Source organism: Marivivens donghaensis (assembly GCF_011806565.1).
Taxonomy (GTDB): Bacteria; Pseudomonadota; Alphaproteobacteria; order Rhodobacterales; family Rhodobacteraceae; genus Marivivens; species Marivivens donghaensis_A.
In genome coordinates, this window is record NZ_JAATOP010000007.1 from 1 (window position 1) to 57,671 (window position 57,671).

The 57,671-nt window shown below is 61.4% G+C and carries 46 protein-coding genes and 1 tRNA gene; 28 read left to right on the forward strand and 19 right to left on the reverse strand.

What is annotated here, in order from left to right; all coding sequences use genetic code 11:
• Positions 1-2: 2 nt before the first annotated feature.
• The 3 genes from HCZ30_RS11105 to HCZ30_RS11115 form a co-directional block, all read right to left on the reverse strand.
• Positions 3-74: transfer RNA gene (locus tag HCZ30_RS11105), tRNA-Gly, on the reverse strand.
• A 138-nt stretch (positions 75-212) separates the two neighbouring features.
• Positions 213-3,659 carry a pyruvate carboxylase gene (locus HCZ30_RS11110; RefSeq protein ID WP_167638370.1) on the reverse strand — a complete coding sequence of 1,149 codons (3,447 nt, stop codon included), beginning with the start codon at positions 3,657-3,659 and terminating at the stop codon, positions 213-215.
• A gap of 183 nt (positions 3,660-3,842) precedes the next feature.
• On the reverse strand, positions 3,843-5,348 hold the full coding sequence (locus HCZ30_RS11115; RefSeq protein ID WP_167638371.1) for an MDR family MFS transporter: 1,506 nt from the start codon (positions 5,346-5,348) through the stop codon (positions 3,843-3,845).
• A 178-nt stretch (positions 5,349-5,526) separates the two neighbouring features.
• On the opposite strand from HCZ30_RS11115, the gene HCZ30_RS11120 reads away from it, so the two are divergent.
• The 3 genes from HCZ30_RS11120 to HCZ30_RS11130 all read left to right on the forward strand — a co-directional run bounded on the left by HCZ30_RS11120 (position 5,527) and on the right by HCZ30_RS11130 (position 9,128).
• Complete coding sequence (locus tag HCZ30_RS11120; RefSeq protein ID WP_348640376.1) at positions 5,527-6,054, forward strand: MarR family winged helix-turn-helix transcriptional regulator; 528 nt, start codon at positions 5,527-5,529, stop codon at positions 6,052-6,054.
• Between the two features lie 55 nt (positions 6,055-6,109).
• Positions 6,110-8,518: an ATP-dependent helicase gene (locus HCZ30_RS11125; protein WP_167638372.1), complete on the forward strand. Its 2,409-nt coding sequence runs from the start codon at positions 6,110-6,112 to the stop codon at positions 8,516-8,518.
• Positions 8,519-8,582: 64 nt separating this feature from the next.
• Positions 8,583-9,128, forward strand: a complete 546-nt coding sequence (locus tag HCZ30_RS11130; protein WP_167638373.1) for a TetR/AcrR family transcriptional regulator — start codon at positions 8,583-8,585, stop codon at positions 9,126-9,128.
• Here the strand turns inward: HCZ30_RS11130 and HCZ30_RS11135 are convergent.
• A complete protein-coding gene (locus HCZ30_RS11135) occupies positions 9,122-9,724 on the reverse strand; it encodes a LysE family translocator (RefSeq protein WP_167638374.1) in 603 nt (200 codons plus the stop codon). The genes HCZ30_RS11130 and HCZ30_RS11135 overlap by 7 nt on opposite strands.
• Before the next feature lie 74 nt (positions 9,725-9,798).
• On the opposite strand from HCZ30_RS11135, the gene HCZ30_RS11140 reads away from it, so the two are divergent.
• The gene (locus HCZ30_RS11140; RefSeq protein ID WP_167638375.1) at positions 9,799-10,251 is read left to right on the forward strand and encodes an Lrp/AsnC family transcriptional regulator; all 453 of its coding nucleotides are present in this window, start codon (positions 9,799-9,801) and stop codon (positions 10,249-10,251) included.
• 419 nt (positions 10,252-10,670) lie between these two features.
• Here HCZ30_RS11140 and HCZ30_RS11145 read toward each other — a convergent pair whose 3' ends face one another.
• Entirely contained in the window at positions 10,671-10,889 is a 219-nt protein-coding gene (locus HCZ30_RS11145; protein WP_167638376.1) for a DUF1127 domain-containing protein, read from the reverse strand.
• Positions 10,890-11,169: 280 nt separating this feature from the next.
• Here HCZ30_RS11145 and HCZ30_RS11150 point away from each other — a divergent pair, with 280 nt between their 5' ends.
• From HCZ30_RS11150 to murD, 9 genes are all read left to right on the forward strand, one after another.
• On the forward strand, positions 11,170-12,258 hold the full coding sequence (locus tag HCZ30_RS11150; protein WP_167638377.1) for an Mrp/NBP35 family ATP-binding protein: 1,089 nt from the start codon (positions 11,170-11,172) through the stop codon (positions 12,256-12,258).
• Between the two features lie 734 nt (positions 12,259-12,992).
• Entirely contained in the window at positions 12,993-13,493 is a 501-nt protein-coding gene (locus tag HCZ30_RS11155) for a division/cell wall cluster transcriptional repressor MraZ (protein WP_167638378.1), read from the forward strand.
• On the forward strand, positions 13,494-14,462 hold the full coding sequence (gene rsmH / locus HCZ30_RS11160; protein ID WP_167638379.1) for a 16S rRNA (cytosine(1402)-N(4))-methyltransferase RsmH: 969 nt from the start codon (positions 13,494-13,496) through the stop codon (positions 14,460-14,462). It abuts the gene before it with no gap.
• Positions 14,462-14,815 (forward strand): cell division protein FtsL, encoded by a 354-nt coding sequence (gene ftsL, locus HCZ30_RS11165; protein ID WP_167638380.1) that lies wholly within the window; start codon positions 14,462-14,464, stop codon positions 14,813-14,815. Before rsmH ends, ftsL begins: the two co-directional genes overlap by 1 nt.
• Entirely contained in the window at positions 14,812-16,599 is a 1,788-nt protein-coding gene (locus tag HCZ30_RS11170; RefSeq protein WP_167638381.1) for a peptidoglycan D,D-transpeptidase FtsI family protein, read from the forward strand. The genes ftsL and HCZ30_RS11170 overlap by 4 nt, the downstream gene beginning before the upstream one ends.
• A 17-nt stretch (positions 16,600-16,616) precedes the next feature.
• Entirely contained in the window at positions 16,617-18,119 is a 1,503-nt protein-coding gene (locus HCZ30_RS11175; RefSeq protein ID WP_167638382.1) for a UDP-N-acetylmuramoyl-L-alanyl-D-glutamate--2,6-diaminopimelate ligase, read from the forward strand.
• A complete protein-coding gene (locus HCZ30_RS11180; RefSeq protein WP_167638383.1) occupies positions 18,119-19,567 on the forward strand; it encodes a UDP-N-acetylmuramoyl-tripeptide--D-alanyl-D-alanine ligase in 1,449 nt (482 codons plus the stop codon). Before HCZ30_RS11175 ends, HCZ30_RS11180 begins: the two co-directional genes overlap by 1 nt.
• Positions 19,568-19,573: 6 nt before the next feature.
• A complete protein-coding gene (mraY, locus tag HCZ30_RS11185) occupies positions 19,574-20,656 on the forward strand; it encodes a phospho-N-acetylmuramoyl-pentapeptide-transferase (protein ID WP_167638384.1) in 1,083 nt (360 codons plus the stop codon).
• Between the two features lie 92 nt (positions 20,657-20,748).
• Positions 20,749-22,149, forward strand: coding sequence for a UDP-N-acetylmuramoyl-L-alanine--D-glutamate ligase (gene murD / locus HCZ30_RS11190; protein WP_167638385.1), 1,401 nt, complete (start codon positions 20,749-20,751; stop codon positions 22,147-22,149).
• Positions 22,150-22,217: 68 nt separating this feature from the next.
• Here murD and HCZ30_RS11195 read toward each other — a convergent pair whose 3' ends face one another.
• The 3 genes from HCZ30_RS11195 to HCZ30_RS11205 all read right to left on the reverse strand — a co-directional run bounded on the left by HCZ30_RS11195 (position 22,218) and on the right by HCZ30_RS11205 (position 27,868).
• On the reverse strand, positions 22,218-25,508 hold the full coding sequence (locus HCZ30_RS11195) for an error-prone DNA polymerase (protein WP_167638386.1): 3,291 nt from the start codon (positions 25,506-25,508) through the stop codon (positions 22,218-22,220).
• Positions 25,509-25,709: 201 nt separating this feature from the next.
• Complete coding sequence (locus HCZ30_RS11200) at positions 25,710-27,257, reverse strand: Y-family DNA polymerase (RefSeq protein ID WP_246212761.1); 1,548 nt, start codon at positions 27,255-27,257, stop codon at positions 25,710-25,712.
• On the reverse strand, positions 27,254-27,868 hold the full coding sequence (locus HCZ30_RS11205) for an ImuA family protein (RefSeq protein ID WP_167638387.1): 615 nt from the start codon (positions 27,866-27,868) through the stop codon (positions 27,254-27,256). The genes HCZ30_RS11200 and HCZ30_RS11205 overlap by 4 nt, the downstream gene beginning before the upstream one ends.
• Positions 27,869-27,997: 129 nt before the next feature.
• Between HCZ30_RS11205 and HCZ30_RS11210 the strand changes: the two genes are divergently transcribed.
• The gene (locus tag HCZ30_RS11210; protein ID WP_167638388.1) at positions 27,998-29,317 is read left to right on the forward strand and encodes a cytochrome-c peroxidase; all 1,320 of its coding nucleotides are present in this window, start codon (positions 27,998-28,000) and stop codon (positions 29,315-29,317) included.
• On the opposite strand, the gene HCZ30_RS11215 is transcribed toward HCZ30_RS11210, so the two are convergent.
• Both HCZ30_RS11215 and HCZ30_RS11220 read right to left on the reverse strand, forming a co-directional pair.
• Complete coding sequence (locus HCZ30_RS11215) at positions 29,314-30,792, reverse strand: CRTAC1 family protein (RefSeq protein WP_167638389.1); 1,479 nt, start codon at positions 30,790-30,792, stop codon at positions 29,314-29,316. The two genes, HCZ30_RS11210 and HCZ30_RS11215, sit on opposite strands and share 4 nt — an antisense overlap.
• Positions 30,789-32,054: an ROK family protein gene (locus HCZ30_RS11220; protein WP_167638390.1), complete on the reverse strand. Its 1,266-nt coding sequence runs from the start codon at positions 32,052-32,054 to the stop codon at positions 30,789-30,791. The genes HCZ30_RS11215 and HCZ30_RS11220 overlap by 4 nt, the downstream gene beginning before the upstream one ends.
• Before the next feature lie 225 nt (positions 32,055-32,279).
• On the opposite strand from HCZ30_RS11220, the gene HCZ30_RS11225 reads away from it, so the two are divergent.
• The 5 genes from HCZ30_RS11225 (at position 32,280) to xylA (ending at position 38,331) form a co-directional block, all read left to right on the forward strand.
• On the forward strand, positions 32,280-33,305 hold the full coding sequence (locus tag HCZ30_RS11225) for a substrate-binding domain-containing protein (RefSeq protein WP_167638391.1): 1,026 nt from the start codon (positions 32,280-32,282) through the stop codon (positions 33,303-33,305).
• Positions 33,306-33,459: 154 nt separating this feature from the next.
• On the forward strand, positions 33,460-34,797 hold the full coding sequence (locus HCZ30_RS11230) for a sugar ABC transporter permease (RefSeq protein WP_167638392.1): 1,338 nt from the start codon (positions 33,460-33,462) through the stop codon (positions 34,795-34,797).
• Between the two features lie 12 nt (positions 34,798-34,809).
• A complete protein-coding gene (locus HCZ30_RS11235; protein ID WP_167638393.1) occupies positions 34,810-35,577 on the forward strand; it encodes an ATP-binding cassette domain-containing protein in 768 nt (255 codons plus the stop codon).
• A gap of 2 nt (positions 35,578-35,579) precedes the next feature.
• The gene (gene xylB / locus HCZ30_RS11240) at positions 35,580-37,019 is read left to right on the forward strand and encodes a xylulokinase (RefSeq protein ID WP_167638394.1); all 1,440 of its coding nucleotides are present in this window, start codon (positions 35,580-35,582) and stop codon (positions 37,017-37,019) included.
• 10 nt (positions 37,020-37,029) lie between these two features.
• Positions 37,030-38,331 (forward strand): xylose isomerase, encoded by a 1,302-nt coding sequence (xylA, locus tag HCZ30_RS11245; protein WP_167638395.1) that lies wholly within the window; start codon positions 37,030-37,032, stop codon positions 38,329-38,331.
• 33 nt (positions 38,332-38,364) lie between these two features.
• Here the strand turns inward: xylA and HCZ30_RS11250 are convergent, their stop codons facing one another.
• The gene (locus tag HCZ30_RS11250; RefSeq protein WP_167638396.1) at positions 38,365-39,126 is read right to left on the reverse strand and encodes an endonuclease/exonuclease/phosphatase family protein; all 762 of its coding nucleotides are present in this window, start codon (positions 39,124-39,126) and stop codon (positions 38,365-38,367) included.
• A 39-nt stretch (positions 39,127-39,165) separates the two neighbouring features.
• On the opposite strand from HCZ30_RS11250, the gene HCZ30_RS11255 reads away from it, so the two are divergent.
• Complete coding sequence (locus HCZ30_RS11255; protein ID WP_167638397.1) at positions 39,166-39,813, forward strand: hypothetical protein; 648 nt, start codon at positions 39,166-39,168, stop codon at positions 39,811-39,813.
• Positions 39,814-39,847: 34 nt separating this feature from the next.
• Here HCZ30_RS11255 and pcaF read toward each other — a convergent pair whose 3' ends face one another.
• From pcaF to HCZ30_RS11270, 3 genes are read right to left on the reverse strand one after another with little or no spacing between them, the layout of a single operon-like run.
• Entirely contained in the window at positions 39,848-41,050 is a 1,203-nt protein-coding gene (pcaF, locus tag HCZ30_RS11260; RefSeq protein WP_167638398.1) for a 3-oxoadipyl-CoA thiolase, read from the reverse strand.
• Between the two features lies 1 nt (position 41,051).
• The gene (locus HCZ30_RS11265; protein WP_167638399.1) at positions 41,052-41,729 is read right to left on the reverse strand and encodes a 3-oxoacid CoA-transferase subunit B; all 678 of its coding nucleotides are present in this window, start codon (positions 41,727-41,729) and stop codon (positions 41,052-41,054) included.
• Positions 41,726-42,448: a 3-oxoacid CoA-transferase subunit A gene (locus tag HCZ30_RS11270; RefSeq protein WP_167638400.1), complete on the reverse strand. Its 723-nt coding sequence runs from the start codon at positions 42,446-42,448 to the stop codon at positions 41,726-41,728. Before HCZ30_RS11270 ends, HCZ30_RS11265 begins: the two co-directional genes overlap by 4 nt.
• Positions 42,449-42,555: 107 nt before the next feature.
• On the opposite strand from HCZ30_RS11270, the gene HCZ30_RS11275 reads away from it, so the two are divergent.
• Positions 42,556-43,314 (forward strand): IclR family transcriptional regulator domain-containing protein, encoded by a 759-nt coding sequence (locus HCZ30_RS11275; protein WP_167638401.1) that lies wholly within the window; start codon positions 42,556-42,558, stop codon positions 43,312-43,314.
• Here HCZ30_RS11275 and HCZ30_RS11280 read toward each other — a convergent pair whose 3' ends face one another.
• The 3 genes from HCZ30_RS11280 to HCZ30_RS11290 are packed head-to-tail and all read right to left on the reverse strand — an operon-like array spanning position 43,315 to position 47,045.
• The gene (locus HCZ30_RS11280; RefSeq protein WP_167638402.1) at positions 43,315-45,348 is read right to left on the reverse strand and encodes a glycosyltransferase family 2 protein; all 2,034 of its coding nucleotides are present in this window, start codon (positions 45,346-45,348) and stop codon (positions 43,315-43,317) included. It abuts the gene before it with no gap.
• Positions 45,345-46,295, reverse strand: coding sequence for a hypothetical protein (locus HCZ30_RS11285; RefSeq protein WP_167638403.1), 951 nt, complete (start codon positions 46,293-46,295; stop codon positions 45,345-45,347). Before HCZ30_RS11285 ends, HCZ30_RS11280 begins: the two co-directional genes overlap by 4 nt.
• 9 nt (positions 46,296-46,304) lie before the next feature.
• Complete coding sequence (locus tag HCZ30_RS11290; RefSeq protein WP_167638404.1) at positions 46,305-47,045, reverse strand: FkbM family methyltransferase; 741 nt, start codon at positions 47,043-47,045, stop codon at positions 46,305-46,307.
• 260 nt (positions 47,046-47,305) lie between these two features.
• Here HCZ30_RS11290 and HCZ30_RS11295 point away from each other — a divergent pair, with 260 nt between their 5' ends.
• Entirely contained in the window at positions 47,306-47,854 is a 549-nt protein-coding gene (locus tag HCZ30_RS11295; protein ID WP_167638405.1) for a glutathione peroxidase, read from the forward strand.
• Between the two features lie 143 nt (positions 47,855-47,997).
• Complete coding sequence (putA, locus tag HCZ30_RS11300; protein ID WP_167638406.1) at positions 47,998-51,399, forward strand: bifunctional proline dehydrogenase/L-glutamate gamma-semialdehyde dehydrogenase PutA; 3,402 nt, start codon at positions 47,998-48,000, stop codon at positions 51,397-51,399.
• 3 nt (positions 51,400-51,402) lie between these two features.
• Here putA and HCZ30_RS11305 read toward each other — a convergent pair whose 3' ends face one another.
• Positions 51,403-51,825, reverse strand: a complete 423-nt coding sequence (locus HCZ30_RS11305) for a Fur family transcriptional regulator (RefSeq protein WP_167638407.1) — start codon at positions 51,823-51,825, stop codon at positions 51,403-51,405.
• A 243-nt stretch (positions 51,826-52,068) separates the two neighbouring features.
• On the opposite strand from HCZ30_RS11305, the gene HCZ30_RS11310 reads away from it, so the two are divergent.
• Genes HCZ30_RS11310 through HCZ30_RS11325 form a run of 4 tightly spaced genes read left to right on the forward strand, consistent with a single transcriptional unit; the run spans position 52,069 to position 55,536 of the window.
• Positions 52,069-52,989 (forward strand): metal ABC transporter substrate-binding protein, encoded by a 921-nt coding sequence (locus HCZ30_RS11310; protein WP_167638408.1) that lies wholly within the window; start codon positions 52,069-52,071, stop codon positions 52,987-52,989.
• A gap of 59 nt (positions 52,990-53,048) precedes the next feature.
• Entirely contained in the window at positions 53,049-53,846 is a 798-nt protein-coding gene (locus tag HCZ30_RS11315; protein ID WP_167638537.1) for a manganese/iron ABC transporter ATP-binding protein, read from the forward strand.
• On the forward strand, positions 53,843-54,703 hold the full coding sequence (locus HCZ30_RS11320) for a metal ABC transporter permease (protein WP_167638409.1): 861 nt from the start codon (positions 53,843-53,845) through the stop codon (positions 54,701-54,703). The genes HCZ30_RS11315 and HCZ30_RS11320 overlap by 4 nt, the downstream gene beginning before the upstream one ends.
• Positions 54,703-55,536: a metal ABC transporter permease gene (locus HCZ30_RS11325; protein WP_175581024.1), complete on the forward strand. Its 834-nt coding sequence runs from the start codon at positions 54,703-54,705 to the stop codon at positions 55,534-55,536. The genes HCZ30_RS11320 and HCZ30_RS11325 overlap by 1 nt, the downstream gene beginning before the upstream one ends.
• Before the next feature lie 13 nt (positions 55,537-55,549).
• Here HCZ30_RS11325 and HCZ30_RS11330 read toward each other — a convergent pair whose 3' ends face one another.
• On the reverse strand, positions 55,550-56,791 hold the full coding sequence (locus HCZ30_RS11330; RefSeq protein ID WP_167638410.1) for an AGE family epimerase/isomerase: 1,242 nt from the start codon (positions 56,789-56,791) through the stop codon (positions 55,550-55,552).
• Between the two features lie 272 nt (positions 56,792-57,063).
• On the opposite strand from HCZ30_RS11330, the gene HCZ30_RS11335 reads away from it, so the two are divergent.
• Positions 57,064-57,567: an Lrp/AsnC family transcriptional regulator gene (locus HCZ30_RS11335; RefSeq protein WP_167638411.1), complete on the forward strand. Its 504-nt coding sequence runs from the start codon at positions 57,064-57,066 to the stop codon at positions 57,565-57,567.
• Positions 57,568-57,671 lie beyond the last annotated feature (104 nt).

Genomic DNA, 57,671 nt, shown 5'->3' on the forward strand with positions numbered 1-57,671 from the left:
GGAGCGGGCGAGGCGATTCGAACGCCCGACCCTAACCTTGGCAAGGTTATGCTCTACCCCTGAGCTACGCCCGCACCGTTTCGGTGGGCGTGAGATATGAAAACGCGGGGGTGGCTGCAAGGGGAAAATAGCGTAAGCGCCGAAAATTTTTGGCGCTTACGCGGTGGAGGCTATGGCCGGAAATGAAAAAGGCGCCCGAGGGCGCCTTTGACTTATTCGAACTCGATCAGGAGGTCTTTGGCATCGATCTGCCCGCCCGGTTGGACGTGCACCGCTTTGATGGTGGCGTCCCTGTCGGCGTGGATGCCTGTCTCCATCTTCATTGCTTCGATGGTCAGGAGGAGGTCGCCTTCTTTGACTTCCTTACCTGCCTGCGCTGCGACAGACGCCACAACGCCCGGCATCGGGGCGCCGACGTGGTTCGGGTTGCCCAGTTCGGCCTTCGCACGGGCGATGGTCGTGGCGGCGGCTGCGCGGTTCGGGACGCGGATCGTGCGGGGTTGGCCGTTGAGTTCGAAGAACACTTTGACCTCGCCCTTGTCGTCCATTTCCGACACGGCCTGCATACGGATTTCGAGGGTCTTGCCCGGATCGATCTCCGCGCTGATCTCCTCGCCCGGTTCCATGCCGTAGAAGAAGGTCTTCGTCGGCAGGGTGCGGACCGGTCCGTAAGTTTTGTGACGGCCCATGTAGTCGAGGAAGACCTTGGGGTACATCAGGTAGCCGTTCAGGTCCTCGTCATCGACGGTTTTGCCTTCGAGCTGCTTGGACAGGTCCGCGCGGGTGGCTTCCAGATCGACCGGAGCGAGGTGCTTGCCTGGACGGTCGGTGATCGGGGTTTCGCCCTTGAGGATCTTGTTCTGCAATGCTTCCGGCCAGCCGCCCGGCGGTTGACCGAGGCTGCCTTTCATCATGTCGATGACCGAGTCGGGGAACACAACGTCGGTTTTCGCGTCCTCGACCTGCTCGCGGGTCAGGTTCTGGCTGACCATCATGAGGGCCATGTCGCCGACAACCTTGGACGAGGGGGTCACTTTGACGATATCGCCGAACATCATGTTCACATCGGCATAGGCCTGAGCGACCTCGTGCCAGCGTTCTTCGAGGCCGAGGCTGCGCGCCTGTGCCTTGAGGTTGGTGAACTGACCGCCCGGCATTTCGTGCAGGTAAACTTCGGAGGCAGGCGACTGGAGGCCCGACTCGAAGGCGCGGTAGTGTTCGCGAACCTGTTCCCAATAGTTCGAAATCTCGCGGATCGCCGCGATATCGAGGCCGGTGTCACGCTCGCCGCCACGGGTGGCTTCGACGATCGAACCGAGGGTCGGCTGCGAGGTGTTGCCCGACAGGGCGTCCATCGCCGCGTCGACGACATCCACGCCAGCTGCCGAAGCGGCCAGAATGGTGGCGATCGATGCGCCCGAAGTGTCGTGCGTGTGGAAGTGGATCGGCAGGCCGACTTCTTCCTTCAGCGCGGTGATCAGCTGGGTCGCTGCGGCAGGCTTCAGGAGGCCAGCCATGTCCTTGAGGCCAAGGATATGCGCGCCTGCTTTTTCGAGCTCTTTGGCCATGCCGACGTAGTACTTGATGTCGTACTTCGAGCGGGCCGGATCGAGCAGGTCGCCAGTGTAGCAGACGGTGCCTTCGCACAGTTTGCCCGAGTCGATGACCGCATCCATCGCGACGCGCATGTTTTCGACCCAGTTGAGCGAGTCGAACACACGGAACACGTCGACGCCGGATTCGGCGGCTTGCTTGACGAATGCCTGAACCACGTTGTCGGGGTAGTTGGTGTAGCCAACGCCGTTCGACGCACGCAGAAGCATCTGCGTCATGATGTTCGGCATGGCTTCGCGGATGTCGCGCAGGCGCTGCCACGGGCATTCCTGCAAGAAGCGGTAGGCCACGTCGAAGGTCGCGCCGCCCCAGCATTCGACCGAGAACAGCTGAGACATCTTCTGCGAATAGGTCGGCGCCACGCGGATCATGTCGATCGAGCGCATACGGGTCGCGAGCAGCGACTGGTGACCGTCACGCATCGAGGTGTCGGTGATGAGCAGCTGGTTCTGCTGCTTCATCCACTTCACAACGGCTGCCGGCCCGAGCGTATCGAGGATCGTACGGGTACCATTCGGCGGAGTGAAGGTGCCGGCAAGCACGGGGGCCTTCGGCGGCTTCACGTCAGCGGGCGGACGCGGACGGTTCGTGGTTTCGGGGTGACCGTTCACGGTGATGTCCGCGATGTACGTCAGGATCTTGGTCGCACGGTCTTTGCGCTTCTTGAAGTTGAAGAGCTCAGGCGTCGTATCGATGAACTTCGTGGTGTATTCGTTCGACAGGAACGTCTTGCTTTTCAGCAGGTTGATCACGAAGTCGATGTTCGTGGACACGCCGCGGATACGGAATTCGCGCAGGGCGCGGTCCATACGTGCAATCGCCATTTCCGGCGTGGGCGCACGTGCGGTGACCTTGGTCAGCAGCGAGTCGTAGTAACGGGTGATGACAGCGCCCGAATAGGCGGTGCCGCCGTCAAGACGGATGCCCGGACCGGTGGCCGAACGGTAGGTCTGGATACGGCCGTAGTCGGGAATGAAGTTGTTCGACGGATCTTCGGTGGTGACGCGGCACTGGAGCGCGTGACCGTCGAGTTGAACGTCGTACTGGCTGGCACATCCGGTCGCTTCAACGAGGCTCTTGCCTTCGGCGATCAGGATCTGCGCACGAACGATGTCGATGCCGGTGACTTCTTCGGTGACGGTGTGTTCGACCTGAACGCGGGGGTTCACCTCGATGAAGTAGAACTCGCCCGAGTCCATATCCATCAGGAATTCGACAGTACCTGCGCACTCGTAATTGACGTGCTGACAGATCTTTTTGCCGAGGTTGCAGAGGTGTTCGCGCTGCGTATCGGTCAGGTAGGGGGCAGGGGCCCGCTCGACGACCTTCTGGTTGCGGCGCTGGACCGAGCAGTCACGTTCCCACAGGTGGTAGATCTTACCGTGCTTGTCACCGAGGATCTGGACCTCGACGTGACGGGCGCGAATGATCATTTTTTCGAGGTAGCCTTCACCGTTGCCGAATGCGGCTTCGGCTTCGCGGCGACCTTCGAGGACCTTGGTTTCCAGCTCGTTTTCGGTTTCGATGGGGCGCATACCGCGACCGCCGCCGCCCCACGATGCCTTGAGCATCAGCGGGTAACCGATTTCAGCGGCCTCGGCGCGGATCGCGTCCATGTCGTCGCCCAGAACCTCGGTTGCCGGAATGACCGGAACGCCAGCCTCGATGGCGACCTTGCGGGCGCTGGCCTTGTCGCCAAGCTCGCGCATGGTTTCGGCGCGCGGGCCGATAAAGGTGATGCCGGCTTCGGTGCAGGCGTCCACGAACTCGGGGTTCTCCGACAGGAGACCGTAGCCCGGGTGGATCGCGTCGGCGCCCGAAAGTTTGGCAACACGAATAATCTCAGGAATGGAAAGATAGGCAGCTACGGGACCAAGTCCCTCACCGATGCGGTACGCTTCGTCTGCCTTGAAACGGTGCAGACCGAGCTTGTCCTCCTCGGCATAGACCGCGACGGTCTTTTTGCCCATTTCGTTCGCAGCCCGCATGATGCGAATTGCGATCTCCCCACGGTTGGCAACAAGAATTTTCTTGAAATCGGCCATAGTCCAGCGGCTCCCCTTTGCAGTCGCAGCAAAGATTTATGTACTTTAAGTGACGGCGTAAACCATATAATTCAAAGGGTGTTAGCGGTAACACACAATCTTTGCGATCTAATGAATTGCAAATATGCAAACGCCCCGACGCAAAGTCGAGGCGTTTCTCTGTTTTAACCTAAGGCTGTGAGCTTACTCAGCAACCGGAACCTGCCTGTTTTTCAACGGGATCTCTTCCAGAATGAGCGCCATCACGAAGCCGACCGCACCGAGGCCCGCAGCAATCCAGAAGATCGGATGGATCGCCTGTGCGACCGCCTGACCGACTTGTGCTTGCAAATCTGCAGGAAGATTTTTCAGCATTTGCGGTCCGATCTCGCCTGCGATTTCCATATCGGCGCCCATCACGGCGCTCATGCGGGCCGCGAAAATGGTGCCGAACAGAGCGACGGCCAGCGAACCGCCGACCTGACGGAACATCAAACCTGCCGCAGTTGCGGTGCCCATGACTTCACGGCTGACGGCGTTCTGAACGGCAGTGGTGACGACCGGGAAGATGCTACCCATGCCCGCGCCGAAGATGGCGAGGTAGATGGCGAACAGGGTGTTCGGCGTGTCGGGGTTGATGGTCGACAGCAGCAGCATGCCGATAACGATGAACGAGGTGCCCAGCATCGGCAGGATGCGGTAACGGCCCGAGCGGCCCATGTAGCGACCTGCGGTGGTCGAGGCGACCAGAATACCGAAGGTCATCGGTACCAGCAGCCAGCCCGAAACGGTTGGGGACACGCCCTTTGCGACCTGAAGGTAGATCGGCAGGAAGGTGACGCCGCCGAACATTGCCGCGCCGACGATGAAGCCCATTGCGCTGGTGACCCAGAAGACGTTCATCTTGAACAGGCCGAGCGGGAGAAGGGGCTCGGGTGCGCGGCGCTCGATCATGATGAACGCAATCAGCGAAACGATTGCGAGCACGATGAGGCCGATCAGCGACGGCGACGTCCAGCCAAGCTGCGAGCCGAGCGAGGTGGCAAGGGTCAGCGAGGCGAGGGTCAGCGACAGGGTCAGAGCGCCCCACCAGTCGATCTTGTGCTTTACGCGGCGACCGGTCGGTTTGAACGCAATGGCGAAGCCGGCAACGGCGAGGATGCCGAACGGGATGTTGATGTAGAAAATCCAGTGCCAGGTGAACGCTTCAACGAACCAGCCACCAAGCAGCGGACCGACAACCGAAGCGACCGAGAAAACGGCGGCAAAGAGGCCCTGAACACGTCCGCGTTCACGCGGCGGGATCACGTCGCCGATAACCGACAGCGCAAGAACGAAGAGGCCGCCGCCGCCAAGACCTTGGAGAGCGCGGGCCAGAATGAGGAAGGTCATGCTGTTGGCGATGCCGCAGAGCGCGGAGCCGAGCAGGAACAGACCAACGGAGACGAAAACAGTGTTCCGGCGGCCATAAAGGTCACCGATTTTACCGTAGAGCGGGGCAACGACGGTCGAGGCCAGAATATAAGAGGTCACGACCCAAGAAAGGTGTTCGACGCCGCCGAGGTCGGCGACGATCGTTGGAAGAGCGGTAGAGACGATTGTCTGATCGAGCGCCGCGAGGAGCAGCAGCACACCGATCGACATGATGATGAGGTTCCGCGACGCGGGAGCCTCATTCTCGTCCGGTACATTTACGTTTGTAGCAGTCATAAGAATCCTTTCGGCCCGAGGGAGGGGCGGGCCATTCGAGGACAAGTTCTAGGCGTGCCGCAACTGTGTGTCAAGCGCACATAAATGTTCCTGTCACATAGTTGACATGCGCAGAATGATGTAGCAAATCACACATATGAACCAATGTGCCCGTCTCCCCGAAGATTATCAGTCCAGTGTGCGCGCTCTCATGGCGGAGCTCGGCTTCAGTCCCGAAGTGGTCGAAGCCATGCTTCAGTTCGATGCGGCGAACTTCACTTGGCACCGGATCGCCACCAAGGGCGATGTCCCGACCCGTATTCTCGACGAGATCGGGCTCGACATTGATCCGATCCAGTTTTCCGCGATGGCTGCGATCAATCGCATAAAGTGGGGTATTGGCCGCGACGCGCCCGAGCAGGTGACCATTGGCGCGCTGGCCGAGGAAATGAACATCGACCCATCGCGGGCGAGTCGCATTGCGTCCGACCTCATTTCCCGTGGGTTGGTGCAGCGTCAGGCGGCACAGGACGATGGCCGCAAGTCCATTCTGGTGCTGACGGACGAGGCTCGCACGGCCTTCCGCCAATACAAAGAAGTCAAATGGCGCAAGCAGTTAGAGATTTTCCAAGGCTGGTCCGACGAGGAAATCCAGAGCTTCACCGCGCTCTATGAGCGCTTCGTCGGCGGCTTACGCAGAATTTACACCGAGAGTGCCGAAAACTAGAACATAAGCCGAACAGACGCTTTCAAATCGCGAACGGCTCCGCTATTTATAGTGTATGAGCAGCTTCTCCGATGATGACGCCTTCGAGGCGGCCGAAATGTCCCTGTCGCAGCGTGCCATGATGGGCGCGCGCCCGACCCAGCAAGCCAACTACATGGATGGCCTGAACCCCGCGCAGCGCGAGGCGGTCGAGGCACTCGACGGGCCGGTCCTCATGCTGGCCGGTGCGGGGACGGGTAAAACCAAGGCGCTGACGACGCGCATCGCGCATCTGCTCGTGACGGGCAAAGCCCGCCCGAACGAGATCCTGTCGGTCACCTTCACCAACAAAGCTGCCCGCGAGATGAAAGACCGAGTCGGTCGTTTGCTCGGCGAAACGGTCGAGGGGATGCCGTGGCTCGGCACGTTCCACTCCATCTGCGTGAAGCTGCTGCGCCGTCACGCGGAACTGGTGGACCTGAAATCGAACTTCACCATTCTCGACACCGACGACCAGATCCGCCTGATGAAGCAGCTGATCGTCGCCTCGGGTATGGATGAAAAGCGTTGGCCCGCACGTCAGCTCGCCGGCATCATCGACGGCTGGAAAAATCGCGCGTGGACGCCGGAGCAGGTGCCGACCGCAGAGGCGGGCGCGTTCGACCGTCAGGCCGTGCGCCTCTACACCGAATACCAGTCCCGCCTGCGCGATCTGAACGCCGTCGATTTCGGCGACCTGCTGCTGCACATGGTCACCATTTTCCAGCGGCATCAGGACATTCTTCAGCAATATCAGCGGTATTTCCGCTACGTGCTGGTGGACGAGTATCAGGATACCAACGTCGCGCAGTACCTCTGGCTGCGCCTGCTGGCCTCCTCGCACAAGAACATCTGTTGCGTCGGCGATGACGACCAGTCGATCTATGGCTGGCGCGGGGCAGAGGTCGGGAACATCCTTCGTTTCGAGAAGGATTTCCCCGGCGCGACCGTCATCCGCCTCGAACAGAATTATCGCTCGACCCATCACATTCTGGCCGCCGCCTCTGGCGTGATCGCGGGCAACAAGGGGCGCTTGGGCAAGACGCTCTGGACCGACCGTGAAGAGGGCGAGAAGGTCCGGCTGATCGGTCATTGGGACGGCGAGGAAGAAGCCCGCTGGGTCGGTGAGGAAATCGAATCCATGCAGCGCGGCACCCGCGGGATGGAGCCGGTATCTCTCGATCACATGGCCATTCTGGTCCGCGCCTCGCACCAGATGCGCGCATTCGAAGACCGTTTTCTGACCATCGGTCTTCCGTATCGCGTCATTGGTGGTCCGCGTTTCTACGAGCGTTTGGAAATCCGCGATGCGATGGCCTACTTCCGCCTTGCTGTTTCGCAGGACGACGATCTGGCGTTCGAGCGTATCGTGAACACGCCGAAGCGCGGCCTTGGCGACAAAGCCGTCCAGACGATCCAGCGCATGGCGCGGTCGAATGGCGTTTCGCTTGTTGAAGGCGCGCGGCTCTGCGTGCAGACCGGCGCGATCAAGGGCAAAGGCGGCAAGGCGCTGGGCGAACTGGTCATCGGCCTCGACCGTTGGCACCAACAGGTCGTCGCGGAATCGGACACCCATATTGAAACCGCTGAGATGCTTCTGGACGAGTCGGGCTACACTATGATGTGGCAGAACGACAAAACGCCCGAAGCGGCGGGGCGTCTGGAGAACCTCAAGGAACTTATCAAGGCGCTGGAGAACTTCGACAATCTCCAAGGTTTCCTCGAACACGTTGCACTGATCATGGACAACGAATCCGAGGATATGGAGGAGAAGGTCAGCATCATGACGCTCCACGCGGCGAAGGGCCTCGAATTTCCCGCCGTGTTCCTGCCGGGCTGGGAGGACGGTCTGTTTCCGTCCCAACGCTCCATGGACGAAAGCGGAATGAAGGGCCTCGAAGAAGAACGCCGTCTCGCCTACGTCGGCATCACGCGGGCCGAGGCGGTTTGCACGATCTCCTTTGCGGCCAATCGCCGCGTTTATGGGCAGTGGCAAAGCCAGCTGCCGAGCCGTTTCATCGACGAATTGCCTGAAGAAAACGTCGAAGTCCTCACCCCTCCGGGCCTCTACGGTGGTGGATATGGCGCGGCCGGAATGTCGATGAACGCGTCACCTGCGTTCTCGATGGCCAGAGAATCAACGATATTCGAGAAAGCTTCAAAAGCCGACGTCTACAACTCGCCCGGTTGGAAGCGGATGCAGAACCGCAATCAGGGCCCGCGCGGCATGTCCCAACCCATCGAGGCGAGGGGGCTAACTATTGATACAACAGCAACTTCTTCATTTACAATTGGCGATCGGGTATTCCACCAGAAGTTCGGATATGGTGAAGTGGTAGATATCGAGGGGGACAAGCTCGGAATCGAATTCGACAAGGCAGGATCGAAAAAGGTCGTCGCCAAGTTTATCGTACCGGCTGGTCAAGAGAACGACGTTCCATTTTAGGTTCGTTGAACGCTCGTTCTTCTCGATCTTGTGAAAGAGTAATTTGTAACGAGGTTAATAAGTCATGGAATTGACTGAGCGGCAGCAAGCCGCGCTTGAACAGGCAATGTACCAGTTCTGGTCGCGCGGTGTGGACGACACTTCCTATAATGTACTGGTCGAAGCGACGGGCATGAGCCGTAAGGCGCTATATGCGACGTGGCCGGAGAAAGAGCTTCTCGTCCGTCAGACGATGAAGCTTTATCGCGATACGGTTCTCAGCTCGCTGACCGACGTGCTGGCCAATCCCTCGCAGGATGCGGTCCGTGCGTTCTGGGACGTGGCGGAGGCGGCAGCGGTTCCCGGTTGGCCGGGGTGCTATCTGCTGCGGTCGGCGACGGGCGAGCTGCGCAAAGACCCTGAAATCGTAGCGATGTACGGTGAGTTTGTGCAAACGATCCGCAAAGGCATCGCGGAATCGGTGCGCCGCCGTGTAAATGATCCCGATGTGACGGCGACGCAAGCCGTGGCTCTCTTGAACTTCCTCACTGATCTGGCGTCGCAGCAGGCGCCGGAATCGGCGCTGCGTCCAGTGTTGAACGCAGGCCGTGCGGCTTGTGCCGTTCAGTGATGTGTCAGAATCGGGATGATCGTCGCTACGAGTAGTAGCGCCATCGTCACGTTGAAAATCCGAAGACGCGCGGGCGTCGACAGGAAACGGCGGGCTTGGACACCAAGGCCCGCCCAAAACGTGATCGAGGGGAGGTTGGTGCACATGAATACCAGCGCCACGACGAGAACCTGCATCGGCGTCTCGTCTGCCGTGTAGTTCGTGATGGCCGTGATCGTCATCATCCAGCCCTTCGGGTTCACCCACTGGAACGCTGCGGCCTGAAGGAAGGTCAGCGGCTTGCCTTTGGTTTCCGGCTGTTTGGGGGACGCCGGAGCTGCGGTCGCGATCTTGTACGACAGGTACAGAAGGTACGCGATGGAGCCCCACTTCATAATGAATTGCAGGGTCGGGAAGGCTTCGTAGACTTTCACGAGCCCGAGGCCGAGCACGATGATCAGGAAGCTGTGGCCGAGGCTCACTCCAAGCATGTGAGGCACAGAGCGACGGAGGCCGAAATTCGCGCCCGACGCCATGAGCATCATGTTGTTCGGGCCGGGGGTGATCGAGCTGACAAATGCGAAGCCGATCAGGGAGAGGAGAATTTGATAGGTCATATTCGCGGAAAATACGCGTCTCATTGCGCAATGGGATTGCGAAGTTGTGCAATCGCCATGTAAATTCGCAATGTATGACGGATTTGGACAGCATAAGCCGCAAGATATTGCGTGAACTCACCAAGGATGGGCGGATCAGCAATCTCGCCCTTGCGGAGAAGGTCGGGCTGTCTCCGTCTGCTTGTTTGCGGCGCGTGCAGGAGCTTGAAAAGCGCGGGGTTATCAAGGGCTACCGCGCGCGGCTTGATTCCAAACAGACCGGCCGCGGGTTTTCTGTCTACGTTGCCGTTGGCCTTGCTGTGCATAGCCAGAAATCCCAGCGTGATTTCGAAACCGCGATGTCCCGCGCGCCTGAAGTTACCGAATGCCACAACATTGCGGGAGCGTTCGAATACCTCCTGCGAGTCGAGGTGGCCGATCTGGAAGCCTACAAATCCTTCCACACCGATACGCTCGGCATCGTCCCGCATGTGCGTTCGATCACCAGCTACATGGTGATGGAAACGACGAAGGACGACCGCGGCTAACCGCGACCCAATTTCAAAAATACGTGCTGAAAATAGAAAACGGCGACACCCGGGAGGAGGAGGGGTGTCGCCGCTCTATTCGGCGAATGCTCAGGGAGGAGGAAGAGCACCCGCTTTGGGAGGATCCGGCAGGGAGGAGGAGAGCCGGACCTCAGATGCGAAACGCTCAGGGAGGAGGAGAGAGCGGTTCGCAATTCTATTTAGGGTGCGGTGACACTCAGGGAGGAGGAGCGAGTGTCACCGCCAGTTTCACGACCCTAGGGAGGAGGAGAAGGGTCGGAACCTTTTATTTCGAAAGGCGGCAGCTCCAGGGAGGAGGAAGGAGCTGCCGCTTTTTTTACGATCCTCCGCAGGGAGGAGGAAGGGAGGATCGTTAGCGGAACTTCAGGGAGGAGGAAGAAGTTCCGTAGTCTATCTATTTAGTTAGCGCCGTAGGCGGCTTCGATAGCGACGCCCTTGATCATAGCGCGGCCGATGCCCAGGTCGTTCAGTTCGCGATCCGAGAGCTTTTCCAGCTCAACCATCGTAGCGCGGTACAGCTTGAACTTGGCAAAGCGGTCAGCCAGGGTGGCGCTCAGGTTCGCAACCGAACCGAAGAAGTTAAAGCCAGTGGCGCGTGCGTCGTTTGCGTATGCCATTTTCGTCTCTCATCCTTTGCTGCTCGGGCAGCGTCGTCTTTTTCGTTTTGCCGTTTCCGGCGCTTAGCGACTTGCGCTGTTGTTGAACTCAATTTGCGTTTTTTGCTGCGACTGCACAATTGGGACTTTGGTCAATGCCGCCATGCAGCGAGTGCATGGGAAAGCATGTCGCTTTACGCATAACTGTTGCATTGGGCGGGTAGGTGGACGGGTTTGTCTTGAATCTCGGGCATTTACGCGTTTGGTTGCGCAAGAAACAGGCAAACCGATGGAGGCCCTCATGGCTCTGGATAAGGCCCGCGTCACCGAAATTCTACAGTCGGTATCCGTGCCGGGCGGTGGGAATCTGGTTTCCCGCGATCTCGTGCGTGCCCTTGTGGTTGAGAATAAGCAGATTCGATTCATCATTGAGGCGTCTACGCCCCAAGAAGCGCAGAATCTCGAAGGTGTTCGCGTTGCAGCCGTCGCTGCCGTCGAGTCGGAATCGGGCGGTGTTCCCGTCACAGCCATTCTGACTGCGCATGGCCCCGCCGCCGCCGCGCCGGCCCAGCAGCAACAAGCTCCGAACCTCAAGATCGGCCGCCACCCGACGCCGCAGCAGGGCGGTCCGCAGGGCGTGCCAGGAATCAAGCGTATTATTGCGATCGGTTCGGGTAAGGGCGGCGTCGGCAAATCGACCGTTTCGTCGAACCTCGCCGTGGCACTTGCGAAGCAAGGGAAGAAGGTCGGTCTGCTCGACGCTGATATATACGGTCCCAGCCAGCCGCGCATGATGGGCGTCAGCGGCAAGCCCACATCCAAGGACGGAGAGAATATCGACCCGCTCACTGCGCATGGGGTCACTGTCATGTCCATCGGCTTCATGGTCGAAGAGGATAAGGCCGTCATCTGGCGCGGTCCTATGCTGATGGGCGCGCTGCAACAGCTTCTGGGGCAGGTGAAGTGGGGCGAGCTTGACGTTCTGCTCATCGACCTGCCGCCGGGTACGGGTGATATCCAGCTGACACTTTGCCAGCGCACCAATCTGACGGGCGCTATAGTAGTGTCCACGCCGCAGGACGTGGCGCTGCTGGATGCGCGAAAGGCGCTCGATATGTTCTCTACGCTCAAGACGCCGGTTCTGGGCCTGATAGAGAATATGTCGGTCTTCCACTGTCCGAACTGTGGTCACGAGAGTCATATCTTCGGACATGGCGGCGTCGCTGCCGAAGCGGACAAGCTCGGCGTTCCGCTGCTTGGCGCTCTGCCGATCGACCTCGACACGCGTCTGGCGGGGGACAGCGGTACGCCCGTCGCTGCGAAAGAGGGGCCAATGGCGGACCATTATAGTGCGATCGCCAAGCGCCTCGTCGACGGCGGGATCGTCTGACGCACACTCTATATATCTGGAACTGTCTGGGCCGCTCGTGAACCACGGGCGGCCTTCGTCATTTCGGGGTCTGGAACCGTCTGGAACTCGCCGCGAAAAATGCGGGGAATCTGCGCGAACCGTCTGGAACTCGATTCACACACGAATCACTGTGGCGTGAATAAACACCCCAAAAACAAGAACATAAATAGAACATGAGATGGGGTGGGGTGTGTCCAAGATGCACCACAAAAAATTCTATGAACTTTCTGGAACCTACCATGCGCTGCGTTATCCACAGGGTGGTGTGCTAAATATGGGGTATAGTTTGTACAATTCGCCAATATGGGGCGTAACCCACTATTCCGTGATGTCTGCGTTGGACCCGTGATCGACCCGAACTATCCCACTGAGTTCCATGTAGTTCCAATTAATGGTTGCCCGGTTCCATCACATTTGGCACAAACAAGACATCGGAAGTGAGCTGGTAACGACTAAGCGGGACAAAGACCCAAAAGGGCGCAGATCCCAGCGGTAAAACAATAAAACCAGAGCAGGTTTCATACAGGCAGCCACTCACTTCCAAACAAGAAGATCCGGCGCGCGAGCGAGCAGACATCCCCCCAGGTGGCGCGCGTTGTCGGACATCCCGCGAGGGACGATGACGGCGGATCGGGCTTGGCAGTAGCTCGATCCGCCGTTCGTCTTTCAGGGCCCGAAAGGGCAGGCAGGTAAGTAAAAGAGGCCGCAGGCAAGTGATCCACTCGTTCGAAGGCGAGCACTACCAGAAAGTCGACCGGAAGGGCCGTATGTCCGTTCCGGCAGATTTTCGTCGTGAGCTTGCCTTGGGCGATGCGGATGCCGAAGTCCGCGGCACGGTCCGTATGAAGATCGTCTACGGCCAACACCTCAAAGAACATGTCGCCGTCTACCCGATGGACGAATACCAGCGCATCGTCGAAGACATCTACGCGATGCCGCGTTCCAAAGCGCGCGACCAGAAACGCCTGTCGCAGCTTTTCGTGACCAAATCGCTCACGATCGAAGCCGACAAGGATGGCCGCGTCATTCTCAACAAGACCATTCGCGACAAGCTCGGCATCGAAGAGGGCGAGATCTACTTCCGCGGCGGCGTCGGCAACTTCGAAATGTGGAACGCGGAGCATTTCCGCGAGACTGTCGAAGCCGACATTGACGAATGGCTGGACGAGCAGGACGAGGACTTCGATCCGCTCGAACTGCTGGGAGGCGAATAAATGTCCGCTCCAGACAAACCCCACATTCCCGTTTTATTGAGACCGCTTATCAAGGCGGTCTCTCCTGTCTCTGGCACATGGCTTGATGGCACCTTCGGGGCAGGGGGCTACACCCGTGCTCTGCTCGAAGCGGGCGCCGACAAAGTCATCGGTGTCGACCGTGATCCGCTGGCGTTCGAAATGGCGTCGGGATGGGTTGGCGACTACGGTGACCGTCTGGAAATGGTCGAGGGTACGTTCTCCGAAATGGACAGCTACGCCACGGGCCTCGACGGCGTCGTGCTCGATCTGGGCGTGTCGTCCATGCAGCTCGATCTGGCAGAGCGCGGCTTTTCGTTTATGAAGGACGGCCCGCTCGATATGCGCATGAGCCAGTCGGGCACCTCGGCTGCCGACCTCTGCAACGAGCTGGAAGAGGCCGAACTGGCCGACATTATCTATCTCTACGGTGAAGAGCGCGCGAGCCGCCGCATCGCCAAGGCCATCGTGCAGGCCCGCCCGATCCATACAACGCTGCAACTGGCGAAGCTCGTCGAAAGCTGCCTGCCGCGCCCCAAGCCCGGTCAGAGCCACCCCGCGACCCGCACGTTCCAAGCGCTCCGCATCGCGGTGAACGACGAATACGGTCAGCTGTTCGAGGGCCTTCTGGCTGCCGAACGTGCGCTCCGCCCCGGCGGGTTGCTGGCCGTCGTGACCTTCCATTCGGTCGAAGACCGCATGACCAAGCGTTTCTTTCAAGCGCGTTCGGGCCGCACGGCCAACGCCAACCGCTACGCGCCGGTCATCGAAAAAGACAAGCCTGCGTTCGAGATGGTCGAGAAAAAGGCCATCGGTCCGGACGATCAGGAACTCGACGAAAACCCGCGTTCGCGCTCGGCCAAGCTGCGCGTGGCGCGCCGCACCGATGCACCGGGCGGGGACATCGACAAGGCATCACTCGGGATGCCGCTTCGGAAAGGTGAGCGTTAATGCGCAGTCTGCTTTATGTGATGACCGCACTTGGCGTAATCGGACTGGCCTTCTGGGCCTATCAGGAAAATTACCGCACGCAGGACTCGCTCAAGGAAGTCCGCCAACTGAACCGCCAGATCGCATCGGCCAACGCGCGTCTGCGGATGCTTCAGGCGGAGTGGGCGTACCAGAACCGTCCCGACCGCCTGCGCGACCTTGCCGAACTGAACTTCGACCGTCTTGGTCTTCTGCCGCTGATGCCCGACGGTTTTGGCCGCGTCGATCAGGTGGCTTTCCCGATGGTACTTCCGAGCGAACTTGGCCGCGTGATCGAAGTATCGAGCGACGGTGATGCAGAGGTGACCGAATGAGCCGCCGTATTCCCCTCCGCCCGCTGGCCCGCATCATTCAGGCCCGCCAGAGCGGTGAAAACCCCGATGCGATCGAGGCCGAGAACCGCCGCATCCGCCACGAAGCCATGCGCGACAGTGCCCGCGCTCGCGCCGAGAGCCGTCTCATGGTTCTGGGCGCTTTCTTCTTTTGCGCCTTCGCGGCCATCGTCTTCAAAATGGGTGTGATCGGGGCGAGCCTTCCCGAGGAATCGCAGGTCAGCCTGTCGGGCGGCGAGCCGATCCTGTCCGCCCGCGCCGACATCGTTGACCGTCAGGGCCGTATCCTCGCGACCAACTTCGACACCTATTCCGTTTACGCCCAGCCGCAGGACATGGTTGATCCGGTCCATGCCGCTGACGAGCTGTTCCGCATCTTCCCCGACCTCGACCACGAGCGACTGGTCGCCGACTTCACCGGCAACCGTAAATTCGTTTGGATCCGCCGCCAGATCAGCCCTGAACAGATGCAGGCGGTCCACGATATCGGCGATCCGGGAATTCTATTCGGCCCGCGCGAGATGCGGATTTACCCGAACGGCCCGTTGGCCAGCCATATCCTTGGCGGTGCGAGCTATGGCCGCGAGGCTGTGAACACTGCCGAAGTCATCGGCATTGCCGGTGTCGAGCGCACTTTTGACGAATTCCTCCGCGATCCCGCCAACGAAGGCGCGCCGCTGGAGCTTTCGATTGATCTGACCGTCCAGTCCGCGATGGAACGTGTGCTTCACGGCGGTATGATGCTGATGAATGCCAAAGGTGCGGCGGCTGTCCTCATGGACGCCCACACCGGCGAAATCATGGCGATGGCATCGCTGCCCGACTTCGACCCTAACGACCGTCCCGCCGTGCTGACCACGGGCGATCAGTCCGACAGCCCGCTGTTCAACCGCGCTGTTCAAGGTGTCTATGAGCTTGGTTCGACGTTCAAGATTCTGGCCGTCGCGCAGGGTCTGGAGATGAACCTCATCGAGCCCGACACCATGATCCAGACCTCGCCCGGCATCCGCATGGGCGGCTTTACGATCAACGACTTCCACAGCTATGGCGCACAGAACACCGTCACCGATGTCATCGTGAAATCGTCGAACATCGGCACCGCCCACATTGCAGAGCTGATCGGCCCCGATAACCAACGCAACTTCCTCAAGTCGCTGGGCATCCTCGATGTCTCGCCCGTCGAACTGGGCGAGGCAGGCGCGGGCCGTCCGCAGCTTCCGCGTCAGTGGGGCCCGCTGGAGACCATGACGATCTCCTACGGCCACGGCGTCGCAGCGTCCCCGCTGCACCTCGCCGCGTCCTACGCCACCATCGCGAACGGCGGCCACCTCGTGCAGCCGACGCTGATGCGCGGCGGCAACCCGATCCCCGGTGAGCGGATTATGTCCGAAGAGACCGCGGCTGCTTCGCTGTCGATGCTGCGTCAGGTCGTGACCCGCGGTACCGCGTCCTTCGGCGAAGTCGCTGGCTACGAGGTCGCTGGCAAAACCGGTACCGCAGACAAGGTCAAACCGACCGGCGGATACTATGATGACAAGGTTATCGCGACCTTTGCGTCGGTCTTCCCTGCCTCCGATCCGAAGTACGTTCTGGTCGTCACGCTGGACGAACCCGTCGACACCACCAGCAACGAACCGCGCCGTACCGCAGGTTGGACCGCCGTACCTGTCGCCGCAGAGCTAATCCGCCGCGTCGGACCGCTGCTCGGTCTACGTCCGCAGATTGATAATCCGCTACTGACTGGTGTATCGCTGACCTCTAACTAACCGAGGGAGCCCTGCATATGAGCGGCACAGAGAAGACATGTTCGCTAGCAGACCTCGGTCTGACTGCTCAGGGCGCCAAAGAAGCCGTCATCAAGGCCATCACCATCGACAGTCGCGAGGTCATGCCGGGCACGCTGTTTGCCGCATTGCCGGGGAGCGCGGTGCATGGCGCGTCCTTCACCGATGCGGCAATCGCCAACGGCGTCAGCGCCATTCTGACCGATGCCGAAGGTGCGAAGATCGCCGCTCCCGCGGTCGAAGGCACTGATATCGCGCTGGTGATTGCCGAAGATCCTCGCGCCACGCTGGCGCAGACCGCCGCGCTTTGGTTCGGACCGCAGCCTGGCGTCATGGTCGGCGTGACCGGCACAAACGGCAAAACTTCGGTCGCGAGCTTCTGCCGCCAGATCTGGACGCACATGGGTCTGGAAGCCGTCAACGTCGGCACCACAGGTGTTGAGGGCGCATGGACCCATCCGCTCCGCCACACCACACCCGATCCGATCACGCTGCAACGGGTGTTGGCCGATGCAGCCCAAAACGGTGTCACCCACGCCGCGATGGAGGCGTCTTCGCATGGCCTCGACCAGCGCCGCCTTGATGGGGTGATCCTGTCCTCGGCTGGCTTTACGAACTTCACCCAAGACCACCTCGACTATCATGAAACCTTCGAAGCTTACTTCGACGCCAAGATGGGCCTCTTCACCCGCGTTCTTCAGCCCGAAGGCACCGCCGTTGTGAACCTCGACGATCCCAAAGGGCCCGAGGTCGCCGCGATTGCCGAGGCGCGCGGTCAGGAGGTCATCGGCGTCGGCCGCGCTGAAGGTGCGCGCCTGCGTCTGCTCGCCCAGCGGTTCGACTCGACAGGGCAGGAGGTCCGCTTCGACTGGCAGGGCAGCGTCCACATGGTGCGCCTCAACCTGATCGGCGGGTTCCAAGCCGAAAACGTCCTGCTGGCTGCCGGTCTGGTGATCGGCGCAGGGGCCGATGCGGAGGAAGTCTTTGCGACCCTCCCGCACCTCACCACCGTGCGCGGGCGTATGCAGCTTGCCGCGACCCGCGAAAACGGTGCGGCAGTGTTCGTCGATTACGCCCACACGCCCGACGCGGTCGAAACCGTGCTCGAAGCGATCCGCCCGCACGTCATGGGCCGCATCATCGCCATCGTCGGCGCTGGCGGTGATCGCGACAAAACCAAGCGCCCGCTCATGGGCGGCGCTGCCGCGCGTCTGGCTGACGTCGTCATCGTGACCGACGACAATCCGCGCACCGAAGACCCTGCCACCATCCGCAAAGCGGTCATGGAAGGGGCATTGGGCGAAAAATCCACGGATGTTTTCGAAATCGGTGACCGCGCCGAGGCGATTTTGCGCGGTGCGGACATGCTTCAGCCCGGAGACGCACTACTTGTCGCGGGCAAAGGGCACGAAACCGGCCAGATCGTCGGCACCGATGTCCTCCATTTTGATGATGCCGAAGTTGCGTCGCAGGCCGTTCTGGCGCTTGACGGAAAGATTTGATGACTGACGTTCTCTGGACTGCGGATGATGCCGCCAAAGCAACCGGCGGCACATCCACCGCCAACTGGCAGGCCACCGGCGTCTCCATCGACACCCGCACGCTCCAACCAGGCGATCTGTTCGTTGCCCTGAAAGCAGCCCGTGACGGTCACGAATTCGTCGCGCAAGCGCTGGAGAAGGGCGCCGCCGCCGCGCTGGTCACGCACCGCCCCGAAGGCGTTGCCGAAGATGCGCCGCTGCTGATTGTGGGTGACGTGCTGAGCGGCCTCGAAGACCTCGGCCGCGCTGCCCGTGCCCGCACCAAGGCGCGCGTTGTAGCCGTAACCGGATCGGTCGGTAAAACCTCGACCAAGGAAATGCTCCGCACCGCGCTCGCGCCGCAGGGCAAGACCCACGCCGCCGAGGCGAGCTACAACAACCATTGGGGCGTGCCGCTGACGCTGGCCCGTATGCCCGCTGACACCCGCTATGCCGTGATCGAAATCGGCATGAGCAATCCTGGAGAGATCGAACCACTCGCCCGCATGGCACGCCCGCACGTTGCGATGGTGACCACCGTGGCTGCCGTTCACCTTGAAGCGTTCGAGAACGTCGAAGGCATCGCGGTTGAAAAAGCCAGCATCGTCAAAGGACTGGAGCCTAAAGGTGTCGCGGTCCTGAACGGCGATCTCGACACCTCGCATATCCTGATCGACGCCGCGAAAGAGCAGCGCGCGAAGGTCGTGACCTTCGGCCAGAACGCTGGCAATCACCACCGGATGCAGGACGTGCGCATCCGCGAGGGCCACACCGTCGGCTGTGCCCGTGCGTGGCGCACCCCCATCCTGATCAAGGTCGGCACCGAAGGCCGCCACTTCGCTGTGAACGCGCTGGGCGTGGTCGCTGCAATGTCCGCGCTAGGAGCTGACCGCGTGCGCGGCCTTATGGACCTTGCAGAGTGGGCTCCGCCCGCAGGTCGCGGCATGATCGAACAGATCCACCTCGATACCGCGCGCTCGGGCGAATACTTCGACCTGCTCGACGATGCCTTCAATGCCAACCCGACCTCGCTGTCGGCCAGCCTAGAAGTGCTCGCATCGCGCCAGCCGCGCGACGGTTGCGGCCGCAAGGTCCGTGGCCGCCGCGTCGCAATCCTCGGCGATATGCTGGAGCTTGGCAATGATGAAGCCGCGATGCACGCCCGCATGGCCGATGATCCGTCGATGGCCGACGTCGATGTCGTCCACTGTGCCGGTCCCCTGATGCGCCACCTGTTCGAGGCTTTGCCCGAAGACCAGCGCGGTCACTACGCGAAAACTGCCAAAGATATGCTCCAGGACGTCTCGCGCCTCGTCGACACCGGCGATGTCGTGCTCGTTAAAGGCTCCAAAGGCAGCAAGATCAGCCTTGTCGTTGACGCGCTGCGGAAATTGGGGCAACGCAGAACAACCACCGACCACGAAGGCTGAACCGACATGCTGTACCTTCTGACCGCTCTTTCCGACGGCGGCGATTTCTTCAACCTGTTCCGGTACATCACCTTCCGCGCTGGCGGAGCTTTCCTGACCGCGCTGCTGTTCGGCTTCATGTTCGGCCGTCCGCTGATCGACGTCCTCCGCCGCAAACAGGGCAAGGGCCAGCCGATCCGCAGCGACGGCCCCGAAGCGCACCTCGCCAAGGTCGGCACCCCCACGATGGGCGGCCTGCTGATCGTCGGCGCACTCGCGTTCTCGACGCTGCTCTGGGCGCGCCTCGACAATGCGTTCGTGCTGCTGACTCTCTTCGTCACGCTGTCCTACGCAGCAATCGGCTTTGCCGACGACTACTCCAAGGTCAGCAAGCAATCGACCGACGGCGTGTCCGGCAAAGTGCGCCTGATCATTGGCTTCGCAGTCGCTGCTATCGCGGGCTACTGGGCCGCGGCTTACCACCCCGCGGACCTAACCAACCAGCTCGCGCTGCCCGTTTTCAAGAACACGCTGATCAACCTCAGCTGGCTCTTCGTGCCTTTCGCAATGCTTGTCATCGTCGGCGCTGCGAACGCTGTGAACTTTACCGACGGCCTCGATGGCCTCGCAATCATGCCCGTGATGATCGCGGCCGGCACCTTCGGCATCATCGCCTATATCGTCGGCCGTTCGGACTTCACCGAATACCTCGACGTGCACTACGTGCCCGACACAGCAGAAATCACTGTCTTCTGCGCCGCCCTGATCGGCGGTGGCCTCGGCTTCCTGTGGTACAACGCCCCGCCTGCTGCGGTCTTCATGGGCGACACCGGCTCGCTGGCTCTGGGCGGCGCGCTCGGCTCCATCGCCGTTGCCACCAAACACGAGATCGTTCTAGCCATCGTCGGAGGGCTTTTCGTGATGGAGACCCTCTCGGTCATCATTCAGGTGCTCTACTTCAAACGCACCGGCAAGCGCGTGTTCCTCATGGCACCGATCCACCACCACTACGAAAAGAAGGGCTGGTCCGAGCCGCAGATCGTGATCCGCTTCTGGATCATCTCGCTGATCCTCGCCATGATCGGCCTCGCGACGCTCAAAGTGCGCTGAGCCGCTTTTCACTTTGACCTAAATACCTTGGGGGAGCCCCGCAGGGGCGGGGGCAAAGCCCCCATCCGCCCGCAGATTTTACGGAGTGCCGGATGATCCCTGTTCGTGGATACGAAAACCAGACCGTCGCGATCCTCGGCCTTGGCCGTTCGGGGCGGGCGACCGCAAAGGCGCTGATGGCAGGCTGTGCGAATGCCGTCGCTTGGGACGATAACCCCGCCGCGCGTGAGGCGGCAGAGGCCGACGGCATCATCATCCGCGATCTTTCGCGGCAGGGCGCGTTTCTGGATGTGAGCTGCCTCGTCGTCTCGCCCGGTATTCCGCACCTTTATCCGACACCGAATGCCGTGATCGCGGCTGCGTGGGACGCGAATGTGCCGGTGGATAACGACATCGGCCTGTTCTTCCGTTCTTTCGCATCGCGAGATTGGGACGAGTTCGACCAGCCGCCGCGCGTTGTCGCGGTGACGGGTTCAAACGGCAAATCGACAACTTCGGCGCTGATCCACCACATTCTGACCCAAGCCGGCAAACCCGCGCAGCTCGCCGGTAATATCGGGCGCGGGGTGTTCGATATCGACCCTGCCATCGACGGCGAGATCGTGGTGCTCGAACTGTCGTCTTACCAGACCGAGCTGGCCCGTTCGCTGACGCCCGACATCGCAGTGCTGACGAACCTGTCGCCCGACCACCTCGACCGTCACGCAGGCATCGGTGGCTACTTTGCCGCTAAGCGCCGCCTCTTTGCCGAAGGCGCGCCTGACCGTAATATCATCGGTGTCGACGAGATCGAGGGCCGGTTCCTCGCCAACCAGCTGTCCGAGGCGCAGGGTGACGACCGCGTTCTTCGAATCTCGAACACACGCAAACTCGACGATGCCGGTTGGACCGTTTTTGCCCGCAAAGGCTTCCTGTCCGAGTGGCGCAAGGGCCGCCAGATCGGCAGCATCGACCTGCGCGAGATCGCGGGACTTCCGGGCGCCCATAATCACCAGAACGCCTGCGCGGCCTATGCAGTTTGCCGCTGCCTTGGACTGGGTCCGAAGCAGATCGAGGAAGGGATGCGGAGCTACGGTGGCTTGCCGCACCGCTCGCAGCTTGTCGGCGAAAAAGACGGCGTGACCTTCGTCAACGACTCCAAAGCGACGAACGTGGAAAGCGCGGCGAAGGCTTTGCAAGCGTTCAAACGCATTCGCTGGATTTGCGGCGGTCTCGAAAAAGAAGGCGGGCTGGATGGCCTGCTGCCGCATGTTGGCTCGGTTGCCAAAGCCTATGTCATAGGCCGCGAGGCGGCTGCTTTCGCGATGAAGCTCAAGGACGTCGAGACCGAGGTTTGCACCACGATGGAGAACGCGGTCGCATTGGCGGCTGCCGAGGCCGAAGAGGGCGATACGGTGCTGCTCGCGCCTGCTTGCGCGAGTTTCGACCAGTACAACAGCTTCGAGAAGCGGGGCGAGGATTTCATCGCTCAGGTCGCGAAGATCACCGGCTGAGGGGCGCTGCCCCTCTTGGCCTGCGGCCAATTCACCCCCGGATATTTTTAGCACAAAGGCAGGCGCGGCTAGTGGAAGTCGCGGCTTTTGGGAATGATGCGGACATCGCGCGGATGGCGCTGCGGGAGAGGGCGGTTCACTTCGTCCGCGCGAGACATCGGCGCGGGCATGTTTTCGGGCGCGAGCCTTTGGAGTGCGTCCGAGCGGTCCACCAGATGTTCGGCGACGATGTGGATGATCTCGCCCTCCCGTTGGACATAACCGTGCACTTCGAGCAGGCGGGCCTGCATGATGGTTTTGCGGTAGGCCTCCATCACTTTGGGCCAGACGACGATGTTGGCGACGCCGGTTTCGTCTTCGGTCGTGATAAAGCACACGCCTTTGGCCGAGCCGGGGCGTTGGCGGATCAGAACGAGGCCCGCTAGTTTTACCTTTTGCCAAGGCCGTGTGTGCATCAGGTCGGCGCTCGACAGGTAGCGCTGTTTGGTCAGGCTGCGGCGCATGAAGGCCATCGGGTGCGCTTTGAGCGAGAGGCGCAGTGTCTGGTAATCGGCGACGACCTGTTCGCAGACGGGCATTTCGGGCAGGGCGACGGCGGGTTCCTGTCCTTCGTCGCGGGTTTCGCGGAACAGGGGCAAGTCGGGGGCGTCATAGAGTGATTTCGCCTCCCACAGCGCTTGCCGTCTGTCGATGAAGAGCGAGCGCATGGCGTCTGCTTCGGCCAGTTTGCGGATGTGGGCGGCGCTGATGCCAGCCTCTTGCAGGGATTTGACGTCCCGGAACGGGTGCTGACGTGCGGCGACGAGCCGCAGGGCCGCCGCCTGGGGCAGGCCGCTGATCTGGCGCATGCCGAGGCGCACCGCGAAGGCATTGCCATAGGGTTCGAGCGTGTTGTCCCAGTGCGAATAGTTCACGTCGATCGGCAGCACGGTCACATTGTGTTCACGCGCATCGCGGACGATCTGGGCGGGGGCGTAGAAGCCCATCGGTTGCGAGTTCAGCAGGGCGGCGCAAAAGGCCGCCGGATAATGGCATTTCAGCCAGCTCGATACATAGACCAGCTGGGCAAAGCTGGCGGCGTGGCTTTCGGGAAAGCCGTATTCGCCAAAGCCCTTGATCTGGTCAAAGCAGCGGCGGGCGAAGTCTTCCTGATAGCCGCGGCGCACCATGCGGCCGACCATTTTGTCCTGTAGCTTCTCGATGGTGCCGCGACTGCGGAACGTGGCCATCGCTTTGCGCAGCTCGTTCGCTTCGGCCGGAGAGAACTCCGCTGCTTCAATCGCGATTTTCATCGCTTGTTCCTGAAAGATCGGCACGCCGTAGGTCCGCCCGAGGATGTTGCGCAACTCGTCCGCATTGTGGGGCGGCGCGGGGGACGGGTAGATGATCGGCTCCTCGCCGTTGCGGCGTTTGAGATAGGGGTGGACCATGTCGCCTTGGATGGGGCCAGGGCGGACGATGGCGACCTCTACCACGAGGTCGTAGAATTCACGCGGACGCAGACGCGGGAGCATGTTCATCTGCGCGCGGCTCTCGACCTGAAACACGCCAACACTATCGCCGCGGCAGAGCATCTGGTAGACGCGCGGGTCCTCTTTGGGTGTCGTGGCCAAGGTGAAGTGCCGGTCGTAATGCGCTGAAATGATGTCATAACATTTGCGGATGCAGGTCAGCATCCCCAGCGCGAGGATGTCGACCTTGAGGATGCCGAGCGCGTCAATGTCGTCCTTGTCCCACTCGATAAAACTGCGGTCCGCCATCGCACCGTTGCCGATGGGGACCGTCTCGGTCAGGGGGCGTTCGGTCAGGATAAAGCCGCCGACGTGCTGCGACAGGTGGCGCGGCATTCCGATCAGTTGGCGGGCAATGATGATCGTGCGGCGCAGCAGCGGGTCGGACAGGTTGAGGCCCGCCTCGTTCAGATGCTTCTCACCGATGTCGGTCCCCCACGATCCCCAAACGGTGCGCGCAATGGCGTTGGTCACATCCTCCGAAAGGCCCATGACCTTGCCCACCTCGCGGATGGCCGAGCGCGGACGGTAGTGGATCACCGTGGCGCACAGCCCCGCGCGATCGCGCCCGTATTTGCTGTAGATGTGTTGGATGACCTCCTCGCGCCGTTCGTGCTCGAAGTCGACGTCGATATCGGGTGGCTCCTTGCGTTCCTCGCTGATGAAACGCTCGAACAGAAGCTGGTGCTGCGCGGGATCGACCGCCGTGATCCCGAGAACATAGCACACGGCAGAGTTCGCGGCAGACCCGCGCCCCTGACACAGAATAGGGGGCGAGCAGTCGTGGCGGGCAAAGCAGATGATGTCATGGATCGTCAGGAAATACCGAGCGATGTCGAGCTTCTCGATCATCCGCAGTTCCTTTTCGAGCGTCCGTCGCGTCTCCTCCGGAATACCGTCAGGATAACGCCATTCGGCGCCCTGCCACGTGAGGTCTTCGAGGTGGCTCTGCGGGGTTTTGTCTTCGGGCACAACCTCGCGTGGATACTCATAGGACAACTGGCGCAGATCGAAGGTGATGCTGTCCGCGATCTCTCGCGTCGCGTGAATAGCATGGGGCCACTCGGCGAACAGGCGGCACATCTCGGCCGGAGATTTCAGGTGGCGCTCCGCATTCGGCTCCAGAAGGAAGCCCGCCTCGGTGATTTTCACCTTCTCGCGGATACAGCTCATCACGTCCTGAAGCGGACGGCGGTGCGGCGCATGATACAGCACATCGTTCGTCGCCATCAGGCACATCCCGTTCCGCCGCGCGATCTGATCCAGTTGATTGAGCCGCGCCTTGTCATCGCCGCGATAGAGATACGCCGCCGCAAGATGGGACAATTGGGGAAGCGCTCGTTTCAGCCGCCCGAGCCGGACTTGCCAATGCACGATATCGTTAGGCGGTACAGCGATCAGGATCATGCCTTCGGCAGCGGCCTTCAGATCGGCGAGGGTGATGTGACAATCTCCCTTGGCCTGCCATGCGCCATCTACCGTCTGTCGCTTGCCTTTGGACAGAAGGGCGGACAGCCGCCCGTAAGCCTCGCGGTCGCGCGGATAAACGAGGAACTGGTCACCCTCGTGAAGCGCGATCCGACAACCCACGAGCGCCTTCACGCAGGCTTTCTCGGTCTCTGTATAAACGCGGACAACGCCGGCGAGCGTATTGAGGTCGGCCACCCCGATCGCGTCATATCCCTCGCTCCACGCAGCGTGCGCAATCTCGCTCCCGTCGGACGCCCCGCGCAGAAACGAAAAGCAGGACGTCAGGCCGAGTTCGACGAAAACCGACTTGGGATGGGGAGTATAGGTGACATCTTCCGGAAGTGAGTGCTTGGGATGATGCTTTTCCACTTCAGGCACAGCATCGTCCTTTTCACTTTGATAAAAATACCTCGGGGGTGAATTGGCCCGATAGGGTCAAGAGGGGGCAGAGCCCCCGAATGCCGCCGGTAGGGCGGCCACCGAAAATGCCGGACGGCTCCCGTCCGGCGTTGGGGGCTTTGCCCCCGGCCTGCGGCCTCCCCCAAGGTATTTGGGTCAGAATGAAGAGCGCGGCGCTCATCAGAGGAACAGGCCGTGCATGAACCACAGGGGATCGAAGCCGCGTCCGTCGTTGAGGAGCCCGTTGCGGTAGATCCAGAGGCGCAGGCCGTATTGTTCCTCGATCCGGTAGTAGTCGCGGATGCGGCTCGAGGCGCGGTCATTCCACCATTCGGGGGCAATCCGTTCGGGGCCTTCGTAGCGGTTGATCCTGTGGACTAGCTTGCGCCAAGAAAACTGTGCGGGCGGGCCTTCCGGAACGGCATAGAGCACCCTGATTTCTTCGGGGTGCTCGAGCAGGCGGCAGGGGCGTTGCAGGTTGATCGGTGTGGGGTAGGCATCGGATGCCAGCGCCGTTTGCCAGTGTTCCTGTCGTTCGGGCATGTGCCGCGGGGTGTGCTTGGGGCGCAGGACGGCGGGCGGGCCGAAGCGGGCGATGAGCCTATCGATGGTTCGCGCCGTTGCCTCTGAGTGATCGGGTTTGCGGTCGAGCCGCGTCTGGCGCGTGCCGATCTGTTCGTTGGCCGACCCGATCAGCGTGATCAGGTCAAAACCGAAACCTGGATCGATGCTCTCGAGCTTTCCGTCGAAGAGGCGGGCGATGTGCTTTGGGTCGCGGGTGGCTTGGCTGGTGGCGCAGGTGACGGAAGAGACCTCTCCATCGGTGCGGTAGACGGTGAGGTGCACACGGCGGAGGCCTTTGCCTTCGTCATGGAGATGGGTGCAGAGTTCCTCGGCCAGCTGGGGAATCCATTCGGTCGGATCCTGAACAGGCTCGGCCAGTCGCGATTGCACCACGAAACGCGGCGGATCCTTGGGGGCGGTCAGCGGCTCGGCGAGTTTGCCTGTCATCTGGTCCAACCGCATCAGCGGGTTTTCTTCCAGCGCATTGCGGGCAAAACGGCGGGTGAGCGGCACGCGCGGTGTTGCCAGAAGATCACCGATGGTTTTGAGGCCGAGGCGGTTCAGCAGGGTGACGGTTTCGCCTGCGATGCGCAGCGCGCGGACAGAAAGCGCCGCGAGTTGGCCGTCCATCACGTCGTGGCAGATCGCGGCGCCTGTGCCGTAGCGGGCCAGCGCCCATGCGGCGCCGTGCGTCGGGGCGATGGCGAGGCGGCAGGTCATGCCCGCGCGGGCGAGGTCGGCCTCGACCTTGCGCAGGAAGCCGTCCTCTCCGCCGAAGAGGTGCGCGCAGCCGGTCACGTCCAGCACGAGGCCGCCCTTGCCATCAATCGCGGACCACGGCGCCCAGCGGCGGGACCAGAGCATCAGGCGTTCGAGGGCGTGTTTTTCGGCGTGTAGGTCCGCGTGTTCCATCCGCAGGTCGGGGCATAGTGCGCGCATGTCCACCACGCGGGCGCCTGCATGGATACCTTGGGCTTCGGCGGCGGGATTGACCGCATGGACGACGGGGCCGCGCGGGGTGTCGAGGCCCAGAGCGCAGGGCTTTTCAGAGTCCAGCGTTTCGCCGCGGCGGCGGGCGCGGATTTCCCAATGCTCCATTCCGAAACGGGGCAGGTAAACCGAAAGAATGCGGCGGGGTTTGCTCATGTCAGGGGCGGTCGTCATTGGATCGCTCCGTTGGCGAAGGTGTGGGCGTCTGCTTCAATTCCATGCTCGAAGTGCATGTTTTCGTTTTCGTATTTCACAACCCAGCGACCCGTCTTTCCGTTGCGGCTGCGGAACAGTTCGGCCTCCCACATGGGGGTGCCGGGGGCTTGGGCATTCCACGGGTGACGCAGCGATTGCAGCGAGGCGACGCGCCAGCGGTTACGCGCGGCACTCAGGTTGGGCTGGGCGGAACGGCGGATCATCCAGCCGGGAACCTCGTGACGTTCGGCGCGCAGGGCCAGACGTTTGGTGGCGGTGAAATCCAGTACCTGCGGGTCGCCCCAAATTTCCCCCAGAACCGCGCCGAAACCGGAGCAGTTTAGCCCTTCCTCCATCGCCCAGAGGACATCGACGGGGCGCTTGGCGTCCACATACACGATCTCCATCGGGCGGAGCATTCCGGGCATGTAGGGGCGGCCCGATTCCTTGCGGGAAATGCGGTCCTGAATCCACAAAACGGGCTTGTCCGACTTGATATGCGCCAGCACGAAACCGACCGGCGCAGCGTCGATCGCGCGGTTGCAGAAGACTTCGGACAATGTGGGTTCGTCGGGGCAGGGATGTGTCATGTTCTCGTCCAATGTTCTTCTTTTGTTCTAATTCGAGTCGCTCTGTTCGTCAAATATTCTGATGGGCAGTGAGGCGTTGACCTTGCGCCCCATACAGCGATGATAGGCGCGGGACGCAGGGAGGAAAAAATGCGGGAATCCATTGGAATCAGCGCTTTGCTGGTCATGCTCGGCGGTGCTGTTTGGGCTGCGGACGGGCTTCCCGATCCTGTGATCGACAGCGATTTTGCGCCTGTGAACATGGACGAAGCCGCTCTGGGGCAGCTTTTGTTCTACGATCCCGTTCTTTCGGGGAATCGCGAGGTGTCCTGTGCCACCTGCCACCATCCCAAGCATGGCACGGGCGATGGCTTGTCGCTGCCCTTGGGGGACGGCGGGCATGGTCTGGGTATGGACCGTCTGGCCGATCAGGAGAACCTGCCCGAGCAGCGTGTCCCGCGTAATGCGCAGGCGCTTTTCAACCTCGGTGCCCATGAATTCACACGACTTTTCCATGATGGCCGCGTCGAAGAAGACCCGAACCGTCCCGGTGGTCTGCGAACCCCGCTGGACGAGGAAATGGTCGCGGGTTTCGACTCGATTCTGTCGGCGCAAACGATGTTCCCCGTGCTCAGCCCAGACGAAATGGCCGGCCATTATTCCGAGAACGAAGTGGCCAAGGCCGTGCGACTCGGCACACTGACGGCAGAGGGCGGTGCATGGGATCTGATCTCGCGCCGCGTGGCGGAGATTCCCGCATATGCCGACCGCTTCAAAGACGTCTACGGGCTTGAGGCGCAGGAGATCGGATTCACCGACATCTCCAACGCGATCGCCGCGTTCATGGCGCACGAATGGCGCTCCGATACGTCGCCGTTCGACGCCTATCTGCGGGGCGAGGGCGAGCTGTCCGCCGATGCGATGGCGGGGATGGAGTTGTTCTACGGCGACGCGGGCTGCGCGTCCTGCCACTCGGGCAAATTCCAGACCGACCAGCAGTTCCATGCGACCGGCCAGCCGCAGATCGGACCGGGCAAGGGTGCGCGGTTCGAGACCCACGCGCGGGACGAAGGCCGCTTCCGTGTGACGGGCGATCCGGCGAACCTCTATGCGTTCCGCACCCCGTCGCTGCGCAATGTGGAACTGACTGCGCCCTACGGTCACGCAGGGGCTTACGCGACGCTCGAAGGGTTCATCGAGGCCCACGCCGATCCGGTTGCCGCGCTCGAAAACTACGACCGTTCGCAGGCGATGCTGCCCGCGCTCGAGGTGTCCGATTGGCGCATCATGGACGATCCGGCAGAGGTCGAGGCGATCATTGCCGCCAACGCAATGCCCACGGTCGAGCTCAGCGAAAGCGACATTGCAGAGCTTGTCGCGTTCCTTGGCGCACTCACCGATCCCGTCGCGAAAAGCGGCCGGATGGGTGTTCCGGCCACCGTGCCGAGCGGTCTGCCTGTCGCGAATTAATGCTGGATGATCAGAGGTCTATCGGCCTTGGCTAAGGTGGTGCTTTCAGTGCCATTCGGCCAAGTCACCGTGACCTCTGCCTCCGCCGCATCGCCCAGACCGAAGTGGAGCGGCAACGCCTGACCGCCCGCATGGCCGCCGCCGACAGTCACCTGCTGGGTGCGGCTCACGCCGTTTGCGGTGACGGTCACTTGCGCGCCGATGGCGTTCCGGTTGCCGCCTTCCTGCTCCAGCGCAATGGACAGCCAGTGGCCCGTGCCTTCGGTGACATTGCGGTAAATCTCCAGCGGAGCGCGGCGGTTCAGGACCAGCAGATCCAGCCGCCCGTCGAGGTCGAAATCCGCCAGCGCCGCGCCGCGAGAACGGTCGGTCGTATCAACGCCCGCAACATCCGCTTTCTCGACGAAGTGTCCGTCTGCCTGCTGCATCAGCAGGTTGTTGGGGTCGTGGATCGCGTTGGTCGGCATCTGGTCGACGTTGCCTTTGGCGATGAACAGATCGTCCAGCCCGTCGTTGTCGATATCGCCGAACTGCGCGTGCCAGCCCGTCGACGGACGCCCGTCCGAGCCGTCGAACGGGATTTGCGCGTAGGTGCCGATGTCGTAGCGGGCGGCGGCGTAGGTGCCGTCGCCTTGGGCAAAGCTGAGGACATTGTCGCCCATCGAGGTCAGCATCACCTCGTCCTTGCCGTCGCTATCGAGGTCGCGGCTCGCGATGCCCATTCCCCAGATCGACAGCTTCTTCCAACCGTCCTCTTCGGTGAGGAAACGGCGGTCCGCGATGTCCCACATCTGCTCCCATCCGCCGCGCACATAGTACTGGCGATCGTTCGACAGGCGCAGCGTCATGCGGCCCCGCGCATCGCGGGCGGCCAGCATGGAGAGGGGGCAGAACCCGGGTTCCAGCGTCTCGCTCACGTATCCATCGCTCTCAGGGCGCAGGGTCGCGTTGGTATCGCAGGCAAAGAACGGACCGTCCGGATTGGCGCGGTCGACGTAGTTTCCGACGGCCATCACGGGGCGCTCTTCATCCTCCCACCATGCGGTGAAGGCGGTGGACCACGCCTCGCCGCCGTCGGGAATGCCCCATTCGGAAGTCGCGTCGGTGAAGCTACAATCGGGGCCGCCCTTCAACGCGATGTTCGGACCGGCGCGCAGCACGAACAGGTCCATCCAGCCGTCAGCATTGATGTCGAGCGGGTAGGCGCCGGTGGTGTGCAGCATCTCGGGCAGGGTGCCGTCATGGAACGCGAAGTCGCCGTCATTGACGAAGAGGCTCGCGGGATTGTCCCCGCCAGCGGCAAAGAAATCGGGCAGGTCGTCGCCGTTGCAATCAAAGACAGCAACACCGCCACCCACGAAATGCTCCCACCCGCCGACATAGGCGTGCTCGGTCAGCGCGTCCGAGTGGTTTTCGAACGCGGGATCGGCAACGGCATTCGTCGCCAGAAGCAACAGGGGCAGGGTGCGGATCATGACTGGCCTCCCAGCGCAGCGGCAGTGATTTCGGATAGTGCCAGTGCAGCAGCGCCGCGTGCCCACACAAGGTCGCCCCACGCGTGGGTTTCGATTTTGCATTCGGGCGGGCCGTTAAAGAGGATCAGATCGCGCGTCTCGCTCATCACCTCGTCGGCGTAGAGGTATTCGTAGCGCATCCGTTCGCCCGACACGATGATCAGCCCCGGATCGAACAGCTGCACGACGTTCGCGAGCCCGAGGGCGAGGTAGCGCCCTGCACGGCGGAAGATCGTCAGTGCCGCTTGATTGCCCGCCTGCGCCTGACCGTACAGGGTTTCCAGCATGGCATGCGGGCTTTGCAGGTTGCGGGTGTTGCGGCCAAGCGCGGTGGAGGCCTCGCGTACCAGCGCATAGTCGGCGAGATACGCCTCCAGACAGCCGCGTTGACCGCAACGGCATAGCGCCCCGTCGAGCTGGACCTTCATATGCCCCAGCTCGAGCGCCATGCGACGCGTACCGCGATAGAGGCGGTTGTTGAGTACCAGCCCCATACCCACGCCGTGTTCGATCGTGACCACCGCGAATTCGGACCGTGACCGCCCCGCGCCGAACCACAGCTCGGCCAGCGTCAGGACGTTCGCGTCGTTGTCCAGATGGACGGGCACGTCGAAGCGTTCTTCGAACGCCGCGCGGAATTCGATGTCGTTCTCCAGCATCAGCGGCGACCAGTGGACGATGCCCGAGGTGTTGTCGCACAGGCCCGAAATCCCGATGCCGATGGCCGAAACCTCGCGGACCTTCATGCCGCGCGGGGTGAGGAGGGCCATGATCAGCTGCTCGGTTTCCGCCAAAAGCTGGTCGAGCGTCTTTCGAACGGGCGGGGTAGGGAGTGTCGCATCGGCGAGCTGGTTCCCCGCGAGGTCCGTCAGAACGGCAGTGTGATTCTCGTCCGAAAGCTTGATGCCGATGACGTAGTGGGTCTCTGCCACAACCTCGAGCGCGACAGGAGGGCGGCCACGGCCCGACTCGCGGGGGGTGCCTTCGACCTCGCGCAGCCATCCGGTGGAGATCAGGTCAGAAGTGACCGCGGTCGTCGATCCGGCACTGATTCCCAGCGCGCGGGTCACATCGGCGCGCGCGGCACGGCCTGATGCACGCACATGTTCGAAGACTTTCTGGCGCAACGGGGTCGCGTCATATCCACTCGAAGCAAGCAACGGGCCGCATCCCTTAGGAAAATCATCGGGTGCGGGCATCGCGTCAGCGGGCCGGTCATACATTTTTCATTCCTTGAAGTATTTATCTCCACTCCTCCAGCAGAGACGTCCTCCTGATCCCGAATCTAATCATGATTTGCAGGACTTCCCAAGTGAAAAGCTAAAAATTTGATCCCTGAACGAAAATTTTATTTTGACAACTGAATATAATTCGCCATGGTTGATGGTGTCGGATCAACGTCCGGCATCTGCGTCGCACTGCGATGTGGAAACCTTTGGGAGGAAATCATGAATAAATACATCATCGCCGCTGCGGTTGCAGTGGCCGGTTTCAACTCGGCTGCAATGGCCGAAGGTCTCACCATCGGCGTTAGCTGGTCGAACTTCCAGGAAGAGCGCTGGAAAACCGACGAAGCCGCGATGAAGGCTGCAATCGAAGCCAACGGCGATACCTACATTTCTTCGGACGCTCAGAACTCGGCAGCCAAGCAGCTGACCGACGTCGAAGCTCTGATCGCTCAGGGCGCTGACGCTCTGGTCATCCTGTCGGTCGACAAGGACGCCATCGGCCCGGCTATCGATATGGCTTCGAACGAAGACATTCCGGTTGTCGGCTACGACCGTTTGATCGAAGACGAGCGCGCCTTCTACCTGACCTTCGACAACAAGGGCGTCGGCCGCATCATCGCTGAAACCGTCACCGCAGCCCAGCCGGACGGCAACTTCGCCATCATCAAAGGCGACCAGGGTGACCCGAACGCGCTGTTCCTGCTCGAAGGTATGATGGAAGTCATCGGCGACGACGTCGAAGCTGGCAACATCACCATCGTTGGTGAAAGCTTCACCGACGGCTGGAAGCCGGACAACGCCCAGAAGAACATGGAGCAGATCCTGACCGCCAACGACAACAACGTCGACGCGGTTCTGGCTGAAAACGACGGCATGGCCGGCGGCGTTATCGCTGCTCTGCAAGCGCAGGGTATGGTGATCCCGGTTGGTGGTCAGGACGGCGACCTTGCTGCTCTGAACCGCGTTGCCCGCGGCACCCAGACCGTTTCGGTCTGGAAAGACTCGCGCGCTCTGGGTTCGGCTGCCGGTAACATCGCTGCTGCTCTCGCAAACGGCACTGCAATGGCAGACGTAGACGGCGCAGAAGCATGGTCGGGCGGCGCCAACGGCGTTGAAATGACCGCGATCTTCCTCGATCCGACCCCGGTAACCGTCGACAACCTCGACGTTGTTATCGACGCTGGCCACATCTCGAAAGAGCAGGCTTGCGAAGGTGCGATGGATAGCGTTGCTGCCTGCCAGTAATCACTGATCCGCAATAACCGGTACCGCTCCGAAAGGGGCGGTGCCGACGACCTCCGCCTCTCAGGCGCTCCGTGACGGCAATGATCCGCACGGACCAGTCTCATTTCGCCGAACGCCCCTCTGCACACCAGAGCGACCAGCACGGACCGAGGACATGACCACCGAAAACTCATCTGCATCCGGGGCAAATGCCTCGACCTCCGGCACATCCAACGAAGGTGCCTTCAACCGCTTCTTGCGCGTCACCGAAATCGATCCCCGTCTTCTGGGCATGGTCGGCGCGCTGCTGCTGATCTGGCTGGGCTTCCACCTCTACGGTGCGATCGTCAACGGCTTCGGCGCGTTCCTCACGCCGCGCAACCTCTGGAACCTTTCGGTGCAAACGGCGTCGATCGGCATCATGGCAACGGGCATGGTGCTCGTGATCGTGACGCGTAACATCGACCTCTCGGTCGGTTCGATCCTCGGCTTTTGCGCGATCGTCATGGGCGTCATTCAGGTCGATATCCTACCGCAGTACCTTGGCCTCGGCCATCCTGCGATCTGGATCATCACCGTCATCTGCGGCCTGATCCTTGGCGCGATGATCGGCGCCTTCCACGGTTTCCTGATCGCTTACCTCGAAATTCCGTCCTTTATCGTGACGCTTGCCGGCCTGATGGTCTGGCGCGGTGCGGCGTTCCTTGTTGCCCGCGGCGAGACGATCTCTCCGGTCGATAGCACCTTTGCGCTGCTCGGCGGTGGACCTTACGGCGCTATCGGTAGCACCGGCAGCTGGGCCGTCGGTCTGGTCGCTTGTGCTGTGATCCTGTGGATGCTCGTCAAAGGCCGCAAGCGCCGCGAGACCTACGGTTTCCACGTCCGTCCCGTCTGGGCCGAAGTCGTTGTGGCCGCGCTGACCTGCGGCGCGGTCATCGGTGCAGTTCTTCTGGTCAATGCCTACGGCTGGCCGCGCGGTATCGTCCGTCGCTACGCCGAAGCGAACAACATCACGATCCCCGAAGAGGGCCTGTTCATCAGCCACGGCTTTGCCATTCCGGTTCTGATCCTTGTGGTCGTTGCCATCGGCATGACGATCCTCGCACGTCGCACCCGTTTCGGTCGCTATGTCTTCGCCATCGGCGGCAACCCCGAAGCGGCAAAGCTCGCCGGTATCAACGTCAACATGATGACCGTGAAAATCTACGCACTGATGGGCACGCTCGCCGCGCTGGCCGGTGTGGTTTCCTCGGCCCGTCTGACCTCAGCGACCAACGCGCTGGGCCAGTTCGACGAACTCTACGTCATCGCGGCAGCCGTTATCGGCGGCACCAGCCTCGCTGGCGGTGTGGGCACAATCTACGGCGCGATCCTTGGTGCGCTGGTGATGCAGTCGCTCCAGACCGGCATGATCCTCATCGGTTTCGACAGTGCGATCCAGCAGGTCGTCGTCGGTGTGGTCCTCGCCTTCGCCGTCTTCCTCGACAACCGCTATCGCAGTGCGCGCAAGTAAGGAGCCAAGACCATGACTGTTGATTACAATGGCACCCCGCTTGTCGAAATGCGTGACATCTCCATCGCTTTTGGTGGTATCAAAGCGGTCGATCACGTTTCCCTCTCGCTCTATCCGGGCGAAGTCGTGGGCCTTCTGGGTCACAACGGAGCGGGTAAATCGACGCTGATCAAGATCCTGTCGGGCGCCTACAAGGCCGACTCCGGCGAGATCTATGTCGACGGCAAGAAGGCCGACATCGCGTCGCCCCGCGATGCCCGCGACTTCAACATCGAGACGATCTACCAGACGCTCGCGCTGGCCGATAACCTCGACGCGGCATCCAACCTGTTCCTTGGCCGCGAGAAGGTCGATGCGATGGGCTTTGTCGACGACAGCTTTCAAGAAGCCGAGACGCGCAAGATCATGGCGCGCCTCAACCCCAACTTCCGCAAACTGAAAGAGCCGGTTTCGGCCCTTTCGGGCGGTCAGCGCCAGTCGGTCGCGATTGCGCGTGCGGTCTACTTCAATGCCCGAATTCTCATCATGGACGAGCCTACCGCCGCCCTTGGTGTGCATGAAACGGCAATGGTTGCTGACCTTATTAAAGAACTGAAAGCTCAGGGTCTTGGCATTTTCCTCATCAGCCACGATACGCGGGAGATGATGGATCTGTGTGACCGTGTGTCCGTGATGAAGAACGGGCAGATGGTCGGCACGGAACGTGTGGAAGATGTGACCGAGGACGACATCCTTTCGATGATCATTCTCGGCAAGAACCCTAAGCGAGAGGTAGCATAGCAATGTACATCGGATTGGATCTGGGAACGTCTGGTCTCAAGGGTATCGTCATTGACGATAACCAGACCATTCTGGCCGAAGCCAATGCAGCTCTGACCGTCAGCCGTCCGCACGACGGCTGGTCGGAGCAGGCTCCGGCAGATTGGATCGCCGCTGTCGAGGACGTCATGGGCGCCCTCGCTTCCAAGGTAGACATGTCGGGCGTCCGCGCTATCGGCCTTTCGGGCCAGATGCACGGTGCGACCCTTCTGGATGCCGCTGGCGAAGTCCTGCGTCCCTGCATCCTGTGGAATGACACCCGTTCGGCTGTCGAAGCCGCAGCGATGGATGCCAATCCGTTGTTCCGCGACCTGACCGGCAATATCGTGTTTCCGGGCTTCACCGCTCCCAAGCTGGAATGGGTGAAGAACAACGAACCCGACACCTTCATGAAGGTCGCGAAGGTTCTGCTGCCCAAAGACTACCTGCGCTACTTCCTGACCGGCGAATACGTGGCTGAAATGTCCGATGCCGCCGGTACGTCGTGGCTCGATACCGGTGCGCGCGACTGGTCGGACACGCTGCTTGCTGCGACCGATCTGGGCCGCGAGCACATGCCGCGCCTCGTCGAAGGCTCCGAAGCATCGGGCAACGTCCGTGCGGAACTCGCGTCGAAGTGGGGCCTGCCCGCAAACGTCGTCGTCGCCGGTGGCGGCGGTGACAACGCGGCCAGCGCCGTGGGCGTAGGCGTGGTGAAATCGGGCGATGCGTTTGTGTCGCTCGGCACGTCGGGCGTGCTTTTCGCAGCATCCGACAGCTACCAGCCTGACGCTGCTTCGGCGGTTCACACCTTCTGCCACGCGCTGCCTGATACGTGGCACCAGATGGGTGTGATCCTTGCGGCCGCCGATGCGATGAACTGGTTCGCCAAGGTGCTGGGCCAGAAGCCTGCCGCGCTGACCGGCGCGCTGGGCGACCTTCAGGCGCCGAGCCGTGCGCTGTTCCTGCCGTACCTCGGCGGTGAACGGACCCCGCACAACGACGCGAAAATCCGCGCGAGCTTCCTGCATCTAGACCACAACGCCGACCAGCACACGATGGTCCGCGCGGTGCTCGAAGGCGTGACCCATGCGGTCAAGGACAGCTTTGACGCGCTCACCTCGACCGGCACCAAGATCGAGCGTCTGCTCGCTGTCGGTGGCGGTTCGAAATCGGATTACTGGGTGCAGGCTATTGCGACCTCGCTCGGTATGCCCGTCCATCTGCCTGTCGCAGGCGACTTCGGCGGTGCTTTCGGCGCTGCTCGTCTGGGCATGATGGCCGCAACGGGTGCGGGCGCCGAAATCGCCACGCTGCCCACCATTGAACGTACGATCGACCCCGTTCCGGAACTCAAGGGCGACTTTGACGCCGCCCATCAGCGTTACCAGAACGCTTACAAAGCTCTTAAGGGGCTTAACTAGGACATGAGAGATGACTGACTTTTTCAAAGGTATTCCGCAGATCACCTACGAGGGACCCCAGACGGATAACGAGTTCGCTTTCCGTCACTACAATCCCGATGAAGTAGTGATGGGCAAGACGCTCAAAGACCACCTGCGCTTCGCAGTTGCCTACTGGCACTCGTTCGCGTGGGAAGGCGGCGACCCGTTCGGTGGCCGCACCTTCGAGCGTCCGTGGTTCGGCTCCGAAATGGATCTGGCCAAGCTGAAGGCCGATGTTGCGTTCGAGATGTTCTCGATCCTGCAGGCACCGTACTTCTGCTTCCACGATGCGGATGTGCGTCCCGAGGGCGCGACCTTTGCAGAAAGCAGTTCCAACCTGTCCGAGATCGTCGATTACTTCGGCGAAAAGATGGAGCAGACCGGCACGAAGCTGCTGTGGGGAACGGCGAATCTGTTCACCAACAGCCGCTTCATGTCCGGTGCGGCGACCAACCCCGATCCGGAAGTGTTCGCCTATTCGGCAGCGACCATCAAAACCTGCATGGACGCGACCCACAAACTGGGCGGTGAGAACTATGTCCTCTGGGGCGGCCGTGAAGGCTACGAGACCCTGCTGAACACCGACCTCAAGCGCGAGCGCGAGAACATGGCGCGGATGCTGCGCATGGTCGTCGACTACAAACACAAGGTCGGTTTCAAAGGCGCGATCCTCGTCGAGCCCAAGCCGCAGGAGCCGTCGAAGCACCAGTATGACTACGACGTGAACACCGTCTTCGCGTTCCTCAAGGAATACGGCCTCGAGAACGAAGTGAAGATGAACATCGAACAGGGCCACGCCATTCTGGCCGGTCATTCGTTCGAGCACGAACTGGCGATGGCCCGCGAATTCGGCATCCTCGGTTCGATCGACATGAACCGCAACGACTACCAGTCGGGCTGGGATACCGACCAGTTCCCGAACAACGTTCCGGAAGTCGCGCTGGCCTACTACGAAGTGCTCAAGGCTGGCGGTTTCACCACCGGCGGCACCAACTTCGACGCCAAGGTCCGTCGCCAGTCGATCGACCCCGAAGATCTGATCCTCGGTCACGCTGGCGCAATGGATGTCTGCGCGCGCGGTCTGAAAGCCGCTGCCAAGATGCTCGAAGACGGCAAGCTCGAAGAGCTGCGCAACGAGCGCTATGCCGGTTGGGACACCGACTTCGGCAAGGACATGCAGTCCTCCGATCTGGACGCCATCCACGACAAGGTGCTGGCGGACAACATCAATCCGAAGGCCAAGTCGGGCCGTCAGGAACGGCTCGAAAATCTGGTCAACCAGTACTGCTAACAGACAAAAGCCCCGCTCATGCGGGGCTTTTTCTTAGGCGAGGTGGCTTTGCGTGACGCGCTCTTCGGGCGGCATCTGCGCGTGGCCTGCCTTTTTATGAATTTCGACCTCCACGAGGATCGGCAGGTGGTCCGATGCCTTCGGCCCGCTGGGAGACCGCGGAACGGGCAGGGGATGGACGGTGCAGCAATCGTTATGCGCAAACCGGTCCAGCGGCGCCACGGGCATACGCGATGGATAGGTCCGGCCTCCCGGCGCAAGGACGGTGAACCCGTCGAGGCGTTCGAACCCCTTCGACTGATGCCATTCGTTGAAGTCACCCATCATCACCGTAGGCATCCACTCCAGATCATCCAGATATTCGCGAATATGCCCCAGCTGCGCACGGCGGTCGCGGCGCAAAAGGCCGAGGTGCACTGCCACAACACGTAGGCCGATGTCGAAATCGACGACCGATGCACCGCGCGGCTCTAGCCCCGGCAGAGGCAAGCGGTGGATATCGACCGCCTTGATATGCGGCTTTGCCAGCACCGCCACACCGTGCCAACCCAGCGAGACATCGTTCTCTGCCAGCTCGACAGGGCAAAGCCCCGTATGATCGATCAATGAATCCTTGGGCAGGGCCGTCGGACGGCGGCCCATCCGAAAGTCGGCCTCTTGCAGCGCGACAATATCCGCTTTCAGCGCAGAAATTCCGCTGATTGCACGTAAAGCGTCCCGCCGCAGGTCGGTTCCCAGACCCGCACGGATATTCCAGCTCGCAAGACGCAGACGGTGTGATGACGTATCAGACATACGCTCTATGTAGGTCATTAAATTGATTTGTGAGGTATTATGCGCCGCCCGCCCATTATTGTGATGATCCTACAGGCCATTCTCCTGTTCGAGTGCGTCACTGCCGTTCTGTCCGGTCGCCCGTTACAGGTCTTCATTCCGGGTCTGACGCTTGCGATCAGCTTTGCGCCCTACCTGTTCGAAAAAGCCGTGGGCATCCGCCTTCCCAGCAGCTTTATCGTCGCCATCGTTGTCTTCGTTTTTGCCACGCTGTTTTTGGGCGAAGTCGAAGATTTCTATAACAAATACTGGTGGTGGGACACGCTACTGCACTTCAGCTCCGCGCTATCGTTCGGCGTAATCGCGTTCCTGTTCATCTTCATGCTGTTCGAAGGCGACCGCTATGCCGCGCCGCCGTGGGCCATCGGCCTGCTGTCCGCTTGCGTGGCGCTGTCCATCGGCGCGATCTGGGAGATTTTCGAATACGCGATGGACCAGTTTTTCGGCACAAACATGCAGAAGTCCGGTCTGCCCGACACGATGAAAGACATCATCGTGGATACTTTGGGCGCGATTATTTCGGGGACGGCGGGGGCCGTTTACCTGAAAGGCCGCCACGCCGGAGGGATCTGGTTGGTCTACGACAGCTTCCTGAGAAAGAACCGCAAGCTCTACCGGAAATTCCGTCGCCGTCCGATCGACGAATAAGAAAAAGGCCGCGCTCTATGCGCGGCCTTTTTTATCATACGCGCTCGAGCGCGATGGCGATACCTTGTCCGACGCCGATGCACATGGTGGACAGCGACCGCTTGCCGCCGTTTTCCAGCATTTCCAGCGCAGCGGTGCCGGTGATGCGCGCACCGGACATACCCAGCGGGTGTCCGAGCGCAATCGCGCCGCCGTTCGGATTCACACGCGGATCGTCGTCCGCAATGCCGAGATCACGCAGCGTGGCGAGGCCCTGAGATGCGAAAGCCTCGTTCAGCTCGATGACGTCGAAGTCGGACTGCGGCAGGCCAAGGCGTGCCATCAGTTTCTTCGACGCAGGCGCAGGGCCGAAGCCCATGATGCGCGGCGCAACGCCAGCGGTGGCCCCGCCAAGCACGCGGGCAATCGGGGTCAGACCATGCTTTTTCGCCGCTTCCGCCGAGGCAATGATCAGCGCAGCCGCACCATCGTTCACGCCCGAAGCGTTGCCTGCGGTGACGGTGCCGTCCGCTTTGACGAAGGTTTTGAGTTTCCCCAGCACATCCAGCGTGGTCGCACGCGGATGCTCGTCAGTATCGATGACCTTCGGATCGCCTTTGCGCTGCGGGATCACGACCGGAACGATCTCTTTCGCCAGACGGCCGTTCGCCTGCGCGGTGGCGGCTTTGTCCTGCGACCGCAGAGCGAAGGCGTCCTGATCGGCGCGGTTCACGTTGAAATCTTCGGCCACGTTTTCAGCCGTTTCGGGCATAGAATCCACACCGTACTGCTTTTCCATCAACTTGTTGACAAAACGCCAGCCGATGGTCGTGTCGTAGATCGCGTTCGAACGGCTGTAGGCACTCTCGGCCTTCGGCATGACAAAGGGCGCGCGGGACATGCTTTCGACGCCGCCAGCGATAATCAGATCGGCTTCGCCTGCCTTGATCGCGCGGGCAGCCGTGATCACCGCATCCATGCCAGAGCCGCAAAGACGGTTCATCGTGGTCCCCGGCACTTCGACGGGCAGACCGGCGAGCAGGGCGGACATGCGGGCGACGTTGCGGTTATCTTCGCCCGCTTGGTTGGCACAGCCGTAGATGACTTCGTCGACGGCAGCCCAATCGACACCGGCGTTGCGCTCCATCAGGGCCTTGATCGGGATCGCGCCGAGGTCATCGGCACGCACCGACGCCAGCGAGCCACCGAGACGGCCGATGGGGGTGCGGATGTAGTCGCAGATATAGACTTCGGTCATCTTACAGCTCCGGTACGATCAGTTCGGCAATATCGCCATCAATGTGCAGCTCCGCGTCCGTCACTGATTGGAGGTCATCCATCGACACGGTGGGCAGCTTTTCACGCAGAACGAATTGGCCGTCCTCGATGTCGACCACGGCGAGCGAGGTGTAGACGCGGGTCACGCAGCCGACGCCCGTCAGCGGCATGGTGCATTCCTTCAGCAGCTTCGGCTCGCCCTTTTTGGTGACGTGATCGGTGATGACCGCCACGCGCTTGGCTCCGTGGACAAGGTCCATCGCGCCGCCAACAGCCGGAACGCCGCCCTTGCCGGTCGACCAGTTCGCCAGATCGCCCGATTGCGCGACCTGATAGGCACCGAGGATCGCCACGTCGAGGTGACCGCCGCGCACCATCGCGAAGCTGTCCGCGTGGTGGAAGAACGCCGCACCGGGGCGGAGCGTGACAGCTTTCTTGCCCGCGTTGATCAGATCCCAGTCCTCGGTCCCCGCAGCAGGGGCCTCACCGAAGTTCAGCACACCGTTCTCAGTGTGGAAAATCGCCTGACGGCCTTCGGGCTGGAACTTCGCCACCATTTCGGGAAAGCCGATACCGAGGTTCACATAGGCGCCGTCCTGAATGTCCTGCGCTGCCCGCCATGCGATCTGGGCGTTCGTCAGTTTGGTCTCGATGCTCATACCCACGACTCCTCGGCACGGTTCAGCAGCTCTTCCTGAGCGGGGTTGACGACTTCGACCACCGTATTGACGAAGATACCGGGGGTCACGACGACCTCGGGGTCGATGGTGCCTGCGTCGACGAGGTGCGAAACCTGCACGATGGTCTGCGCGGCGGCAGTACACATCAGCGGGCCGAAGTTGCGGGCGGCCTTGCGGTAGGTGAGGTTGCCGTGCGGGTCGCCCAGCTCTGCCTTGACCAGCGCGTAGTCGGCCTTGAGCCAGCGTTCCTGCACGTACTTGCGGCCGTCGAATTCCGCGACCGGCTTGCCCTCGGCCAGATCGGTGCCGAAGCTGGTCGGCGTGTAGAACGCAGGGATGCCAGCGCCGCCGGCACGAATACGTTCGGCCAGTGTGCCTTGGGGCACCAGTTCCAGTTCGATCTCACCAGCCAGATAGGCTTCGGTGAACGCACGCGGATCGGCAGAGCGGGGGAAAGAGCAGATCATCTTGCTCACCATGCCCAGTTCGATCATCGCCGCGAGGCCGACTTTGCCGTTGCCGGTGTTGTTGTTGACGACGGTCAGGTTCTTGGGGCTGCCGGTTTCCTTGAAACGCTCGACGAGCGCCTTGATCAGTTCAAGCGGTGCGCCGGAACCACCGAAGCCGCCTATCATCACCGATGCGCCATCGGGGATCGCAGCCACGGCCTCTGCGGGCGTAGCGATAGTCTTGTCCATTCGGGATCTCCTCACGATTGGCGGCAAGCTACGCGCGCCTGATCGGGTTGAGAAGGCAATCTGTTCGCATATTGACTTTTGTTCGTATCGCGGATTTTTCTGTTCGCATGGCGAACAAATCCGACTTCATAGGCTCATTGGCCAAGGGGCTGAAGGTTATCGAGGCCTTCAATGCCGAACACGCGCGGCTGTCGATCGCCGACGTGGCAGAGGCGACGGGCTTTGACCGTGCCACCTCGCGGCGCTGTCTGCTGACTCTGCACGAGCTGGGGTATGCGGCCTATGACGGGAAGTTTTTCACCTTGACCCCGCGTGTTCTGCGGCTCGGGATGGGGGCGCTGGCGTCGCTGCCGTTGGCGCAGGTGGTCCAGCCTTGGCTCGACCAGTTGTCCGACCGGATCGGTCAGTCGACCTCGGTCTCGATCCTCGACGGGACGGAGATCGTCTACCTCGCCCGCGCAGCGCAGCGGCGTGTGATGTCCATCGGCTTGATGCCCGGATCGCGTCTGCCAGCGCACTGTACATCGATGGGGCGGGTGCTGCTCGCCGCGCTTCCCGAGGAAGAGGCGAGGGCGCTGATCGACACATCCGACCTGACGCCGCGCACGGTGCAAAGCGTCACGGAGCCTGAACGGATCATGGAGCGGCTTGCAGCCGCCCGCACCGATGGCTATGCGGTGATCGACCAAGAGGTCGAGGTCGGCCTGCGGTCCATTGCAGTGCCGCTGTACAACGCGCACGGTCATGTCGTGGCGGCGCTGAACACAGGTGTCGCGGCGGTTCAGTCCGAGGCGAGCGACCTAGCTGCGCTCTATCTGGAACCGCTCAAACGCGTGCAGGACGGCCTTCGCCGCGTCCTACGGTAATCACTTGCCCGACTTCGCTGAGTTCAAGCGCGCGTTGACCGACCGTGCCAGATGCACACGTCCCTGACGTTCCAGCGCATGCGCCATGTGTCCGACGAGGCCAAAGTGCTTTGCCTCCAGCGCCTTTTCGGTCAACCCGTTGACGTACCACGGCAAATTCCGGCGCTCGCGGTACATCTTATAGTACGACTGCGGCGTCAGCGTGCCGTCCATCGCCTCGCGCGTGATCGGCTTTAGCAGTTCGGCGCGGCGTAGGAAGAGCGCCGATTTGTGGTGCGAGAACCACGTCGCAAGCGGTACGATGTTCTTGCCCTGATAGCGCTCGGCGTGGAGGCGGTCTTGTTCGAAGTGCGGATCGTAGAGGATATAGACGTTGCCCGCTTGCTCCAGCGCCTGCGCACCATCGGCAAAGCGGCCCGACCAGTCCTGCTTGCGGCCCGATCCGAAGCGGGTCTCCCAAGGAACAAGGTTCGTATCCAGCGTCGACTGCGGCGAGAACGCGAGCACGGTGCAGCCGGGGATCAGGCGCGCAAACGCGGTCGAGGCATAGGCGCCCATCGACGTGCCCGTCAGCAGAACGCGCTTGAAGCGCTTGAAAAAGCCCTGACGTGCCATGCCTTCGATCCAGTTGAACAGGCTCGCATCGCGGTACCAGTTCGCCTCGAAGCTCATGACGCCGAGATGCGACCAGCCTTCGGCGCGGTAGAACGTATAGCCCCAGCTTTCGCGGGACAAAGCGGCCTCGTTCACGCTCGACAGGTTGTCGAAGGAGATGACCAGCTTTTCCTTGTCACGCAACACGAAGTTGGCGGCGAATTTTTCGTCCGAGTGATAGAAGCCGCGGCGGTGTTCCGAACGGCGCAGGTCGGCCAGCCACTGCGGCGCTGCGTCGGCCAGCGGGACGGTCGGCTCGTCATCTTCAACCGCGTCGTCGTCTTGCGCTACAGGCTTGGGCTTGGGTTGCGGCTTCGGGGCGGCAGCCTTCGCGCGGGCCTCGGCCACCCATTTTTCATCGGCGGCAATCTGAGCGGCGATGCTCTCGGGGTTCACCAGTTTGTCGAAGACTTCTTTGTCCGCCTTTTCGAGGTCGGAGGTCAGCGCGGCGATCTTCTGGCGGAAGAACGCAACGCACGCATCATGCGCTGCCGCGATTTCGGGGTGCATGTTGCGGATGGTCGCGATCTCGACGCGGATGCGATCGGACCAGCGGCGCATCGAGGCGTCTTCGGTGTGGTTCGAATTGAAATCGTCGTAGTAAGAGAAGTTGATCCGGTCCGCGTCGCCGCTGTTCGCCGTGCCGCGATAGCGCTTCATCAGGAAAAGCTCGTTCGACTTGATCATGTAGTGGTTGACCTGACAGAGGTCGTAGCCCTTGTTCGCGGGCGAGTTGGCCCAGCCTGCCTCGCGGAAGAACCGCGTCACGTCCTGACCCGAGCCGTTCAGCCAACGCAGCGGCTTTTCTGGGCGCTTGAACTCACCCTTCAGGAACGGGCGGTGAATGCCGAGGCGATGGACAGGGCCGGGGCGGAACATGGTCTTCATCCCGAAATGGCGGAAGGAGACCTGAACGTCTTTCGGTGCGCAGCGGATGAACTGGTCGGTAATCAGATCGTCGGCATAGGTCACGATGCCCGAGTTGCCGTAGACGCACCAAGTGCCCGAAATGACATCGGCCTCTCCGACGGTTTCGAACAGATCGTCCAGCGTGCCGTCGCCTGCGTGGATGTTGAAGAACTCGTCCGCATCAAGGACCATCGCCCACTCGGCTTCCTTGACGTGATCCATCGCGAAGGCGCGGCGGTAGGCGCGGTTCTGCGGATCAGCGGGCAGACCCTCGGGCGTTTCGGAGTTGTCGAAGTAGCGGATGATACCGGCTGCATCGAGCGCCTCCAGCATCTTGTCGCTGCCGTCCTCGCAGTCGTTGGCAAAGACCACGAGGTTATCGAAGCCGATCAGACGGTGGTACGCGATCCACTCGAGCAGGAACGGGCCTTCGTTCTTGGTGGTAACGATAATGGTCCGCGAGCCGCTCATGTCGGGCTTCCTTCCGAGGTGTTATTCAGTTTTTCGGCCAAGCGGGCCTGACGCTCCGCGCGCTGGGCCTCAACAGCGGCCATGCGTTCGGCTTGCAGGGCTTGGCTTTCCTGTGCACGCTGGATCGACGCAAGCGCGGTCTCCAGCTCTACGTCGCTCGCGCCCATGTCGGCAAAGCGTTCGATGCATTCAAAGGCGAAATCGGTGCGGCGCAGACGGACTGCGTGCATGGCGATGACGCGCCAGTAGGAACGCCCGTTGCGACGCGCGTCCAGCAGCGTGCGGTTCCATTCTGAGGTGTCGATCTCGCCGGCAATGGCGCTGGTGACGAAGCGCGACAGCGCGCCCGCCTGAAGCAGCAGCATGAGCGGCGTATGCCCCGAGTAGGGCAAGCGAAACTGGTGCCAGTTCGGGCGCTTGCGGTAGAGCGAGATTTGCGCTTCGTCCGTATTGCGCGGATCGTGCAGCGAATAGATCTGCGCGTTCTCGGCGATCTCTGCCTCCACATCGTAGCTGAAATCGCCAATGCGCTCGGCATGAGCCTTCCAGCGGCGCTCCCACGGGACGACTTTGCGGTCGATCGAGAACTGCGGAACGATGGAAAGCACGCGGGCGGCATTCAAACGGCCAGAGGCAAGCAGCGCGCCATAGCCGCCCATCGAAGAGCCGTAGGTGACGATTTCGCGGTCTTCAGGGATGTCGGCGCGGATGGCGTCGATCGCATCCCAGAACTGAGGATGTTGGAACCAGTCCACTTCAGCGTTCAGAACGTGGTAAGCGTCGATCCCCTTGGCGCGCAGGAAATTCTCGCCGAACGCGATACCGCGGCCCATGGTCGGACCGCCGGCATGGGGAAATGTCACGACGACCGGACCGCCTGAGTTCTCTTCGTTCCCGCTGCCCTGCGTTTTACGGACTGCGAACCTGTCACCTTCGAAAATGAGCACTACCCGTCCTTATGCGGCGTCGACTTTACGTGGCTCAACCTTGAACTCGTTCATACGCGTCAGCGCAACCAGATGACGCAATGAGGAAGGTAACCAACCACGACGGATTGCGATAGTGTCAAAGCCGAAGTCGTACACATCATAGCCGCCACGGTGGAAGTGGTTGAACAGCCAGTTCTTCAGGTTCGGCGGCAGGTGGCGGGTTTCGACCTCGATGATAGAAGGGCGGAACTGCGCCCAGCGGAAGGACGAGAACACCAGCTTCTCGGCGCCCTCGACGTCGACGACCAGCACGTTCGCGTCGTTAAAGCCCGCTTCTTCGAGGATCTGCGACAGCGGGTGGCAAGGCACAGTGATCGAGTCCACGTGCTGCGGTTTAATCGCTTTTTCGATGTGCTCGCGGTCAAAGGACGCAAGGCCGCGCGCCCAGCCGGGATATTCGGCCTCGAACTTGGTGGACAGGTGGAAGATCGTCGCCGTACCGCCGTCGTTCGAGATGGCGAAGTTCTTGAGGTGCATCTTTTCGTTGCCAGCGTATTTCTCGCTCAGCTTAGCGAAATAGCGGGGGACCGGCTCGATCAGGAGGCCGCTCCACTTGAAGCGCCCGATGACGGGGGACAGCGGGTCAGCCATGGTGCCATCGTTCGCGCCGACCTGCACGACTTTGACGTTTTCGCCCACCTGTTCGTTCAGCCAGTGAAGGAGAAATGTCCGGACCGGTTTGATGTAGTCAACGTCGTCTCGTTCCAAAGCGATCACCATGGTTTGCCTGCCCAATTCTGCTGTCGCGCGACTGCTCTGACGGCGTCGTCGCTTTTTGCGCAGTATGGAGCGGATTGATGCCTAGGTGAACCACTAAGCCGTGATCCGTAACGAAATTTTGGCGAAATCGTAAACAATAGCCCCCCTCAGTCGAGGGGATGCATCATTAATTCGCAATCTTTATTGTAGAAAAAATGAAACAAAAGCCTGCCCCAGCGCGTATACTAGACGCATAAAAGGAGCTGCCAATGCATCTGACGCGCCGTATTTTTATGACTGCCGCTGTTTCATCACTGGCACTGCCCGCGCTCGCCAACGTGACGCAAAATCCTATTCCCAGATTCACTTTTGTCAGCGCCGATGGCGGCTTTCTGGATACCGATGACTGGAAGGGGCGGCCCGTGCTGGTGGTAAATACGGCCAGCCGCTGCGGATTTACCGGTCAGTACGACAACATGCAGGCGCTCTATGACGAATACCGGGATCGCGGGTTGCTCGTGGTTGCGACTCCGTCGGACGATTTCAATCAGGAGCTTGCCGATATCGGCGAGGTTAAACAGTTCTGCCAACTGAACTTCGGCCTCGATATTCCCATGACCGACATCGTCCACATCAAGGGCGAGGACGCGCATCCGTTCTATGCTTGGCTCCGCCAGAATGCGGCGTACGAGCCGCGCTGGAATTTCAACAAGGTGCTGATCGGTGCCGACGGCCGTGTGCGCGGCACGTGGGGCAGCCTGACGAAGCCTGACAGTTCGACGATCCGCGATCTTATAGAAGTCGATCTGCCTATGTGATTTCATCATTTTTTAAAAATAGAACTGCAAAATTAACAAAATGCAGTACAATTTTTTCTATATATGATCAATTGAAGTCGATATGACTTCTGTCGCGGGTGTACAGAGGAAACTGATAGAACGGTTTTTTCAGGACTGCCGCCATGGACCTTATGTCCCTCGACCACTTCACGACCGACGCCAAATTCGCTGACGAACAGGCGCTGCTTTCCTCCCTCATCGAAGGCGCGGCTTTGTCCGGCGACACCCGCCGGTCTATCGCAAAACGCGGTGCCGATCTGGTGAAGCGTATCCGCGACGACTCGCGCCCCACGATGATGGAGCATTTCTTGGCCGAATATGGCCTTTCGACCCGCGAGGGCGTCGCTCTCATGTGTCTGGCCGAGGCGATGCTGCGCGTTCCCGATGCTGACACCATCGACGCGCTGATCGAGGACAAGATTGCGCCTTCCGACTGGGGCAAACACCTCGGCGAAGCCTCGTCGTCTTTGGTGAACGCGTCCACTTGGGCGCTGATGCTAACGGGCCGCGTCCTCGACGATGAAAAGCCGGGTCTGGCAGGTGTCATGCGCGGCGCGATGAAGCGTCTGGGTGAGCCTGTCATCCGTGCCGCCGTTGGCCGCGCGATGAAGGAAATGGGCCGTCAGTTCGTGCTCGGTGAGAGCATCGATAAAGCCCTCAGCCGCGCAAAGGGACAAGAGGCCAAGGGCTACACCTACAGCTACGACATGCTCGGCGAGGCCGCCCGCACAGCCGAGGACGCGCAGCGCTATTTCGAAGCCTATGCCTCCGCCATCCGCCGTATCGCGACCGCTTGTACGAAGGGCAGTGTCGAAGAAAATCCCGGTATTTCGATCAAGCTGTCGGCGCTGCATCCGCGCTACGAGGTCGCTCAGGAAGAGCGCGTGCTGACTGAACTGGTGCCACGCGTTCGCGCACTGGCGCTGATGGCCAAGAATGCGGGCATGGGCCTTAATATCGACGCGGAAGAGCAGGACCGTCTTGTCATTTCGCTCAAGGTCATCCGCGCTGTGCTGGAAACGGACGAGCTGGCTGGCTGGGACGGTTTCGGCGTCGTCGTGCAAGCCTACGGCAAACGGGCCGGACTGACGATCGACTGGCTGAACGCACTGGCCGAGCGTCTGGATCGCCGCATCATGGTTCGTCTGGTCAAGGGCGCCTATTGGGACACTGAAATGAAGCTGGCGCAGGTCAATGGCCTGCCGGATTTCACCCTGTTTACCACCAAAGCCGCCACCGATGTCAGCTATATCGCCAACGCGAAGAAGCTCTTCGGCTACTCGGACCGCATCTATCCGCAGTTCGCCACCCACAACGCGCACACTGTCGCCGCCGTGCTGGAACTAGCCGAGGGACGTCCGTTTGAATTCCAGCGCCTGCATGGCATGGGCGAGCGCCTGCACGACATTGTACTGTCCCAGACCAAGGGCCGCTGCCGTATCTACGCGCCCGTCGGTGCCCACCGTGACCTGCTGGCGTACCTCGTGCGGCGCCTGCTTGAGAACGGTGCGAACTCCTCGTTCGTCCACCAGATCGTCGATGACACCGTTTCGCCCGAGGAAGTCGCCCGCGATCCGTTCGAAATGATCGAAGAGGCGACCGCGCCTGCGGGTCTGCTGCATCCGTCGAAGCTGTTTGGCGAGGGTCGCGAGAACTCCACCGGCTTTGACCTGACGGATGAGGCGACTTTGGCGCGGATCAATGCCGCGCGCGACGTTGCGATCCCTAATGCGCAGCCGCTCACCGTTGGCGCGGCTACGGGCGAGCTGGTCGAGGTGCGCAACCCCGCGACCGGAGAGGTCATCGGTTCGGTCACCGAGGCCGACACCGCAACCGTTCAAGCGGCCATCTCCAATGCCACGCTGTGGTCCGCGCCCGTTGCCGATCGCGCGAATGCCCTGCGCTGCGCGGCTGACCTCTACGAGGCGAACTACGGCACGCTCTTCGCGATCCTCGCAAGGGAAGCGGGCAAGAACCTGCCCGACGCCGTGGGCGAATTGCGCGAGGCGGTCGATTTCCTGCGCTATTATGCAAACGAAGCCGAGCGCAACACCACGACCCCGCGCGGTATTATCACGGCGATCAGCCCGTGGAATTTCCCGCTGGCAATCTTTACCGGCCAGATCGCGGCGGCGCTCGCCGCAGGAAACGCGGTGCTCGCCAAACCCGCCGAGCAAACTCCGCTGGTCGCGGCCTTCGCAACGCGACTATTGCATGAAGCGGGCGTGCCCGCGTCCGCGCTGCAACTCCTGCCGGGGCAGGGCGCGACGGTCGGCGCGGCGTTGACCTCCGATCCGCGGATCAAGGGCGTGGTCTTCACGGGCTCGACCGACACCGCGCTCGTGATCCGCAAGGCGATGGTGCAAAACCTGTCGCCCGATGCGGTGCTGGTCGCGGAAACGGGCGGGCTCAACGCGATGATCGTCGACTCCACTGCACTGCCCGAACAGGCAGTGCGCGACATCGTGGCGTCCGCGTTCCAATCGGCGGGGCAGCGATGCTCCGCCCTGCGATGCCTTTATATCCAAGAGGACGTCGCGCCCCATGTGATCGAGATGATTGAAGGCGCGATGGACGAGTTGACCGTCGGCAATCCGTGGCATCTATCGACGGACGTCGGTCCGGTCATCGACGATGAGGCTCAGCAGCAGATCGCGGATTACATCGCGGCGGCCTCGGACCGCGTGATCCACCAGCTTGATGCGCCGACCGAGGGGCACTTCATCCCGCCGACCATGATCCGCGTTGGCGGCATCGAAGAGTTGGAGCACGAAATTTTCGGCCCCGTCCTTCATGTCGCGACCTTCAAGGGAAGCGATCTGGAGAAGGTCATTGATGCAGTAAACGCGAAGGGTTACGGCCTGACTTTCGGTCTGCACACCCGCATCGACTCCCGCGTGCAGGAGGTCGCTGACCGTATCGAAGTCGGCAACCTCTACGTCAACCGCAACCAGATCGGCGCGGTCGTTGGCAATCAGCCGTTTGGGGGCGAGGGGCTTTCGGGCACGGGACCGAAGGCGGGCGGCCCGCTCTATCTGCCGCATTTCGGTAAACCTGAGGCCGCGCCTGTGGCTGGTCAATGGACCACTGAGGCGGACGAGCAGGCCGTGCAGCGAATGATCAACAGCCGCTATGACGACAGCATCGGTGCGCAGATCGCTCTGCCGGGACCGACGGGCGAATCCAATCTGCTCAGCACACTGCCGCGTGGACCGATCCTCTGTATGGGGCCGGGGCAGGAGGCGATGGACGCGCAGGCCGAAGCGGTCGAGGTGCTGGGCGGCATTGCGATCCGTGTGGCGGGCAAATTGCCGGCAGAGGCGCTGACCCGTCTGACCGGCTTCCGTGCCGCGATCTACTGGGGTGACGATCCGCAGGCCTATCTGCAAGCGCTCGCGAGCCGCAACGGCCCGATCATTCCGTTGGTCACGACCATGCCGACGGCGGCAAACGTTCTGCACGAACGCCATGTCTGTGTGGATACGACGGCGGCAGGCGGTAACGCGGCCCTACTTGCGGGGTAGGGGTCAGCCCTTGCGCGGCTTCACATAGATATCGAGCCTATGGCTCACGATATCAAAGCCGTATTTGCGCGCGAGTTCCTCTTGGATGCGTTCGATCTCGTCCGAGCGGAACTCGACCACCTCGCCGGTTTCGACGTTGATAAAGTGATCGTGGTGGTCCTCGGGGACCGCCTCATAACGAGCGCGCCCGTCGGAAAAACTGTGCCGCTCGATAAGCCCGTGCTCGGCCAGCGTATTCATCGTCCGGTACACAGTCGCGATGTTGATTCCGGGGGCAATGCGGCTCACGCGGCGGTGAAGTTCTTCGACATTCGGGTGATCTTCGGAGCCTTCGAGCGTTTTCAGGATCGCCTTGCGCGGTGCCGTAATGCGCAGTCCTGCGTGACGGCAGCGTTCGGTCAATGTCAGCTTGACGGACTTATTCATATCCGGCGCTGGTCCTTTCGTTGGGCGCTTGGCGCATCGCTCGTGACGCCATCATAGCGTGATTGCAGTCGGACGCAAAAGGCGAGAGCGTCATTTTTCGCTCATTCGGAAGGCATCCATTCGCAACTGGCTGCCGCTTTTCGCAACTGCAGTATGTTTTTGCTAGTTGCGAATGAATTGCACTTGATTGGCAACAGGCTTCGGCTATGTCTTGTTGCAACTCAGTCGCAAAAGTGGTGCGTGATGAAATTCGAAGTGCAATCGGTAAAAGTGGGTCTGGCAGGGGCGGTGATGCTTGCGGCAATGTCGCAGGCCGCGTTTGCCGACGAAAACCGCATGAAGGTCGCGACGACCTTCACCGTTCTGGCGGACATGGCGCGCAACGTGGCAGGGGATGCCGCCGACGTGGTGTCGATCACCAAACCAGGTGCAGAGATCCACGGCTACGAGCCGACCCCGCAGGACCTTGTCCGTGCGAGCGATGCCGATCTGATCCTCTGGAACGGGCTGAACCTCGAACGCTGGTTCGAGCAGTTCATCCGGGTGTTGGGCGACATTCCTTCGGCGACGCTGAGCGACGGTATTCAGGAAATCCCGATTGCGGAGGGTGCCTACGAGGGCCTGCCGAACCCGCACGCGTGGATGGGGCTGGGCAATGCGCAGGTTTATATCGACAACATCGTTGCTGCGTTCTCCGCCCAGGACCCCGCGAATGCCGAGGTCTACGCGGCCAACGGCGCCGCATATAAACAGCAACTGATCGACACGCTTGAGCCGCTCCGCGAACAGATCGCTACGATCCCCGAGGACCAGCGCTGGCTTGTGACCTGTGAAGGTGCGTTCAGCTATCTCGCCCGCGATTTCGACATGAAAGAGCTTTACCTCTGGCCGATGAACACCAGCCGCATGGGCACGCCACAGCAGGTGAGGGCGGTGATCGACGGAGTGACCCAACACAGCGTGCCGACCGTATTCTGTGAGAGCACGGTCAACACCGCTCCGGCAGAGCAGGTCGCCCGCGACACGGGCGCGCTCTATGGCGGGGTGCTTTATGTGGACAGCCTTTCGCAGGAGGGCGGGCCGGTGCCGACCTACCTCGACCTGCTGCGCGTGACCTCCGAGACTGTCGCCGAGGGGCTGACGAACGGATTGAATATACAGTGATTGCCGCCCCGCGTGGGGCCGATCTAGGGCAGCCGTCCCCTCCGGCAGAAAGACGCATGATGAAAGATATTCAGCAATTTGCCACTTCGGACACCTCGGGCGGGATCGCCGCAGAGGCTGTGACTGTGACCTACCGGAACGGTCACACCGCATTGCGCAACGCCAGTTTCGAGGTGCCGCGCGGCACGATCACCGCATTGATCGGCGTCAACGGCGCGGGTAAATCCACTCTGTTCAAGGCGATCATGGGGTTCGTGCCCGTGGCGAAGGGCGAAATTCGTCTGCTCGGCATGTCGGTGAAGGACGCGCTGCGCAAGAACCTCGTCGCCTATGTCCCGCAGAGCGAGGAGGTCGATTGGGCCTTCCCCGTGCTGGTCGAGGACGTCGTGATGATGGGCCGCTACGGCAAGATGGGCTTCCTGCGCCGCCCGTCCAAAGCCGACCACGAGGCGGTCAATTCCGCGCTGTCCCGCGTGAACATGCTCGATTTTCGCCATCGCCAGATTGGTGAGCTGTCGGGCGGTCAGAAGAAGCGCGTTTTCCTTGCGCGTGCACTGGCGCAGGACGGTCAGGTGATCCTGCTGGACGAGCCGTTCACGGGCGTCGATGTGAAGACCGAGGAACAGATCATCAACCTGCTCCGCGAGCTGCGCGACGAAGGTCGTGTGATGCTGGTGTCGACCCACAACCTCGGCACCTTGCCCGAGTTCTGCGACCGCACCGTGCTGGTCAAAGGCACCGTGCTCGCCTACGGCCCGACCGAGACGACCTTTACCCGCGATAATCTCGAAGAGGCGTTCGGCGGCGTGCTGCGTCATTTCTCGATCTCGGACGCTCTGTCGAAGGCCGCGCAATGACCATGTTGCTGGAGCCGTTCACCTATTCCTACATGCTAAATGCGATGTGGGTTTCGGCGCTCGTCGGCGGCGTCTGTGCGTTTCTGTCGTGCTATCTGATGCTCAAGGGCTGGTCGCTGATCGGCGACGCGCTGTCTCACTCGGTCGTACCGGGAGTGGCGGGGGCGTATCTGCTCGGCATCCCGTTCGCGCTGGGCGCATTCATCTCGGGCGGGCTTGCCGCTGCCGCGATGCTGTTCCTCTCGGATCGGTCGGGGCTGAAGGTCGACGTGATCATCGGGATCATCTTCACCTCGTTCTTCGGGGTGGGGCTGTTCATGGCCTCGGTCAGTCCGATGGCGATCTCTATCGACACGATCACGATGGGCAACATTTTGGCCATCACGCCAGAGGACACTTTGCAACTCGCGATCATCGGCGCCGTGTCGATGGCGGTCTTGCTGCTGAAGTGGAAAGACCTGATGGTCGTCTTCTTCGACGAGAACCACGCCCGTTCGATCGGCCTGCGTCCGCAATTGCTGAAGGCCGTATTCTTTGTCCTGCTGTCGGCGAGCGTCGTCGCTGCCATGCAAACGGTCGGCGCGTTCCTCGTCATCGCGATGGTCGTGACGCCCGGCGCGACGGCGTATCTGCTTTGTGACCGCTTCCCGCGGCTGATCCTGACGTCGATCACCATCGGCACTGTGACCAGCTTTGTCGGCGCCTATATCAGCTACTTCCTCGACGGAGCGACAGGCGGCGTCATCGTGCTGCTGCAAACGCTGATCTTCCTGACGACCTTCGTATTCGCCCCCAAACACGGGCTGCTGGCACACAAACGCAAGGCAGCCAAAGCACTTCGGGCGGAGGGTGCATAATGCTCGATACCCTTCTGTTTCCCTTCAATTTTCCCTTCATGCAGAACGCGTTTTTCATAGCGCTAATGATCTCGGTTCCGACCGCGCTGCTGTCCTGTTTCCTCGTCCTGAAGGGCTGGGCGCTGATGGGCGACGCTGTGAGCCACGCCGTCCTTCCGGGCATTGTGCTGGCTTATATCCTTGGCCTGCCGCTGATCGTCGGAGCCTTCGTGGCGGGCATGATCACGGCTACCGCGACGGGCTATCTGACCGAGAACAGCCGCATCAAGCAGGACACCATCATGGGCGTCGTGTTCTCGGGCATGTTCGGGCTGGGGATCGTGATGTTCGTCGCGGTCAAGACCAACGTCCACCTCGATCACGTGCTCTTCGGCAACATGCTCGGCATCGGGCCGGAGGATCTCTGGACTGCCGGTATCATCGGTCTGGTCGTGACGGCGCTGCTGCTGGCGAAGTGGAAGGATCTACTCCTTCACGCGTTCGATCCGATCCAAGCCAAGGCATCCGGCCTGCCGGTCAATGTGCTGCACTTCGGACTGCTGACGGTGTTGTCGCTGACCATCGTGGCAACGCTGACGGCAACGGGCTTGATCCTCGCCGTAGGTCTGCTCATCGCCCCCGGAGCCATCGCGTTCCTGATGACCCGCCGTTTCAGCCATATGATGGTCGCCGCGGTTCTGGTCTGCATCGTCGCGACCTGTGGCGGTATCTATGCGAGTTTCTGGCTCGATAGCGCGCCAGCACCGACGATCATTCTGGTGCTGACGGGCTTCTTCATCGTCGCCTTCATCTGGAGGTCATGGCAGGTGCGCCGCGCCTCGGCGATGGCCTGACGCGGCGAGCCTGTCAGACGAGTTTCGGCAGGTTCTCGGCCAGTCGCGAAATGCCCGGTGCCAGTGGGAACAGCGCCGCCTGAACCGAGTGGTAGATGTCAGGCTTGCCGAGAAACTGACGCCCCGTCGGCTTGCTGTGTTCGTCCAGTTCGGGAAACCAGCCGCCGTTTTCGTGGTCGATCAGATGCTTGTCGGCAAAGTTCCAGAGGCGGCGATACCACTCTTCGTCCTCCGGTTTGCGTTCGAGCTTGATGAAGGTCGCGATGACGCCAATCGCCTCTGTCACGGGCCACCAATAGCGGTCGCGGATCGTGGGCGTGCCGTCGAAATCGAGCGTGTAGAAGAACCCGCCCTTTTCTACGTCCCAAGCGCCGTTGAGTGCCTGCTCCATCAGCTTGCGAGCCGTCGCGGGGGCAGTGTCGTCCTTGCGGCCCGACAGATCCCAGTATTGCAGCAGCAGACGCGCCAGTTCGAATGAATGCCCCGGAGTAGTGCCAGCAGGGCGGAACATCGGGTTCTCCGAATAGCCCGGATCGACTTGCCAGTCCTTGGTGTAGTGTTCGGGCAGCCGCCAGTCGTTGGCGGGAGCGATCTTGCCGAGGAAGAAGTCGAGGATGCGGCCCGCGCGGGTCAGGTAGACCTCATCGCCAGTGGCCTCGTAGGCGCCCAGCAGCGCCTCCACCCCATGCATGTTCGCGTTCATGCCGCGATAGTCGGAGAAGGGCGTCCAATCCTGGTTCCATTCGTCGGCAAAGAGGCCGTTGTCCTCTTCCCAGTAATGCTTGTCGAGGATTGCGCTGACGTCCGCGATCAGTTCGTCCGCATCGGGGTGACCAGCCATTTTCGCGGTCGCGCCGGCGAGCAGCACGAACACATGCCCGTAGGCCAGCTTGCGCCCGTCGTGGACATTCTCGCCGTCCATCGCCCAGACATACCCGCCGTTTTTCAGGTCGCGGTGGTGCGAAACGAGGTACTTCATGCCCTTGTCGACAAGCTCCGCCGCGCCTGGAACGCCAGCTAGCTGACCCAGTGCGAACGAGTGCACGAGGCGCGTTGTGGTGTGAAGCTCCTGAATGGTGTCGGGCAGGGGCTCGCCTTCGTAGTTCAGGACGTAAAAACCGTCGCCGCTGCGCAGGCTGGCACGGAAGAAATCGAACTGGCGTAGCGCGTCAGCAGCTAGCCACTTGCGGTGCCCGCTATCGTCCAGCCAGAACGCAGCAGAGTTATCGGACGCCTTGTCCACGGTAGTCGTCATGTTGGATCCTCCCGAACGGGCAACGAAAATGCTGAAAAGCCCTGTTAAAAATCGGGCGCTGCGCTCCTCCGCGCCTCGCCGTCAATGGGACGCTAATCCAAACGCATGATAGCGGCAACATCGTCCGTGGTGCATTTCGGATATGTGGCGCTTACCGATCATTTCGTGTCGGAATAGATGTGAAAGCGTTCGAGAATGGCGGTAAGGGACGTTACGCATTCTGTGAACACAGGCTGCGGTAAGGTTTTCGGAACAGGTGAAATTCAGGACACATGACGAAGCTCGGCCTCGACGCTACAGACATCCGCATCCTCAGCGCCGTGCAGGCGCATGGCCAGTTGAGCAAAACCCGTCTGTCCGAAATCGTAAACATCTCTGCGACGCCATGTTGGGCGCGGCTCGATCGCCTGAAGGCGGCGGGCTATATTCGCGGATTTCATGCCGATATCGCGCTGGAGCGGGTTTGCGACTTCACGCAGGTCATGGTGACCGTGTCGCTGACGCATCACCGCCGCACTGACTTTGACCGGTTCGAAAATTGGGTCGCGCAGCAGGACGCGATCATCGAATGCGTCGCGACAGGTGGCGGCATGGATTACGTCTTGAAGACCATCTGTCCGACGCTGCAAGCGTTTCAGGCGTTGATGCAGGAGATGATCGAGGCCGATCTGTCGGTCGATCGCTACATGACTTACATCGCGACTCGCGTGGTGAAATCATCCCGCCCGAATATCGCCAAATTGGCCGCTTCATCGGTCCGCGACCGAACGGTCTGAGACGCGGCATATTTTCAGTCCGAACAGTCTGCGCCGTGCCCGCATTTTGGCCCGAAGCGCAGCGAAATTTTCCCATTAATAAGCGCCATCATCCACCACATCCC

Bases quoted from the DNA above. Each gene is read 5' to 3' on its own strand.
- HCZ30_RS11115 (WP_167638371.1), bottom strand. From the start codon at position 5,348: ATGACTGCTACAAACGTAAATGTACCGGACGAGAATGAGGCTCCCGCG.
- HCZ30_RS11235 (WP_167638393.1), top strand. From the start codon at position 34,810: ATGACTGTTGATTACAATGGCACCCCGCTTGTCGAAATGCGTGACATC.
- HCZ30_RS11230 (WP_167638392.1), top strand. From the start codon at position 33,460: ATGACCACCGAAAACTCATCTGCATCCGGGGCAAATGCCTCGACCTCC.
- pcaF (WP_167638398.1), bottom strand. From the start codon at position 41,050: ATGACCGAAGTCTATATCTGCGACTACATCCGCACCCCCATCGGCCGT.
- HCZ30_RS11135 (WP_167638374.1), bottom strand. From the start codon at position 9,724: ATGACCTATCAAATTCTCCTCTCCCTGATCGGCTTCGCATTTGTCAGC.
- HCZ30_RS11250 (WP_167638396.1), bottom strand. From the start codon at position 39,126: ATGTCTGATACGTCATCACACCGTCTGCGTCTTGCGAGCTGGAATATC.
- putA (WP_167638406.1), top strand. From the start codon at position 47,998: ATGGACCTTATGTCCCTCGACCACTTCACGACCGACGCCAAATTCGCT.
- HCZ30_RS11150 (WP_167638377.1), top strand. From the start codon at position 11,170: ATGGCTCTGGATAAGGCCCGCGTCACCGAAATTCTACAGTCGGTATCC.
- HCZ30_RS11255 (WP_167638397.1), top strand. From the start codon at position 39,166: ATGCGCCGCCCGCCCATTATTGTGATGATCCTACAGGCCATTCTCCTG.
- HCZ30_RS11205 (WP_167638387.1), bottom strand. From the start codon at position 27,868: ATGACACATCCCTGCCCCGACGAACCCACATTGTCCGAAGTCTTCTGC.
- HCZ30_RS11310 (WP_167638408.1), top strand. From the start codon at position 52,069: ATGAAATTCGAAGTGCAATCGGTAAAAGTGGGTCTGGCAGGGGCGGTG.
- HCZ30_RS11200 (WP_246212761.1), bottom strand. From the start codon at position 27,257: ATGACGACCGCCCCTGACATGAGCAAACCCCGCCGCATTCTTTCGGTT.
- HCZ30_RS11130 (WP_167638373.1), top strand. From the start codon at position 8,583: ATGGAATTGACTGAGCGGCAGCAAGCCGCGCTTGAACAGGCAATGTAC.
- HCZ30_RS11330 (WP_167638410.1), bottom strand. From the start codon at position 56,791: ATGACGACTACCGTGGACAAGGCGTCCGATAACTCTGCTGCGTTCTGG.
- HCZ30_RS11305 (WP_167638407.1), bottom strand. From the start codon at position 51,825: ATGAATAAGTCCGTCAAGCTGACATTGACCGAACGCTGCCGTCACGCA.
- HCZ30_RS11225 (WP_167638391.1), top strand. From the start codon at position 32,280: ATGAATAAATACATCATCGCCGCTGCGGTTGCAGTGGCCGGTTTCAAC.
- xylA (WP_167638395.1), top strand. From the start codon at position 37,030: ATGACTGACTTTTTCAAAGGTATTCCGCAGATCACCTACGAGGGACCC.
- rsmH (WP_167638379.1), top strand. From the start codon at position 13,494: ATGTCCGCTCCAGACAAACCCCACATTCCCGTTTTATTGAGACCGCTT.
- mraY (WP_167638384.1), top strand. From the start codon at position 19,574: ATGCTGTACCTTCTGACCGCTCTTTCCGACGGCGGCGATTTCTTCAAC.
- HCZ30_RS11175 (WP_167638382.1), top strand. From the start codon at position 16,617: ATGAGCGGCACAGAGAAGACATGTTCGCTAGCAGACCTCGGTCTGACT.
- xylB (WP_167638394.1), top strand. From the start codon at position 35,580: ATGTACATCGGATTGGATCTGGGAACGTCTGGTCTCAAGGGTATCGTC.
- HCZ30_RS11270 (WP_167638400.1), bottom strand. From the start codon at position 42,448: ATGGACAAGACTATCGCTACGCCCGCAGAGGCCGTGGCTGCGATCCCC.
- HCZ30_RS11315 (WP_167638537.1), top strand. From the start codon at position 53,049: ATGAAAGATATTCAGCAATTTGCCACTTCGGACACCTCGGGCGGGATC.
- HCZ30_RS11210 (WP_167638388.1), top strand. From the start codon at position 27,998: ATGCGGGAATCCATTGGAATCAGCGCTTTGCTGGTCATGCTCGGCGGT.
- murD (WP_167638385.1), top strand. From the start codon at position 20,749: ATGATCCCTGTTCGTGGATACGAAAACCAGACCGTCGCGATCCTCGGC.
- HCZ30_RS11320 (WP_167638409.1), top strand. From the start codon at position 53,843: ATGACCATGTTGCTGGAGCCGTTCACCTATTCCTACATGCTAAATGCG.
- HCZ30_RS11265 (WP_167638399.1), bottom strand. From the start codon at position 41,729: ATGAGCATCGAGACCAAACTGACGAACGCCCAGATCGCATGGCGGGCA.
- ftsL (WP_167638380.1), top strand. From the start codon at position 14,462: ATGCGCAGTCTGCTTTATGTGATGACCGCACTTGGCGTAATCGGACTG.
- HCZ30_RS11220 (WP_167638390.1), bottom strand. From the start codon at position 32,054: ATGTATGACCGGCCCGCTGACGCGATGCCCGCACCCGATGATTTTCCT.
- HCZ30_RS11170 (WP_167638381.1), top strand. From the start codon at position 14,812: ATGAGCCGCCGTATTCCCCTCCGCCCGCTGGCCCGCATCATTCAGGCC.
- HCZ30_RS11275 (WP_167638401.1), top strand. From the start codon at position 42,556: ATGGCGAACAAATCCGACTTCATAGGCTCATTGGCCAAGGGGCTGAAG.
- HCZ30_RS11140 (WP_167638375.1), top strand. From the start codon at position 9,799: ATGACGGATTTGGACAGCATAAGCCGCAAGATATTGCGTGAACTCACC.
- HCZ30_RS11335 (WP_167638411.1), top strand. From the start codon at position 57,064: ATGACGAAGCTCGGCCTCGACGCTACAGACATCCGCATCCTCAGCGCC.
- HCZ30_RS11180 (WP_167638383.1), top strand. From the start codon at position 18,119: ATGACTGACGTTCTCTGGACTGCGGATGATGCCGCCAAAGCAACCGGC.
- HCZ30_RS11215 (WP_167638389.1), bottom strand. From the start codon at position 30,792: ATGATCCGCACCCTGCCCCTGTTGCTTCTGGCGACGAATGCCGTTGCC.
- HCZ30_RS11145 (WP_167638376.1), bottom strand. From the start codon at position 10,889: ATGGCATACGCAAACGACGCACGCGCCACTGGCTTTAACTTCTTCGGT.
- HCZ30_RS11110 (WP_167638370.1), bottom strand. From the start codon at position 3,659: ATGGCCGATTTCAAGAAAATTCTTGTTGCCAACCGTGGGGAGATCGCA.
- HCZ30_RS11125 (WP_167638372.1), top strand. From the start codon at position 6,110: ATGAGCAGCTTCTCCGATGATGACGCCTTCGAGGCGGCCGAAATGTCC.
- HCZ30_RS11325 (WP_175581024.1), top strand. From the start codon at position 54,703: ATGCTCGATACCCTTCTGTTTCCCTTCAATTTTCCCTTCATGCAGAAC.
- HCZ30_RS11280 (WP_167638402.1), bottom strand. From the start codon at position 45,348: ATGAGCGGCTCGCGGACCATTATCGTTACCACCAAGAACGAAGGCCCG.
- HCZ30_RS11295 (WP_167638405.1), top strand. From the start codon at position 47,306: ATGCATCTGACGCGCCGTATTTTTATGACTGCCGCTGTTTCATCACTG.